Origin of the sequence: Prescottella agglutinans, from assembly GCF_004011865.1 — a bacterium.
GTDB lineage: Bacteria > Actinomycetota > Actinomycetes > Mycobacteriales > Mycobacteriaceae > Prescottella > Prescottella agglutinans.
Genome location: NZ_RKLP01000002.1, coordinates 173,015 through 229,093, shown reverse-complemented (window position 1 = coordinate 229,093; position 56,079 = coordinate 173,015). Strand labels below are relative to the sequence as shown.

Here is a 56,079-nt window from a genome sequence, read left to right as displayed (position 1 = left end):
ACGGCTGTCCACGAGGGATGCTCAGCACTTCGTCGGCGACGAGACTGCGAACCCGGGACAGCGCGCGTAGCGCCTCCTCCGGTGAGGCGGTGCCGAACCATCGGTTCAGCCAGAAGCCACGGACTGTCTTGGTGTCGTAGATGACCGAGCGCGCCTGCAGCGGGATCGTGAGCGCGGCCGGATCGGTCTGCCGATGGGTGGAGAGCGCGCCGTAGACCACCACCGCTCCTCCGGGAGCCAGTGCCTCGGATACCTGGGCGCCCAGGGGTCCGGCGACACAGTCGGTGGCCTTGCGTACGCCGGCCGGTCCGGCGATCTCGGCCACACGCCGCACCAGGTCCTCGTCCTCGGTGCAGATGACCTCGTCACCACCGAACGCGAGGATCTCGTCGACGGCGTCGCGCCGGCGCACGACATTGATCGTGCGGATGCCCAGATGCCGGGACAGCTGAATGACGAGCCGACCGACGGTGGAGCCTGCGGCCGTCTGCAACAGCCATTCACCCGGCTGTACATCGAGTTCGCGAGTCACGAGGAGCAGCGCGGTCAACGGGTTGACGGCGAGTTGGCAGGCGCTGGAGTCGCTCAGTCGCTCGGGGACCGGCAGCAGCCGTCGCGTGTCGGCGACAAGGTATTCCTGCCAGGTGCCGTCGACAGGGGGTCCGGGTACCGCCGGGATCGCGACGGCCACCACCCGCTCGCCGACCTGCGGTCCCTCGGTCTCCGGGCCCAGGGCCTCGACACGGCCCAGGCATTCCATACGGCCGCCGACAGCGGGAATCTCGGGGGCGAAACCGTAGCGGCCACGCAGCACGTGCAGATCACTGGCGTGAATCGGGGTCGCCGTCACCCGGATCAACGCCTGACCGGCTCTCGGCGTCGGAACCGGCCGGGATTCCAGCCGCAGGACATCGGTGGGCTCGCCGACCTTCTCGGCTACGAGTGCCCGCATGGATCGAGGCATGAGCGACCTCTCGCATTGTGAAAACCGTTTGTCCGTCCCCGGGGCCGGTCGTATCGTGTCGGCCGTCAGCCGCCCGTACCACCGAAGGAGCAGGCCCGGTCATGGATCCGATCACCGAACGCGACATCAGGGCGTCGTTCGTCAACTGCTCCAAGGGTGACGCCAAGCGCCTGCCCGCGCCGCGTGACCTCGACGATCGCCCCTGGGCCGACCTGGACTTCCTCGGCTGGACCGACTCGTCGTTCCCCGGCCGGGGTTACCTAGTCGTCCCGCGGGACGACGGGCCGATCGGGATCGCGATGCGGTTCGAACCGAACGGGTCCGGCAAGTCGCAGATGTGCGCGATCTGCCTGACGACGCACACCCGCGGTGGTGTCGCGCTGATGACGGCCAACAAGGTGGGCGAGTCCGGGCGCGCCGGGAACTCGGTGGGCATCTACATGTGCATCGACCTCGCGTGCTCGCTGTATGCGCGGGGCCGGAAGCGGCCCGCGCTCGGCAGCCGGTACCGCGAGGACCTCTCCGAGGAGGAGAAGACCGAGCGGGTGCGGGAGCACCTGAACGCCTTCGTCGAGCGGCTGTACGCCTGAACCCGGTACGGCCGCTCACGTCGGTACGTCGACGGTCAGACCATCTCGGGCACGTGCAGGTGCGCGATCGCGAGCTCGAACTCGCACACCTCCAGTAACTCGGCTCCCGCCTCGCGGAAGAAAGCGGCCCGGTGCGTTTCGGCCAGCTGGCGACTGGCCCGCATCTGTTCGACGCTGTCGAAGGTCACCGAGGACACCGCCCGGCCGGCCGAGTGGTCGACCATCAGGCTCGCGCTGCAGAATCCGTCGGTGTCTTCCATCGCGGGCAAGCCCAGCTTGAAGACGTCGACAGCGTGCGTCATCTTGCCGGGATCGACCTTGAACCAGGTCACGCGGACGCACGCGCCGAGGCTCGACGCGTGGTCGCGGTGCAGGACTTCGATGTCCCACCGCTCGACGTGCGCGGTGCCGTGGAAGATCTCGGTGGCCCGATCCCGAAGGTGGATGACGGGCCCCTCGCTGGCACGGAGAGTCTCCTCGTCCATCCACGAGCTGGTGGCGATGCAGCGCCCGGAGTCGCGGTCGACCAGTAGTGAGAGTCCTGCGCTGCCCTCGAGGTCTGCGAGCTCCGGCATCACGGTGTCACGGATGTGCTTGATTCCGGCGTCGATGAACGAGGGATGCGCCTGAATGGTTGTAGAACGCGCGTACACGATCAACTTCCTTTGCTCGAGGCGGCGCCCCGGTGGCGCCACCGGTCCCGTTCCTCACTCAACCTTCCTCCCGTCGTCGGGGACTGGCAATGGCGCCGCGGCCGCTCGAGGCGTGTCAGCCGGGTAGCGTCAGACCGAAATCCACGCTGCCGTCGGGGTTGACGTCGTAGACCTCGATGCCGTCGTCGACGTTGGCCCGATCCGTCCCGGTCGACACTGCGATCTTGTTGCACGAGTTGCGCATCATGTCGATCACCAGTTCCACCGCCTCGGCGGGGGAGAAGTACGTGCGCACATCTGCCGCGACCTGCGGTTCCAGGTGCCCGGGCTGCCAGGTGAGGGCGTCGGCCAACTCGAGCGCCGCCTTGTGGCGCGGTGACAGGGTGCCGCCGCGGAAGTCGTCGATCGCGTCGTAGAGGCTCTCGTCGCCGCCCGACATCATGGCGGTGCGGTTGCGCAGCGACTTGCACAGCCGGCAGTTGTGCTGCCGCGCCTGGTACAACCGCACCACCTCGGTCGTGACCGGGTCGAGTTCGCGCACCCGGGCGACCTCGACGAGGGTGCGCTGGATCAGCGGCCACGGCTCACCGGCGGTGTCCCAGGCGGACGGAACGGTCCACGCGGGCCGGCGCGCCTCGAACAGGGCGTCGAGGGCTGCGCGCACCCGCGGCACCCAGTCGGCGACGTAGAGCGCCTGCACGAACGTGCCGGTCCGGTCGCCGAGCGCCGCCGCCAGCGCGCTTCGCATGCCGTCGTCGATCCCGGAGACGTCGACGCAGAACTGTTCGGCGAAGGTGAGCGCCGCCGGCGATGCCTCCGGTGTCGACGGTGCCGGCTCGGGGAAGGGTAGCGGCGGCAGCGACAGGGTCTGCGCGCACGCCTGTCGGGCTTGCGCGGTGAGCGGACCGTCGCCGATCGTCGGCACGAGCGCGACGAGACGGTCGAGCGTGGCCGCGACGTCGGGCGCGAATCGGTCCAGCGCCGATGCGCCGCTCTCCTCGGTCCAGCCTGTCACTGCCACCACCGTCCTTTCGGGTACGACATCTCGTACTCCATTGAACTGCAGCGAGCGATTATTCGTTTGCTTTGTCCCGGTATCGCCATACGGTTGTGGTACCAACCATTTTCGGGCGCGACGCGGGCGAACCTCGCGCGGGCGTCCATGACCGGAGTAGGACAGTGACCCCCACCGAGCACGGCCACAACCTGTTGAACTGGGCCAGCCATATCGACGACGGAACTCTCGCGCAGGCGCGGGAGACCGCCTCCATGCCCTTCGTGTATCCCCACGTCGCGTTGATGCCCGACGCGCACGCCGGCAAGGGGTCGGCGGTCGGAACGGTGATCCCCACCCGCGGGGCGGTGATCCCGGCCGCGGTCGGGGTCGACATCGGATGCGGAATGATCGCCGCCCGAACGCAGTTCACGTCCGCCGACATCGAACGGGCCGGTCACGAGGGGCGGACGCTGCACGCGCTGCGGCTGCGGATCGAACACGCGATCCCGCTGTCGCCGGGTAACTACAACCTCACCGCCTCCCTCGGGAAGTGGTTCGCGGAGCCCAAGATCGCGGAACTGGAGGAGCGGGCCGCCCGGGACGGCGTCGACCTGTCCCATTCCCCGAAGTGGCGCGAGCAGTTGGGTTCGCTGGGCGGCGGTAACCACTTCATCGAACTGTGCCTCGACGAGCAGGACCGGGTGTGGCTGTTCCTGCACTCCGGCAGCCGGGGCGTGGGGAACAAGATCGCGCAGAAGCATATCGCGATCGCCCAGAAGCTTTGCCGGACATGGCATATCGACCTGCCGAACCGGGATCTCGCCTACCTGGCAGAGGGGACGCCGGAGTTCTGGGACTACATCCGGGAACTGCGGTGGGCGCAGCGATTCGCACTACTGAACCGGGCGGAGATGATGGACCGCTTCGTCAAGTTGTTCGGCGAGTGGATCGGCGCCCCGGTGGTGGAGGCCGAGCGGATCAACTGCCACCACAACTACACCGAGCAGGAGGAGCACTACGGCGAGAAGGTCTGGCTCACCCGCAAGGGGGCGGTGAACGCGCACGAGGGTGTGGCGGCGGTGATTCCGGGGTCGATGGGCACCCGGTCCTACGTGGTCACCGGCAAGGGCGACGCACGCGGGTTGTGCTCCGCCCCGCACGGCGCCGGCCGCCGGTTCTCCCGCACGCAGGCGCGGAAGCGGTTCACCGTGGACGACCTGGCCAGCAGGATGCGGGGGATCGAGTACCGGCACGGGCCGCAGTGGGTCGACGAGATCCCCGACGCCTACAAGGACATCGACGTGGTGATGGACGACGCCAGGGATCTCGTGGACATCCGGCACGAGTTGCGGCAGATCCTCAATGTCAAGGGGACGTAGCCGCTTCGAACCGGGTTGAAGCAGAACCCGCGGGAGTTACAGGCTGAAATGGAACGAGCTGCCGAAGTCCAGGAGGCTCTCGATGTAGCGGATCGGGAACAGCGAGATGAGGTTGAGGTTCATTGCGGACCCTTCCAGGGCAGGCCGGTTGTCTGACTGTTATGCGGCCGAAATATAGCCGAGGGGAATCGAGGACACACCGGTTTACGAAAAGTGGGTGGACGACTGTCCAGGATGTGGGCGCCGGGGCGATACGGCCGGGGCGTGTGGCTCGATGAGAGCCGGAGTGCGCGGCGAAGCTCGTCCCGGATACGTCCGAGCGCACCCGAGCGATGCCATCGGCTGAAGAACCCATACACCCAGCAGCGGCTCGATCAACAACCACTCGGCATCGGTGGTGTCCGATGGGTAGCACCACATCCGTCGACTGACCGCAAATGAGAGGCGGCCTGCGCTACTTCGTGCACAACGGGCATCAGCGTCAGGAGTGTTCCAGCGCCCACTGCCGGACTTCCGGTTCGGTATGCAGCGCTCTCCGCCCCTATCCGCAAGGCTCGGCGACGAACTATTCCTGCATTTCAGGCGTGGTTTTTCGATTCGTTCGACCGGCCGTCACGCGTGACACTGCCGCGAAAGGTTCACTTCCAAGCAGGGTTCGTAAACAGGCACTAAAGGCTGGTGGTCCGGTTTCGGAGGCTGAAATTTTGGGTATCTCGCCGTCATGAGCAGCATCACCGAGGCCGTCGACGTAAGTGTTCCGGTCGATGTTGCTTATGACCAGTGGGCACAGTTCGAGACCTTTCCGCTGTTCATGTCCGGGGTACGGGAAGTTCGCCGACTCGATGCAGGCCACCTGCACTTCGTGGTCCACCTCGCTGGTCTGACCCGCGAATTCGACGCCGACATCACCGAACTACATCCGTACGAGCGACTGGCCTGGCACTCCGACGGCGGGCCTGAGAACGCCGGAGTCATCACCTTCCGCCGACTCGACAACACGCACACCCGGGTGACCGCTCACATCGACATCGACCCGAAGGGGTTCGTCGAAAACCTTGCCGACAAGCTCGGCTACCTCAACCGCCTCGTCCACACCAACATGGCCCAGTTCAAGCAGTTCATCGAAGAACACGACACCCAGACCGGTGACTGACACAGCGACTCCGGCCATCGTCCCGGATCCAGAACGGCGTCTCCACCATCTTGAAAAGGACGCTCGATCGCCCGGCCGACAGACCCGCCCCACGTCCGTACGCGCGCACGAATCTGCACTGGAGAAGCCTCTGCGAACAGACCGTCCCTCACAGACAGACAGTTGCCCCTTGACGCGCGCCGACGTGGGGTCGCGTACCAACGCATTTGTCCCACCCCGGAGCGAAGGAAAAGTGGCTATGGCCTTGCTGTCTTTCATGGTCGCCGCTACTCTGGCAGCAGGTTGAGTAGACAGCCGATGCTAGAGCAGTTGCTCGTGTCGGCGCATTCGCGGATTGCAGGTCTCGTTCGCCGATTCGAGTTCTTCGAATTTCGGGAGTTACGCGGAATGCACCACGCGAATCGAACCCCAAAGCATCCATCGACAGATCCGGTCACCGGCGTCTGGTCCCACGCGAAAATCGACCCCACCGCTGGGCACGGCGACAACCATGACGACCCCTTGCAGACGAGAAAGCGCGGGTACTCCCTCAAGCTCGCTTGCGGATCCAGTGCGGCCGCAGCGCTTCCTCCCGTTCTACTGGAAGCTGCCGCAATCGTCACTGCAACAACAGCTTTGATCATCTTCCTTGCGGTGATCCTGGCCGCACTGGCCATCTGACCGGGCTGACCCCCTTATCGCCGTGTGGCGTTCACAAAAGGCCACGGCCAATACCTCAGGTCACACAGTGAGCAGGACACGAGCATTCGTGGGAAACGGGCGGCTGCCGAGTTTGGCCACGTCGGGTGATCCTCGCGTGCGGCGTGCTCGATCATCCTGACCGGCTACTCACCGCCCCCGCCCGAACGCCCACTCCTTCCGGCAGCTACACGGATGTCCCCTGCCGAGGCGGCGATCAGCGCGCGTTACCTGTCCAGCAACCTGAGATCCCGTTACCGGCACCGGCAAGGAGTGAACTTTCGATGCGAACAGTGCGAAAATTGTCAGGTGGCGACGCCCAGCGACGACCCAGCGCAGTCCTGATGTCCGAACAGCTCGAACGGGTCGGGAGCTTCCGCTTCTACCTCGATGGTGACCGGTGGGAGTGGTCGGACGCGGTCGCCCACATGCACGGCTACGAGCCCGGTGAGGTCGTCCCCACCACCGCGCTCGTGCTCGAACACAAGCACCCCGACGACCGGGACGCTTCGGCGGATCTTATGCGGCGGGTACTGAGGGACGGCGAGCCGTTCAGCAGCAGGCATCGGATCATCGACACCGCCGGTAAGGTTCACTATCTCGTGGGCGTTGGTCAACGCGTCACGGCCGACGGGCGTGTCGTCGGGATGTCGGGCTTCTACATCGACGTCACTGACTCCATCCGCAGCGACGTCGACCACACCATCACCGAGAACGTCGCCGCATTCATCGAGTCCCGCACTGTCATAGAGCAAGCGAAAGGCGCGCTGATGGTGATCTACGGCATCTCCGCCGATCGCGCATTCGATGTCCTCACCTGGAAGTCTCAACAGTTCAACGTCAAGCTTCGTGTGGTGGCCGAGGAACTGGTCGCAGCTCTACCGACCGCCCTCGACATCCCGTTCGACGTGCGTGGAGCGTTCGATCGTCTCCTCCTCGCCTCGGGCGCTTAGCCGTTTCGGTGGTCAGGCGCTGCGGCGGGCGTGCGCCTGCACAGCAGATTCACGAAGGACCCAGGTGCCACCGACGCGGGTGGGGACAGGTTCTGCGCGTTGATTGCCTCGAGGCGCCGCGGCGTCGACCCGGCCTGATCTTGATCGTCCGAAATCGGGCATAATCGCCGTCGAACCCACCCGACAGCAGGAGTGCCCCGGTGACCATCAACGACCTGCAGAACGAGTTCCACGGCCTCCCGGTTGTGGAGTTCCCCATCGATACCGACGCTGCCCCCGCCGTGCCCGGGCCGGGCCCGGTCGCCTGGCGGATCACCGTTCCCACGTACGAGGCGCCGATGGAGTGGCCGGAGGCGTTCGCCAAGTTCCGGGCCGCGGTCGATCCGTCGAGCGTGCAGGCGATCGTCGTCGGTGGCTGGTCCGACCCGTACGAGGAGAGTTCCGCCGACGTGGTGGCGGCGCTCGTCGCGGCCGCCGACGAGCTGCCGGCGCTGCGGGCCCTGTTCCTCGGGGACATGACCTTCGAGGACTGCGAGATCTCGTGGATCGTGCAGTCGGACGTCACGCCGCTGCTGACCGCGTTTCCCCGGCTGGAGCACCTGGGGGTGCGCGGCGGCACCCAGCTCGAACTGACCCCGGTCCGGCACGAGAACCTGCGCCGCCTGGTGATCGAAACCGGCGGCCTGTCCGTCGACGTGGTCCGGGCCGTGGCCGCATCGGATCTGCCGGCGCTGACCGATCTGGAGCTGTGGCTGGGCGACGAGAACTATGGCGCCGATTCGACCGTCGACGACCTCGCCCCGATCCTCTCCGGGGAGAAGCTTCCCCGGTTGACGCGCCTCGCGCTCGCGAACAGCGAATACGAGGACGAGATCGCGGCAGCTGTCGCGACCGCGCCGATCGTTCCGCAGTTGCAGGTCCTGGACCTGTCCAAGGGCGCGCTGTCGGATGCGGGCGCGAAGGCACTGCTCGCGGGGCAGGCGCTCACCCACCTCGAATCGCTCGACCTGCACCACAACTACCTGACGGAGGGCATGCGGACGCGCCTGCGGGCGGCACTCGAACCGTCCGGCGTGCAACTGAACCTCGACGGCGAGGACACCGAGGAGGAGGAATACGACGGCACGATCTACCGGTCGGTCGCGGTCAGCGAATGACCCGTCCCCGGCTGGCGGTCGTGGGCAATCCGGAGAACCGTCGCGTGACGATGCTGCTGGACGCCGCGACCCGCTCCGGCATGCCCACCCCGCGGGTGGTGTCCTGGCGCGCGGTACTCACCGGCGGCGGGGCCCGGTTCGACACCGACGAGTGGGTGCGCCTCGACTCGCCCGGCGAGAACCCCGAAGTGGACGCGATGCTGCGCGGGGCCGGCGATCCGACCCGGATCGCCGACGGCCCGCGGTGGTACGCGTCGCTGCTCGCCGCGGTCGGCACGCTGCGCGGCGGGCGCCGGCTGACCGATCCGGACGACCTGGCCGTGCTGTTCGACAAGCGACGGTGTCACGCCGTTCTTGCGAGTGATGAAGTGCCGGTGCCGATCTCGCCCACGTCGGGCGGTGACGCGCCGATGCCGCGGAGCTGGCCGGAGGTGCGCGAGTTGGCGGCCGCTGCCGGCCTGCGGCGGTTCTTCGTCAAACCCGCGCACGGATCGTCCGCGGCCGGCGTGGTGGCCGTCGAGACGGCATCCGGCGGCCGGGTCCAGGCACGCAGCAGCGTGGAGGTCGCGGCGGACGGCGTCCACAACTCGCTCCGCGTGCGCCGACGCGCGGGCGAGGCGGAGGTGGGTGCGCTGATCGACACACTGGCCGGCGAACGCCTGCACATCGAGGCGTGGTTGCCGAAGCCGTCGATCGAGGGCCGCGCCGCTGATCTGCGGGTCGTGGTGGTCGCCGGGCGGGCAACCCACGCGGTGCTGCGTACCAGCGCCCACCCGATGACCAACCTGCACCTGGGCGGGCACCGCGGCGATCCGGAGATCGCGCGGGCCGCGTTCGACGCCGCGGGATTCGGCTGGGACGAGGCGCTCGCCGTCGCGGAACGGGCCGCCGCCTGCTTCCCGCGCACCCTGTGCGTCGGGGTGGACCTGCTGCCCGCCGCGAACTGGAACGGTGCCGCGGTCGGTGAGGTGAATGCCTTCGGGGACCTGCTCCCGGGCCTGAGCGGGCTCCCCGGCCGCGCCGACGGCCTCGACACGTATGCGGCGCAACTGGCCGCGGTCTCGGGAGGGTGGTCCCAGCATGTCGCGGCCTGACACGGCGGCCGGCGTGCAGCCGGAATCGACTGCGGCACAGCCGGACATGAACACCGTCGTCGGCTCCGACGACATCCTGCTGATCACGCTCGACACCCTGCGTTACGACGTGGCCTGCGAGCTCGCGGCCGCCGGCCGGATCCCGAACCTGGCGCGGCACCTGCCCGGTGGCCGGTGGGAGGAACGCCATGCCCCCGGCAGCTTCACCTACGCCTCGCACCAGGCGATATTCGCCGGGTTCCTGCCCACCCCGGTCGGGCAGGGGCCGCACCCACGCCTGTTCGCGGCCGAGTTCGGCGGCAGCGAATCGACCGCGGACGGCACGTTCGTGTACGCGGAGTCGAATCTGGTTGCGGGCCTTGCCGCCGTCGGCTACCACACGGTGTGCATCGGCGGCGTCGGCTTCTTCAACCGCCGGGGTGCGCTCGGCTCGGTGCTGCCCGATCTGTTCGACGAGGCGCACTGGTCGCCCGAACTCGGGGTGACGTCGCCGACGTCGTTCGAGGCGCAGGTGGACCTGGCGGCACGGGCGGTGGACCGACTCCCCGCCGAGCGCCGGCTGTTCCTGTTCGTCAACGTCTCGGCCCTGCACCAGCCGAACTGGTTCTTCACCGAGGGCGCCACCGCGGACGCCGGGGACACCCGGGCGACGCACGCGGCCGCGCTGGAGTACGTGGATCGGCACATCGGGCGACTGTTCGCCGCCATGTCGAGCCGGCGACGGTGCTTCGCGATCGTGTGCTCCGACCACGGCACCACGTACGGCGAGGACGGCTACACCGGGCACCGGCTGGGCCACCCCCTGGTGTGGACGGTGCCCTATGCCCACTTCTTCCTCGAGGGACCGAGATGACCGCCGTCGACCTGCCCCTGCCGGTTGCGGCGGACACCGTTGCCGCGGATTACGTTCCGCCGTACCAGAACTACGTGTACGCGTACCCGCACAAGACCGCGTACCGGCCGCTGGACCCGCGCCCGGCGCTGACCGAGTTGTGGGCGGACGAACCGCAGGACGCGCTGTCGCTGTACCTGCACGTGCCGTTCTGCGAGGTGCGCTGCGGCTTCTGCAATCTGTTCACCCGGGTCGGGGCGCCGGACGAGCTCACCACCCGCTACCTCGACGCGCTCGAGCGGCAGGCGGAGGCGGTGCGCGAGGCCCTGGCCCCGTCGGCCCGCTTCGCGACGGCGGCGTTCGGCGGCGGGACCCCCACCTATCTGACCGCGGCCGAACTGGACCGGCTGTGCGACATCGCCGAGGGCATGGGCGCCCACCTGCGGGCGGTCCCCCTGTCGGTGGAGGCGTCGCCGGCGACCGCCACCGCCGACCGGCTCGCGGTGCTGGCCGAGCGTGGCGCCACCCGGCTCAGCCTCGGCGTGCAGAGCTTCGACGACACCGACGCGCGGGCGGCGGTCCGGCCGCAGCGGCGTGCGGACGTCGAGGCGGCCCTGCAGCGGATCCGGGACGCCGCGATCGCGGTCCTCAACATCGACCTGATCTACGGGATCGACGGCCAGACACCGGCTTCCTGGGCCGCCTCCCTCGACGCCGCGCTGGCCTGGCGCCCCGAGGAGCTGTACCTGTACCCGCTGTACGTGCGGCCGCTGACAGGTCTGGCGCGCCGCGGCGCCGGTCCCGATCCGGACTGGGACGCCCACCGCCTGGACCTCTACCGCCGCGGGCGTGACCAGCTGCTCGCGGCGGGCTACGTCCAGCAGTCGATGCGCATGTTCCGCCGAGCCGACGCCCCCGACGTCGGCCCGGACGACTACGCCTGCCAGACCGACGGCATGATCGGACTCGGTTGCGGTGCAAGGTCGTACACCCGGGGGCTGCACTACTCGTTCGACTACGCGGTCGATGCGCGGGAGGTGCGCGCCATCGTCGACGACTACGTGGCGGGTACCGTCGACGACTTCCGTCGCGCGGTGGTGGGTCACGCGATGATCGAGGACGAGGCCCGCCGCCGGCACCTGCTGCAGTCCGTGCTGCAGGCCACCGGAATGCCGTCGTCGGACTACCGTTCCCGATTCGGGGCCGATCCGCACGAGCATTTCGGTGCCGAGTTGGACCGGTGGGCCGAGCGCGGATGGCTTCTGTCCGAGGGCGGCCGGCTACGTCTGACCGCGCTGGGTATGGCGTACTCCGACGCGCTGGGGCCGGAGCTGTTCTCCCCGCGGGTGCGCGCCGCGATGGCCGAGTACGAGGGCCGCTGACGGTGCTGACCATCCTGTACCGGGGTCCGCTGGCGTCGTGCGACTACGACTGCCCGTACTGCCCGTTCGCCAAGCGTCGGGACACCCCCGAGCAGTTGCGCGCCGACCGGGCCGCGCTGGAACGCTTCTGTGCGTGGGTGGCAGGTCAGGACCGGGAGCTGTCGATCCTGTTCACACCGTGGGGTGAGGGCCTCGTCCGGTCCTGGTACCGGCGGGCCCTGGTGGACCTGTCCCGGCTGCCCCACGTGCGTCGGGTGGCGATCCAGACCAACCTCAGCTGCCGCACCGGCTGGCTCGCCGATGCCGACCGCGACGCGGTCGCGCTGTGGTGCACGTACCACCCCGGCCAGACGCCGCACGACCGGTTCCTGACCAAGACCGCCGAGCTGACCGCGCTGGGCGTGCGTTTCAGCGTCGGCGTCGTCGGACTGCCGGAGCACCTGGCCGCCGCCCGTCGGCTGCGCGCCGAGCTTCCCGACTCGGTGTACCTGTGGGTCAACGCCGCCGAGGGACACGAGTACACGGACGCCGCCGCGGCCGACTGGATAGGGATCGACCCGCTCTTCGAGTTCAGCCGGCACCCGCACCGGACACGGGGGCGGGCGTGCCGTACCGGAGCCTCGGTGGTGTCCGTCGACGGTGCCGGGACCGTCCGGCGCTGCCACTTCGTCCCCGAGGTCCTGGGCAACCTGTACGACGGCTCCTTCCAGGAAGCGTTGCGGCCGCGGCCGTGCCCACTGGACGTGTGTGACTGCCACATCGGCTACGTGCATGCCGAGCAGCTGCCGCTGTACGACGTGTTCGCGGGCGGCGTGCTCGAACGGATCCCGGCGGAGCCGGTGTGGTTGCCCCTCCCGGTGCGGCGATCCACCGAAGCCGGCGGCGTCCCCAGCCCCGGCTAGGTGTATGAAGCCAGGACGTTGGTTACACAGGCGAGAAGTTTCGAGGTCGGCGGACGGTCGCCGACGGCAGAGTGTGGCCTGTGGTAGTTGTAGTGCACGTTCCACACACCGAGTGCGTGTGTGCGTTGGTGTTCGGAGTGCCATTCGCGGGCGTAGAGGAATTCCTCGGGAAGGATCCGGTTGTATCGCTCTACTTTCCCGTTGTGACGTGGCGTGTACGGGGCGATCCGCTGGTGCCGTGCCCCGTGGAGGACCTTCGTGAAGTCCTTCGCCCGATAGCAACTGCCGTTGTCGGTGACGATCCGCTGGATGTACAGGATGCCGTGGGCTGCGAAGAATGCGCGGGCGCGGTGCATGAAACCGATTGCGGTGACTGATTTCTCATCAGCAAGTGATTCGGTGTAGGCGAGGCGGGAGAAGCCATCGACCGCGGAGTGGAGGTAGACATATCCGCCGGTCTTGCCGGCGGTCTTGCCGCGCTCGACGGCCTTGGCCCGCTTGGAGCCCTTGCCGTGTACACGCCAACCGCCTCCATCGGGGATCCGGCCGACTTTCTTCACGTCGACGTGCACCATGTGCCCGGGCCAGTGGGCAATGATCTTGCGCGCGACCCTGTTGGCCTCACCATTGGGGTCGATGAACCGGCGTCGGTTCAGGCCGAGGTGGTGCAGGTGACGGGTGACGGTGCGACGGCTGATTGCGTTGCCTTCACTGGCCAGTTCAAACGTGATTCGACGGGCTGACCATTTGCGGTCTCGGCGCAGAGTCTCGATCCGCGCCACGACGTCGGGTCCAGTGGCTGTGGGCTGGTGGTGAGGAACGGACGAGCGGTCATGGAGTCCCAGTTCGCCGAACCCGCGATAGCGGCCCACCCACTTGCTCGCGCAGGCACGCGAGATGCCCATTTCCGCGGCGACGTGTGCGATCGGTCTGGTTTTGCACCGTTCGATCAGCCGCCTCCGTCCCTCGAATGACAGTGGTGCGTTGGCGTGCAATCTCGTCACCAGTGATCCTTGTCCGATGGTTGTGGGGTCCGGGCTGGTCTTGTTGCGCGGTAGATGAGCAAGGCTCCGGTGGTGACTCCCAGGGAAGCGGTCAGAAGCGCCAGGTGGGCGTGAGTGAAAGCTGTTGCGAGACCTGTCTGATTGCTGGCGACAAATACTGCGCAGATCGCTCCACCGATGGATCCGCCGATGCGTTGGAGGATGTTGATCTGGGTGATCGCGTCGGGGAGATGCGTCGCGCTGACGGACTTGTAGGCGGTGATGCCGGCCGGCATCGCAACCATGTTGACGGCAGCGCCGAAGACGATGAGTACCGGTTGTATCAACCAGATCGGCGCATCCAAGGGCAGCGCAGTCAGGGCCGCGGTGGCGGCAGCAGCCAGCACGCCACCGGTGAGCGCCACGCGACTGGGACCGCGGCGGTCGATCCAACGGCCGGTGATTGGGGCGGTGACCGCAGTTGCGCCTGCGAAGCAGAGGAGGCTGACCCCGGTATCGAGCGGTGTCTGCCCGCGACCGACCTGAAAGTACAGGGCGAACAGGACACCGCTTCCGAAGATCAGCGCTCCCGAAAAGAACGCGGTCACGGCACCGGCACGGAATCCTGGCACCCGAAACATCTCGAGGTCGAGTAGCGGATGGGTGGCTCTCAGGGTGACAGCGACAAACGCGGCCAGGGTGAGGGTCGCGAATCCTGCGGCGGCGACGATGTCGGGGGTCAAGTGGCCGGCGTCTCCCCACCGGCTGGCCGCGAAGACCAGGGCGGGGAGCCCGATACTGATCAGCGCGAGCCCGGTCCGGTGGAGCGGGGAGGTTGTCGGTGATTCAGCGTCTCGGGGGAGTAGGCGGTTACCCAGCAGGAGCCCTGCGACCCCGATGGGGATATTGATCAGGAAGAGCCACGGCCAGGCGGCGCCATGCAGGATGAATCCGCCCAATAGGGACCCGATTGCGGGTGCCGCGCTGACGGCGATGCCGAGGGTGCCCATCACTCTCCCCAGACGGTCGGGTCCGACTGCTTGGCCCAGGACCGTTTGGCCGGTCGGAATGAGGACACCTCCGGCGAAGCCTTGGAGCACGCGCGCCACGATGAGGAACTCAAGTGTGGGCGCGGCGGCGCACCCGATGGACGCCACGGTGAACGCCGCGAGGGAGGCCAGCCACAGGCGCCTACTGCCGTAGCGATGGGCGAGCCATCCCGCCAGCGGAAGAGAGACCGCCAGCGCCAGCAAGTAGCCGCTGGCCACCCATTGCGTGGCCGCCAGCGACGATCCCAACGAACGGCTGATCGAATCCAGGCCGACATTGACGATCGAGGCATCCAGGCCACTCGCGAACGCGCCGAGCACGATCACCCAGCACAGCCGCCACGTCCGTGCATCGATGCGATCGGATCGCTCGCCGGCACCGCGCACCGCCGCCGAGGTCACGGCCTGCGGCCCGATCGAAGCGCGCCCAGTGCCTCGGACCAGTCCGCGACCTCGTCGAGCATCCGCGCGAGAATCTCGTCGTGGTGGGGCGCGGGAGTGAGCCGGCCCGGCTGCTGGATGTCCGGGAGGTCGAAGTCCGTGAAGAGACTGAGCGCGACCTGGCTGCGGACACACGCAATCTTGACCTCGGCGAGCGTCAGGCGCAGGTGTTCGGCTGCGCGAACACCGCCGTGGAGGCCGTAGCTCACGAAGCCCGCTGCCTTGTCGTTCCATTCCGAGAACAGGAAGTCGACCGCGTTCTTCAATGCGGCTGGAAACGAGTGGTTGTACTCGGGGGTGACGAACACGAAACCGTCGTAGGTGGCGATTTGCTCGGCCCAGCGGCGCGTGTGTGGCATGGCGTAGGTCCCGATCGCGGCGGGCACCGGTTCATCGAGCAGCGGCAGGTCGTACTCGGCGAGATCCACTATCTCGACCTTGGCGCGCCCGAGAAGGTGTTGTTCAGCGTTCTCCTGTACCCAGTCGGCGACGAGTCTCGCTCTCCGGTGGGGGCGGGTGGATCCGACGATGACAGCGATGCGGGGCACGGATGTGGTTGCGGTGTTGGTGTCCATGCGTTCAAAGTACAACGATCATTGCACTTAGTACAATGGTCGTTGTACTCGAATTGGGAGGTCTCATGTGAGCGGCTACAAGGAGCGGGCACTGCTCGACGGAGCGCTGCGTGTATTTGCGCGTGACGGCTACAGCCGGGCAAGCATCCAGTCGTTGGCAACCGAGGCCGGCGTCTCCACTCGGACGATCTACAACCGATACGGCAGCAAGGAAGCACTGTTCCGCGCGGTCATCCTCGACAGCGCCAACCGCGTCGCCGAGCGTGAGATCGCACTGGCGGATCGGCTACTCGGCCGTATCGCGGACCTCCGCCGGGACCTGATCGCGTTCGGTGTCGCTTGGGCCACACCGGATCCGGCATCGCAGTCCCACTTCGCCATGATCCGGCAGGTGGCCGCCGATGCCGACCACATAGACCCGGACGTCCTGGCTGCGTGGCGCCGCGCCGGCCCGGAGCGCGTCCGTTCCGCCATCGCCGAACATCTACTCGTCATGAGCAGCCAACGCCTGGTGAAGGTGCAGGATGGCCAGATTGCGGCCGTTCACCTGATCCAGCTCACCGCCGGCACGGTCAACTCAATCGCCTCCGCAACCGATATCGAGCACGTTGTCACTGAGGGCGTCGATGTCTTCCTCGCCGCATACGGACGTTGACCCGTAAGCAGAGCTCTTCCGTACGCAGTTCCCCGTCAACAACGTCATGACCCGCAACAGCTAGGCGGTTCGGGCGAGCAGGGCGTCGAGCGCGGAAAAGCTCGCGTTCATGCCCTCCTCCATGCCCGACTGGACCATGCCGTCGCGGTCCTCGGGGGTCATGAACAGCGAGTCCATCACGACCCTGGTGCCGTTGTCGCCGAGGTCGACGAACTCGATGGTCTCCACGCATGTGTGGGTCGGCATACCGTCCCATTCGAAGGACCAGGTGATGCGGTCCTGCGGTGTGACGTCGCGGAAGCGCCCCTCGAAGCCGGCGGTGCCGCCCTCGTGGTGCTCGACGAACCGCCAGTGACCGCCGCGTTCGAGTTCCCACGTCTCGACGTCGAGCGGATTGCCTCGACCCCACCACTGCGCGATCAGTTCCGGTTCGGTGTACGCGGCCCACACCCGGTCGCGGGGAGCGTTCACGACGCGTTCGATGTGCAGGCCGCGCTCACCGGCCAGGATGACGGTGGCGGCTGTGGTCCGGTCGGTCATGGGATCCCCTCCGTGGGACGGTCTCGGGTCACGCGCGGTGAGCGGCTCAATAGGGAAGCGTTGTGTCGGTGAGCTTCTCGGCCACCGCCCACAGCGACGACGCGAGGTCGACGCCCCGCGAGCTGCGTGGCTGTTCGTATCGCCGGGTCGGCCCGATCAGTCCCATGCGTCCGCCCGGCCCGTAGTAGCCGCCCTGGACCGCGTCGGGGCTGGTGGCGGCGAACAGCAGTGGCTCGACGCCGTGCTCGACGTCCTGGGACGGCAGCACCGTGCGATCGCTTCCGGAGAACATGCCGTGGCGCGGCTTGTCCCGGCCCAGGCTCGCCCCGGCGGTCTGCAGGTTGGTGCGCGTGTAGCCGGGGTGCGCGTACGTGCTCAGCAGGTTCCAGCCGCGTTCGTCGGCGACGTGGGCGAGGTGCTGGGCCATCAGCATGTCGGCGAGCTTGGACTGGGCGTAGCTCAGTGCCGGGCTGTACCGGTGGGTCGAGTGCAGGTCGCGGAAGTTGATCCGCCCGTAGTGGGCGGTGCCGCTGGTCATCGTGGCGATCCGTGCCGCGGGAGCGTCCAGCAGCAGCGGCAACAGCAGATTGGTGAGGGCGAACGGTCCGAGGAAGTTGCTGCCGAACTGCAACTCGAAGCCGTCGACCGTCTCGAACCGCTCCGGCGGGGACATCACACCGGCGTTGTTGACCAGCAGGTCCAGTGGGCGCCCGTCGTCGAGGAAGCCGGCCGCGAACTCCCGCACCGACCCCAGGTCGGCGAGGTCGATTCGTCGGATCTCGAGCTGCGCCTGGGGGATCTCGTGCATGATCTCCGCGCACGCGGCCTCGGCCTTGCTCACCGTGCGGCACGCCATCACGATGTGCGCCCCCGCGGTGGCCATCCGGCGGGTTGCCTCCTTGCCGGTGCCGCTGTTGGCGCCGGTGACGACGACGTATCGGCCCGTCATGTCGGGAACCTGATACATGTGAACTCCCTCGGCTATCGACGATGCACGGGTCCGTTCCCGTCCCAATCTACCGCCGGACCGGCCGTGTTCCGGGCGGTTGCCGCCGCATCGTCGTACGCTCGCGATCGGCGGCTGGTCAGTCTCCCGCACCGCCACGGTCTATCCCGACAGAGCACGTCTCGACGACGAACGACCGGAAGGACGAACCGAACATGCAGAAGATCACCCCGTGCCTGTGGTTCGACACCGATGGGGAGGAGGCCGCGAACTTCTACGTCTCGGTGTTCAAGAACTCGAAGATCCTGAACATCTCCCGCTACGGGCCCGGCATGCACCGCCCCGAGGGGCTCGCGCTCACCATCGAGTTCGAACTGGACGGGCAGGCGTTCACGATCCTCAACGGCGGACCGGAATACTCGTTCGACGAGGCGATCTCCTTCCAGGTCAGCTGCGCCGACCAGGCCGAGGTCGACGCGTACTGGTCCCAGCTGACGGCCGACGGCGGCGAAGAGGGCCGGTGCGGCTGGCTCAAGGACCGCTGGGGGATGTCGTGGCAGATCGTTCCTGCGCAGTTGGGGTCCTACCTCGGCGGCACCGACCCGGCGGGCGCTCAGCGCGCGACGCAGGCGATGCTCGAGATGCGCAAGCTGGACATCGGAGCGATCCGAGCGGCGTACGAGGGTTCCTGACGGTTTGGCCGGTGCGTGATCCATGGGGTTCGCTGTCCCCATGGGATTCAGCCGTGCCGAACTGGAGTCGTTCCGCGACGCCGAGGTGCCCGACCTGATCGGTCCGGGCTGCCGCCTGCTCTTCGTCGGGATCAACCCGGGGCTGTGGACGGCCGCGACCGGCGCCCACTTCGCGCGGCCCGGCAACCGCTTCTACCCGGCGCTGCTGCGCGCCGGGATCATCGACCGCCCGATCGACCCCACGGCAGGGATGTCCGACGACGATCGGGAGCTGCTGGTGTCGCACGGCGTCGGCATCACGAATCTCGCCCAGCGCGCGACCGCGCGGGCCGACGAACTGACCGCCGACGAACTCCGTGCGGGTGGCCTGCGCCTGCGGCGCCTCGTCGCCGAACTGCGCCCCCGCGTGGTCGCCATCGCCGGGATCACCGCGTACCGTGCCGCGTTCGGCGTACGCACCGCGAAGAAGGGGCGGCAGCCGGAGGACTTCGAGGGCGCCGAGTTGTGGGTGGTGCCCAATCCGAGCGGACTCAACGCCCACGACACCGTCGACTCGCTGGCCGAGGCGTACCGCGCGGCCGCGGTCGAGGCGAGGGTGGTCGCGGGGTGACCGGCCGAATGTCACATACGTTCACTTGGACCGAACGTGTGACATTCGGCCAACGGGGGCGGGGCGCGCGCGGCACACTCGGAACATGACGGTCAGCAGGGCGCGCCGAAGGTCCCGGGCCGGTGGCTGACTCGGGAGCGGACCTCCCGCTGTTCGCGACCGACCCGGTCGCGGGGGTGGTGCTCGCCGCCGCGTTCGTCGCATTCCTGTTCTCCGAGTTCCGGATCGGACTGACGCACCAGGCCACCGGATCGTCGCGAGACGGGTGGACGGGCGCCGCAGTGGGCCTCGGACTCGCGAGCGTGTACCTCGGTGGGCCGACGGCGAGTGTCCTGGTCCACGCGACGGTCGTCACCACCGGTGCCTGGTGGTTCTTCTGGACCGGGCTGGCGGTGGCCTTCGTGGGGCAGACGATCCGGCTGCGCGCCGTCTACGAACTGGGCGCGTCGTTCACCTTCCGGGTGCAGACGGTGCCCGGGCAGCGCGTCGTCGACACCGGTCTGTACCGGCACGTCCGGCACCCGTCGTACACGGGAGCGTTGGTGTGCGCGCTCGGTTTCACCGTCGCGTACACCAATTGGCTTGCGCCACTGACCGTTCTCGTGCTCGCCGGGGCGTACGTGGTCCGCATCCCGCACGAGGAGCGGGTGCTCGTCGAGGGCGTGGGCGAGGAGTACCGGCGGTACATGGACCGGACGAAGCGACTGATCCCGTACGTGCTGTGACGCCGGTGTCCGCGGCGGTCACATGGTGAGCACCATCCGGTACCGAGCCCGGCCCTCGTCCATGGCGGCGTACGCGTCCGCGGCGTCGGCGAGCGGGCGCTGCTCGATCTGGGCGCGCACCCCGGACAGCACCGCGAACTGCATCGTCTCCTCGACGTCGCGCGCGGTGCCGGACGGATGGCCGGTCACGCTGACACCGGGCGTGATCAGTTGCAGTGGGCTGATCGGCAGCGGTTCGGGCGTGACACCCACGACGACGAGTTCGCCCTGCGGAAGGATCCCGCCGACGGTGTCGGCCATCGCCTTCGAGTTCGCCGCGGTCGCAAGTACCGCGGACACGCCGCCGAGTGCCTGCAGGGCCGCGCCGACGTCGCCCGCGGTGGAGTCGACGTAGTGGTGGGCGCCGAAGCGGTGCGCGTCGTCGGCCTTGCCGGCGCCCCGGGCGATCGCGACCGTCTCGAATCCCATCGCACGGGAGAACTGGACGCCGAGGTGTCCGAGGCCGCCGACGCCGAGCACCGCAACGCGGTCGCCGGGTCGTGCCCGGGTCTTCCGGAGGGCGTCGAATGTCGTGACGCCGGCGCAGCTCATCGGCGCGGCCTCGGTGAAGGAGAGGCCGTCGGGGATCCGCGCGAGCGCGTTGGCAGGCGCCGTCACCGATTCGGCATAGCCGCCGGGATACTGCCAGCTGGGCACCTGCATCTTCTCGCAGTGAATGAAGATGCCCTGGCGGCAGGGGACGCACTCGTTGCAGTGCCCGCCGAACCAGCCGACGGCCACCCGGTCTCCCACGGCGAAGTCGGCGACGCCGTCCCCGAGTTCGGCTATGGTTCCGGCGATCTCGTGCCCGGGAGTGAGCGGCCAGGACATTCCGGGGAATCCGCCGTTGACGAACCCGTGGTCGGTGCCGCAGACGCCGCACGCGGCGACCGTGATGCGGACGTGGTCGCGCCCGGGCGGCGTCGTCTCGACGTCGGCGAGCGTCAGCGGTTCGCCGGGGGACTGGACGTGTACTGCTCGATGGGTCGACATCGGCACCCTCGCTCCGTGTTCGGCGGTCGGCGGTCCGCATTCCAGTCAAGACCCCGCAGGCGGATCCTGGCAAGGGCTCGCGCCGCACGCGGCAAAGACGACGAAAGGCCCGGTGGAACGAATGCTCCACCGGGCCTTCAGGATTCGGTGCGTCAGCTCACAGGCCGGGGCGCTTGCCGATCGTGAGGGTGACCTCGCCGGTGTGGGCGAAGAAGTCGTTGCCCTTGTCGTCGACGACGATGAACGCGGGGAAGTCCTCGACGTCGATCTTCCAGACCGCCTCCATGCCGAGCTCTTCGTACTCGACGATCTCGACGTTCTTGATGCAGTCCAGCGCCAGGCGGGCGGCCGGGCCGCCGATGGAACCGAGGTAGAAGCCGCCGTGCGTGTTGCACGCGTCGGTGACCTGCTTGGACCGGTTGCCCTTGGCCAGCATGATCATCGATCCGCCCGCGGCCTGGAACTGCTCGACGTACGAGTCCATGCGGCCGGCGGTGGTGGGGCCGAACGAGCCCGACGCCATGCCGTCCGGCGTCTTGGCCGGTCCGGCGTAGTACACCGGGTGGTCCTTGAGGTACTGCGGCATCTCCTCGCCGGCGTCCAGGCGCTCCTTGATCTTCGCGTGCGCGATGTCGCGCGCGACGACCAGCGGACCGGTCAGCGACAGGCGGGTCTTGACCGGGTGCTTGGACAGCTCGGCCAGGATCTCCGGCATCGGACGGGTGAGGTCGATCTTGACCGCGGCGCCCTTGCCGGTGCCCGAGACGCCGTCGGTGTCCGAGTCGAGCTGGGTGTCGGTGACCTCGGGCAGGAACTGGCCGGGGTTGAACTCGAGCTGCTCGAGGAAGACGCCCTCGGGGGTGATCTTCGCCTTGGCCTGGCGGTCGGCCGAGCAGGAGACGGCGATCGCGACGGGCAGCGACGCGCCGTGGCGGGGGAGACGGATGACGCGGACGTCGTGGCAGAAGTACTTGCCGCCGAACTGCGCGCCGATGCCGATCTTCTGGGTGAGCTCGAAGACCTGCTTCTCGAGCTCGTGGTCGCGGAAGCCGCGGCCGGTGATCGCGCCCTCGGTGGGCAGCTCGTCCAGGTAGTGCGCCGACGCGTACTTCGCCGTCTTGAGCGCGAACTCGGCGGAGGTGCCGCCGACGACGATCGCCAGGTGGTACGGCGGGCACGCGGCGGTGCCGAGCGAGCGGATCTTGGCCTCGAGGAACTGCATCATCGAGTCCGGGTTCAGGATGGCCTTGGTCTCCTGGTACAGGTACGACTTGTTGGCCGATCCGCCGCCCTTGGCCATGAACAGGAACTTGTAGGAGTTCTCGTGGCCCTTCGCGGTGTCCGCGTACAGCTCGATCTGCGCGGGCAGGTTGTTGCCCGTGTTCTTCTCCTCCCACATGGTGATGGGAGCGTTCTGCGAGTAGCGCAGGTTCAGCTTGGTGTAGGCGTCGTACACGCCGCGGGCGATCGACTCCTCGTCGTCGCCGGGGGTGAGCACGTGCTGGCCGCGCTTGCCCATGACGATCGCGGTGCCGGTGTCCTGACACATCGGCAGCACGCCGGCCGCCGAGATGTTCGCGTTCTTCAGCAGGTCCAGGGCGACGAACTTGTCGTTGTTGGACGCCTCGGGATCGTCGAGGATGCTGGCGACCTGCTTCAGATGATCGGTGCGCAGGTAGTGCGAGATGTCGTGGAGGGCGGTCTCGGTGAGCAGCCGCATGGCCTCGGGTTCGACCTTCAGGAAGGTGCGGCCGTCGGGGCCTTCGACGGTGGACACCCCCTCGGTGGTGAGCAGCCGGTACTCGGTGGGGTCTTCACCGATCGGCAGCAGGTCCTCGTAGAGGAATTCCGGCATCGTTTCTCCTGAACACGGGCTGTTGAGTTCGTATTGAGGCTAACGGCGGGCATTTGCTCGTCCGAATCGGGGCGGTGAAGAAGTCCGTAGCATCGAAGGTGACCGTGTCGCGGTGTGGGGTAGTTCACCGCGCGCCCCGTGCACGGAGGCGTACTCTCGAGCTTGGTAACAGACAGATAACAATCTGTGTTCTCTCGGTGTCGGGTTGATCGCAGAGACGGGGGATGCGCACCGCATGAATCTCGCAACCGCGAATGCCGGCGCCGTGTCGACGACGGGTATTCACCGCATCCGCGCCGCGCATGCGTGGTTGGACGTTGCCGTGGTCGTGGCCGTGCTGGTCGCCACCAACCTGATCGCCCACTTCACCACCGTGTGGGCGAGCATCGCGACGGTGCCGATCTCGGCGGCGATCCTGGTCGGGCTGACCCGGCGTCGTGGCCTGGGCTGGTCCGAGTTGGGCCTGTCGCCGCGGCACTGGCGGAAGGGCACCGTGTACGCGCTGGCATCGGTCGGGATCGTCCTCGCGGTCGTCGCGATCGGCATCGCGCTCCCGGTCACGCGACAGTTCTTCATGGCCGATCGGTACGCCACCATCTCCGGTGCCCTCGTCGCCTCCATGATCGTCATCCCGCTGCAGACGGTGATCCCCGAGGAACTCGCCTTCCGCGGCGTCCTGCACGGCACCCTGTCCCGCGTCTCGGGCGTGCGCGGCGTGTTCGCCGCGGGATCCCTCCTGTTCGGGCTGTGGCACATCGCGTCGTCGCTCGGACTGACGTCGGGCAACAAGGGGCTGAGCACGATCCTCGGCGGCGGCGCGCTCGGGCAGGCCCTCGGCATCGCCGGCGCCGTCGCCGCGACCGCGGTCGCGGGCTTCGTCTTCACGTGGCTGCGCCGCCGCAGCGGCAGCCTGCTCGCCCCGATCGCCCTGCACTGGTCGCTCAACGGCGTCGGCGCCCTGGCCGCGGCCCTGGTCTGGCACGTGTCGCTGGGCTGATGTCCCGGTCGGCCGAGACGGCAGCGCGTCAGGTGTACTCGGCGGTCAGCTTCTCGATGGTGCCGTCGAACGGGAACGGGGCCCGGTCGTAGTAGTCGAGGGAGACCGGCGAACCGAGGCAGGTGCCGATGTCGAGGCAGTCGTTGGCGGTGAACAGCAGCGGCGCGCTGACGGGCACCGTGGTCTCGGCCACCTTCTCACCGTCGACGCACATGTGCACGTTCAGTGGACCACCGGGACGGGCCTCGGCGTACTCCGTGAACACCTCGACGGTGTGCCGGCCCGGGGTGATCGGAGCGGCCGAACGCATCTTCGTGCGCGTCAGGATGAAGAGGTTGTACTCGTAGCAGAGGTGGCCGTCGTCGAGGTAGCAGGTCAGCCCGCCCGCGTTGGCGCCGAGCGCGTAGAGGACCCCGCTCGCGCCCTCGGGAACCGTCAGCTCGATGGCGACCCGATTGTTCTTGTTGCCCAGCGCGGGAGCACAGAATTCGGGTATGCGAGTGACGTCGCCGGTGAACTCCCAGCTGGTGTAGGGGGTGGAGATGCGCTGTTCGGGATGGATGGCCGCCACCCAGAGCCCACCACCGACCGGCAGGACGTTGTTCCTGGCCGCCTCGATCGCGAACAACTCGCGTAGTTGGGCCAGCTTCTCGGGATGCTGCGCGGCGAGGTCCCGGTTCTGGGTCCAGTCCTCATCGAGGTTGTAGAGCTCCCAGGTGTCGTCGTCGGGGCTCCAGTCGCGGATGCCGCCGGGTGTTCCGGGCACCCAGGGGGCGCGTGGTCCGAATGCCGAGGCCATCCAGCCGTCGTGGTAGATCGCGCGGCTGCCCATGATTTCGAAGTACTGCGTGAGCTTGCCGGCCTTCGCGTCCCGGTCGATCAGCGTGGTCGCGAAGCTGGCGCCGTCGATCGGGTCCTGCGGGATCCCGTTCACGGTCCGGGGCGCGGTGATGCCGAGCAGTTCGTAGAACGTCGGCACCAGGTCGTTGCAGTGCAGGAACTGCGTCCGCGGTGTCGAATCCGGGGTGATCTTCGCGGGCCACCGGGCGACCATCGGGTTGCGGGTGCCACCGAGGTGGGAGGCGAGCAGCTTCATGCCCTTGTACGGCGTGCTGCCCGCCCACGCCCACCCCGCGTGGTACATGTTGTCGGTCTTCGGCGAGCCGAGCACGTCGAGCCCACCGAGTTCCTCGAGCGCGGCGATGTGCTGCGCGGTGGTGGTGGGGATGCCGTTCTGGGCGAGGAGTTCGCTGATGGTGCCGTTCTGGCCCTCACCCGACGAGCCGTTGTCGCCCCAGATGTAGAGGACGAGCGTGTTGTCGCGGTAGCCGAGCTGATCGAGTTCGTCGAACAGGCGCCCGACCTGTACGTCGCAGTGCTCGGCATAGCCGGCGGCGACCTCCATCAGGCGCCGCTGGAACGGCTTCTCGTCGTCCGGGATGTCGTCCCACGCCGGCATCGTCGGGTCGCGGTCGGTCAGTTCCGCCTCCTGCGGGATCCACCTCTTCTCCTTGGCCCGCGCGAAGACCCGCTCGCGGTACGCGTCCCAGCCGTCGTCGAACTTGCCGGAATAGCGGTCCGCCCACTCCTTCATGACGTGATGCGGTCCGTGCAGGCAGCCGCTGGCCCAGTACATGAAGAACGGTCGATCGGCGTCGAGCGCCTTGTGCCGTCGCAGCCAGCCGATCGCGTCGTCGGCGAGGTCCTCGCTGAGGTGGTAGCCCTCCTCCGGGGTCTTCGGCGGCAGCACGACGGTGGTGTTGCGCACCAGGTTCGGCTCGTACTGGGAGGCCTCGCCGGCGAGGAACCCGTAGAAGTAGTCGAATCCGACCCCGGTGGGCCAGTTGTCGAACGGTCCGGCGGCGGTGGTCTCCTCGGCAGGGGTGTTGTGCCACTTGCCGAACGCGGCGGTGGTGTAGCCGTAGTGGCGGAGCACCTCGGCGCCGGTGGCGCTCGACTTGGGGATGTGGCCGGAGTATCCGTCCCAGTCGTTGGCGAGTTCGGCGATCTGACCGTTGCCGACCCGGTGATGGTTGCGGCCGGTGAGCAGCGCGGCCCGGGTCGGTGAGCACATCGCGGTGGTGTGGAAACGGTTGTAGCTGATCCCCTCGCCGAGCATCCGGTCGAGGGTCGGGGTGTTCACCTCGCCACCGAAACCACTCGGCAGACCGGGGCCGGCGTCGTCGATGAGCACGACGACGATGTTCGGCGCGTCGGAAGGTAGGCGGTGGGGTTTCGGACGAGGGCTGTACACCGACTCCTGCATCGTGCGGCCGGCGATGCTCCCCGACGGTGTCGGCGGGAACGGGAGCGACTCGCCTCCCGGTATGGCCTCGACCTCGAAAACCTCGTTCATCCCCGTGGCTCCCTTCGTCGGGGCGATCCCTTGTCTCGCAAGGGATCACCGCCTCACCCATCGTGAACATACCCAACAACGCCCGAGAAGTTGAGGAGATTGCATCGACTCGGGAGGCGCGAAGTTGCCCTAGTCCCGATCGACGACGGCCGTCAGCGTCACGCCCCGGAAGTCGGCCAGTGCCGTCGCCTGTTCGTCCACTCCGGATCGAGTCGACGTCGACATCCGCGTCCACGCCGTCACCTCGACGGTGAGCTTCTTCCCCGACGTCCGCGGTCGCCACAGGCCGACGATCTCGCCGCCGACCGCGACCGCTCCGGGTCGGCCGAGCGTCGGCCACAGCGCCTTGCGCCGCGCCTCGTCGGCGACCAGCAGTTCGCGGTCCTTCAGTTGCAGGTAGGGGTCGAACGGGCCGAGCAGTCGCACCGAGTCGTCGGTCGGCGGATCGCGGAGGGCGTCGACATCGGCGGCGAGGATCCACCGCTCTACGCCCTCGACCGACACCGGCGTCGCGTCGTCGGGCCAGTGCTGTTTGACGTCCTTGACCGGGGCGTCGATGTATCCGGCGGTGCCCTTCGGCTCGGCCGGGCCGAAGAATCGCAGGTATCCGCGGATCACGTCGAACCGGGCGTCGGCGTCCGCGCCGGTGCGGGTGTACGGCTTCGCGCGCCAACCGGGAATGCGCGCGAGGACGGGCGGCGAGGTGTCGGGCCGCAGTTCCAGGCCGGCCTGCAGCGCCGCGAGCCGGAACGGCATCTCGTACATGTGCGTCGCGTTGCACGGCCGGCAGAACCGCAGATACGGGTCGCTCATCCGCGCGGTGAGCGCCGCCGACATCTCGCCCTTGACGGTGGGCTCGCGAACGATGTCGCGCATCTCGTCCGCGACCGCCCGCAGCGCGTCCAGCGTCGGGATTCCCGCGGCCTTCAAGGGCCGGTTCGCGTCGAAGATCCGTTTGGCCGCGTCCGCATCGGACAGCGGGGCGGTGGCGGTCGCGATCGCGGGCAGGTCCGCCCGCCGGTAACAGTGCGGCGCGGCGCGCAGCGTCCACGCGAGCGCGAGGTCGTCCGTCGTGCCGGGCGGCGTGCCCCGCAGGCGCAGCGCCCAGGCCGCGCCGTCGGGGCCGGTGTTCTGGATGCCGAGGTCGAGGATGTCGCAGTCGATGGGGCCGGACGCGACGCCCGCGGCGCGGTCGAGTTGCTGGGCGTGCCAGCGGTACGAGAGCACCTGCGCGCGAGTCACTTCGACGGCCATGGCGTGAGTGTAAGGGCGGTCACGGACAATCGCGCGCGGACACTAGACTGCCAGTATGGAAACCGAACCCGGCGAGAAGCTGTCGCTGCGTGAACTGCAGAAACGGAAGAGTCGGGCGCACCTGATGGACGCGGCGGCCGGCCTGATCGGGGAGCGCGGTTTCCGCGAGACGACGATCGACGACATCGCCAAGGCCGCGGGCGCGAGCCGGGCCACCCTCTACTCGTACTTTCCGAGCAAGGACGCGATCGTCCGCGAGATCGTCGTGGAGATGTGGGACCGCGCCGAGTCGCTGTACCGCGATTTCGGTCGGCTCACCGACTGGGAGCGTCCGACGATCCGGCGGTGGGTCGAGGGGGTCGTCGAGGCGTGGGAGGCCAGCGGCGACAAGCTGCGGGTCCAGTCGGCGGGGCTGGTCCGATTCGACGACTTCTATCTCGAGTACCACCGCCGGTTCGTCACGGCGCTCACCGCGAACGAGGAGCTGTGGAAGGGGGTCGACGGTGCCGAGACCGAACGGCGCGCGCTGCTGCTGATCAGTGGGCTCGAACTGTTCCTGAACACCTGGCTGGTTCGCGGGTGGTCGGCCGACCGCGAGGGCGCGATCGACACGATCACCGACGTCTGGTGTGCCGCGCTGCCGTCGGACTAGGGGTCAGCCGACCGCGAACTTGGCGCGCATGAGGCCGCCGATCTCGGCGAGCGCCAGGCGCGCCCGGGCGTGGAGATCCGCGTGCATCAGGAAGCCGTGTGCCACACCGGGGTAGCGCAGCACCGCGGTCTGGACGCCCGCGTCGCGCAGGCGGTGCGCGTACTCCTCGGCGCCGTCGCGGCTCGGGTCGTGCGACGCCGTGACCACGATCGCCGACGGCAGCCCCGACAGGTCCGCAGCCAGGCTCGGCACCCCGTAGGGATGGTCGCGGCTCGGGTCCTCGCCGAGATACAGGTTCTTCGTCCACGCGAAGTCCCCGGCCGTGATGATCGGGCCGTCCGCGAACTCGAGCACCGACGGTTTGGTGTCGTCGCGGTCGATACCGGCGTAGATGTGCAACTGGAACAGCAGCGGCACCCCGCCCTCGTCGCGGGTCTGCAACGTCACCCCGGCCGCGAGGGTCGCGCCGGCGCTGTCCCCGGCGACGGCGATCCGGCCGGGATCGACGCCCAGGTCGCCGGCGTGCGCGCCCACCCACTGCGTCGCGAAGTACGCCTCGTCGGTCGCCACCGGGTACGGATGTTCGGGCGCGAGGCGGTAGTCGACGCTGACCACCACCGCGCCGGACGCCTCCGCGAGCAGGCGGGCGAGTCGGTCGAAGGTGTCGACGCTGCCGATCACCAGGCCGCCGCCGTGGAAGTAGACGATCGCGGGCAGATCAGACGCGGCGACGGGCCGGTAGGTCCGCAGCCGCAGCGGACCGTGCGGACCGTCGAGGACGCGGTCCTCGACGTGGTGCATCTCCGGGCCGGGCCGCTGCGGTAGCGCCTCGAAGGCCGCGCGGGCGGCGTGCACCCCCGCCACGTGCATGGGCACCCAGTCCTCGCGGGTGCCGAGGTAGGCCGCGACGTCGGGATCGAGTTCGAGCATGTTCGGTGTCCTCTCGGGGTTCAGGCCTTGACCTTGCCGTCGACGTCGGGGGCGACACGGATCGCTTCCCAGTCGGCACGAGTCTGCGAGCTCATCCGTCCGACGAACGAATCGAGCTGCGACCACAGTGATTTCGAGACGATCATGTCGCCGGGTGTCAGCACCTGGTCGATCAGTGCAGGCCACGCCTCGGGGGTGTGATCGTCGGTCAGCGCGCCCGGCGTCTCGGCCTGCACGACGCGGGAGACCAGGCCGCCGCCCACGGTGAACACCTCGCCGGTGAGTGCCGTGTCGGCGTGCAGCAGGTAGGCCGCGAAGGCCGCGACCGCGTCGGGCGGGAAGTGGGCCTGCATGAATTCCCCGAAGCCGGGCTGTTCGATGCCGGCGGTGGAGCGTGTCCACGCGGCGGGGAGGATTGCGTTGGAGCGCACACCGATTCGCCTGCCGAGAAGCGCCTGCGTCCGGGTGAGGGAGAGGATGGCGCCCTTGGCCGCGGCGTAGCCGGGCATCGCGGGTGCCCCGAAGCTGCCGTTCGACGAGATGTTGAGGATCCGGCCGTCGCCGGTGCCGGACAGGTGTGGCCACGCGGCCTCGGTGACGCGGTGCGCGCCGCGCAGGTGCACGTCCACGAGGGTGTCGAAGTCGCCGCCCGCACCGGCGTTGTTGATCACGACGTCCAACCGGCCGAAGGCGTCGACCGCGGTCTGCACGATGCGGTCGGCCTCGGTCACGACGTCGCCGGTGACACCGACCGCGGTGCCCCCTCCGGCCTCGATCAGGCGGACCACCTCGTCCGTCCCCGGTGCGCTCGCCGACCCGGTCCAGTCCCGGCCGAGGTCGTTGACGACCACCGAGCATCCGCGGGAGGCCAGCAGGCGGGCGTAGGCGAGGCCCAGTCCGAAGGTGGACACGCCCGTGATCAGGGCGACTTGGCCGTCGAAGCGTAGTGGATCCATGGCAGGCAACGCCTTTCGTCTGGAGACGCGGGGTGAACGGTTGCGGTCGCAGTGTGGTGGCGACTGATCGGACGGTAGCCCACCCGAGGCCGCTTGGGTAGACGTTCGAGCAAAAAACCAGACTGTGAGTCTGCTAAATGGGATATGGGTATGGACAGGTCGGGTTCGGTGGCCTACTGTCCCGAATCACAACGCCGCGCACCGGGTGCGTGAGCGTTTCTCGCCGTTCGACTCTTCACGACTCCGGGCCTCGGACCGACAGGCCTGCAAGGAGATTCCCATGACATCCAGTACCGCCGTGCCGCTGATCGAGGACGACGACCGGTCCCGGGTAGACCCCGAACTGCTGCGTGCCCATCTGGGACAGGCCGACCCGGCCGTCCTGTTGGCGGTTCTCGCGCAGATCACCGGTGACGCCGCCGTGCTCGATCGCCATGCCGACGCGATCTCGTACGTTCCGGACGCGCCGGAGATGGCCGGCGTCACCGACCCCGAGACTGCCGCCGCGATCGTCGACGACCTGGTCGGCGCGCTGACATCGGCCGCCGCGATCGGCGCCGGTGCCGCCGCGCCCGGCGACCCCCACCTGTTCGCCCGCCTGGTTCCGCTGGCACTCGGCGTGACGCCCGGGGAGGAATTCCTGCCGATGCTGGCCGAGCAGGGTGGGTTCCATCGGGCGCAGCCCGTCCTGCCGCGCACCACACCGCTGCCCGACACCCTCGACGTGGTGATCGTCGGCGGTGGCCTGGCGGGTGTGGCGGCCGCGATCGCCGCGACGCGCGAGGGGATCTCGTACGAGGTCCTCGAGCGGAACGAGGACCTCGGCGGCACCTGGCTGATCCAGAACTATCCGGGCGTCGGCGTCGACACCCCGTCGTCGTACTACTCGCTGTCCTCGGAACTGAACCCCGACTGGACCAGCTACTACCCCAAGGGCGGCGAGTACCGGGACTATCTGCGGGCCGTCGCCGACAAGCACGGGATCCGGGACCACACCCGGTTCGGCACCGAGGTGGAATCGCTCGTCTGGGACGAGTCGTCGCACCGGTGGGCCGTCCACGCGCGGTCGTCCGACGGCACCCGCTCGGTGACCCACGCCGCGGCGGTCATCACCGCGCTCGGCTACCTCAACCGCCCGCAGTTCCCCCGGGTCGAGGGACGGGAGTCCTTCGCCGGCACCAGTGTCCACTCGGGGGAGTGGGACCCCTCGCTCGATCTCACCGGCAAGCGGGTCGCGGTGATCGGGGCCGGTTGCACCTCCGCGCAGATCGTCGACTCCATCGTCGACGACGTCGCCCACCTGACGCTGTTCCAGCGTCAACCGCACTGGGTGGCGCCGCGCAAGCGGGACAGCGACGACGTCCCCGAGCACCACCGGTGGCTCTCGCGGCACGTGCCGTTCTATGCGAACTGGCTGCGGGTCAAGGCCTTCTGGGGATCGGCGGACAGCGCGTACCCGGTGGTCGTCGTCGATCCGGAATGGGCGTCGACGCACCTGTCGATCTCGCGCGCCAACGACACGCTGCTCCAGGACTGCCTGGCGTACATCGACCGCACGTTCGGCGCCGGGTCCGACCTGGCCGCGAAGGTCACCCCCGACTTCGCACCGTTCGGCAAGCGCATCATCCGCGATCCCGGCGGCTACTACCCGGCGCTCACCCGGGAACACGTCGACGTCCTCGTCGCCGAGCCGGCCCGGATCGTGCCGGAGGGGATCGTGACCCCGGAGGGGGAGCTCGTCGAGGTCGACGTCATCGTGTACGCCACCGGATTCCATCTGGACTTCCTGTCCACCATGGACATTCGAGGTCGCGACGGCCGCACCCTGGTCGACGAGTGGTCCGGCAACCCGCGGGCCTACCGCGGCGGCACGGTCCCGGGCTTCCCGAACCTGTTCGTCACCTCGGCGCCCAACACGAACCCGAGCCACGGCGCGGGCAACAACTTCGGCATCGAGGTGGCCGTCCACTACATCGTCGAGTGCCTGCACCTGCTCGCCGAGCGGGGCGCCCGCTCGCTCGAACCCACCCGGGAGGCGTACGACGCGTACGTCGAGGACATCGACCGGGCGATGGAGAACACCGTCTGGCGCCACACACCGAACGCGCACACGTACTACCGCAACGACAGCGGCCGCGTGATCGTGGCCAGCCCGTGGCGCCTGGTCGACGTGTGGCAGCAGCATCGCACGCCGATCGAGGAGCACTTCGTCCTGCGGTAGTTCCGGCAGGTCACGCGGATTCCCCGCGGCGGAGGCGATCCGCGGTGGTCGGTTAGGCTCTTCGCATGGCCCGCACGATGCCGAATCGTCAGGGGGATGCCACTCGGATCCGCCTGATCAAGACAGCCGAAAAGCTCTTTGCCGCGCAGGGGGTCGATGCGGTGTCCGTGCGTGCGGTCAATGCCGCTGCAGGCCATGGTCCGGCGGCAGTCCACTATCACTTCGGGTCGAAGGAAGACCTCCTGTCCGCGGTCCTGCTGGACGTCGGCGCCCGAGTCTCGCAGGACATTTCCGCGCGCGTCGACGAACTGGCATCGTCCGACCGGCGTCCCGAACTGGCGGACGTCGTCCGGGCCCTGACTGATCCGTATCTGGAACTGCTGCTGAGTCAACGTGTCCGAGGCGTTCGCTGGATCAAGATCGTCGTGCAGGTCTCGCGGGAGGCGCGGCCGGCCGTCGCCGCGTCGGGTCAGGACGAGCTGTCCTTGCGGCTCCGGGAGCAGGTTCGGCGGGCACTGCCCGATACTCCACGCGAGCGGATCGACCACCGGTGGCCCATCGCGGTGATGAGCTTCCTGCAGTCTCTCAGCAGGGTCGACGACTGGGCTGTCGGCACAACCCGTCAGACCCGCGACGAACTCGTCGAGTTCTACGAGGATCTCGTGGCATTCGTCGTCGGCGGCGCGGAGCGGATGCTCTCCTGACCCCTCGGGTGCTGCCGAGTCGCCCGCGCCGAGACGGATGCGCGATTGTGTCGATCGCGTGATTGATTAGTTGGTTCCTGCTGGGCCGCGTGCAGTAGGGGTGTGCCCGGATATGGGCGGGGCGGGCTCAGCGGGCCGGGCGTCAAATCATGTAGGCGTACAGGTGTATTCGATGTCGGAGCTCCGGCTCCGCTCCGGTTTCCGCAGCGTTCCGCTGAGCGGGAGGATTCCACTCGGCATCACACGAATTCAATCGTTTGTTTCAAATCTTTGATAGACCACTAGGCGTTGAGCAGTTCGACGAACCATCGAGGTAGGAGACGACATGTGGACACCGGACTCGATCAAATTCGGAGCCTTCCTGGCTCCGTTCCATCCTCTCGACGCCGATCCGGCGCTGCAGTTGCGACGTGACATCGACTTGATGGAGCATCTCGACCATCTGGGGTTCGAGGAAGCCTGGATGGGGGAACACCACTCGACGGGAGCGGAGATCGTGCCGTCCCCGGAGGTGTTCATCGCGGCGGCGGCCGAGCGGACGGAGCGCATCCGGTTCGGCACAGGGGTGGTCTCGTTGCCGTACCACCACCCGCTGATCACCGTCGACCGGATGATGCAGCTCGATCTGCAGACCCGCGGCCGCGTCATCTTCGGGACCGGTCCGGGCAAGATTCCGCTGGATGCGCACATGATGGGCATCGACCCCAGCGACCAGCGTCGTCGGCAGGGTGAGGCGCTCGAGGCGATCCTCCCGCTCATGCGCGGCGAGACCGTGAACATGGAGACGGACTGGTTCACGCTGCGCGACGCCCGCGCACAGCTGCCCACCTACGACCCCGCCGGCATCGAAGTCGTCACCGCGTCGACGATCTCGCCCAACGGCTCGGTGCTGGCAGGCACGAACGGACTGTCGCTGCTGTCGCTGGCCGCCAGCTCACCGACCGGCTTCGACGCGCTCGACCGGAACTGGTCGATCTACGAGCAGGTGTCCGCCGAGCACGGCCACACCGCGGACCGGTCGACGTGGCGCGTGGTGAATCCGATGTTCCTCGCCGAGACCCAGGCCGACGCGGAACGCGCCGTCAGCCGGCGCATCCAGTCGATGGCGTACTACGCCAATCGCCAGAACGGCCGCTACCCCGAATGGGGCGAGACCCCGCAGGGCGTGATCGACCACTGGCGCCACGAATCGCTGGGCGAGTTCGGGCAGGCGATCATCGGCACCCCGGACCAGGCCATCGCGCAGATCGAGCGACTCATCGAGAAGACCGGCGGCTTCGGGACGATGCTCATCCTGCACGTCGACATGGCCAACTGGGAGGACACCAAGCGCAGCTACGAACTGTTCGCCTCGGAGGTCGTGCCGCACTTCCGTCGGCGCAACGTCCGACGGCAGGCGAGCCTGCAGTTCGCCGAGGACAACCGCGAGTACCTCATCGGCAACCTCGTGAATGCACTCGAGAAGGCGCGGACCGACTACTACGGTCAGCCCGCGCAGACGGGAGCCTGACCGTGCGCGCCGTCCAGTTCCACGATGGTGAGTTCACGCTCGCCGAGGTTGCCGACCTCCCGGACCTCGGCCCCGGGCAGGTGCGGATCGACGTCATGGCCTGCGGGATCTGTGGCAGCGACCTGACCGTCTCGAAGGATCCGTGCAGGTTCGTCGACGTCATCGATGCCGCGCGCTACCCGCTGGCCACCTTCGACCACGGGCGTCCCGTCGTCCTCGGCCACGAGTACGCGGGCGTCGTCGCCGAGATCGGACCCGGGGTGGTCGATTTCGTGGTCGGTGACCGCGTGGCGGGCCTCGGGATCGTGACCGACACCTCGACCGGAATCCCGAAGATCATCGGGTACTCGAACACGTACCACGGCGGGTTCGGCGACCAGATCGTCGTCGACGCCGTCTGGGTTCGCCGCATCCCGGACGGGTTGTCGTTCGAGCACGCCGCGCTCGCCGAACCGCTGCACGTCGGGGAACTGCACATGCAGCGCTCCGGTCTGACGGTTGCCGACTCGGCGCTGGTGATCGGTTGCGGGACCATCGGTCTCGGTGCCATCGTCGCGGCCAAGGCGCGCGGCGCCCACACGGTGATCGCGTCCGAGCCCTCACCGAAGCGTCGGGAACTCGCGCTCAAGATGGGCGCGGACGTCGTCGTGGACCCGAACGAGGACGATCCCGTCGAGGTCTGGAACCGCATGGTCGCCGACGGCCACAACGACCCGGAGCGCGGCGGCGGGGGAATCCTCATCGCCTACGAATGCAGCGGGCGCAAGGGCATGCTCGACATGCTCCTGCGCACCCTGCCCTACGACTCCCGCATCCAGGTGCTCGCGGCACCGTTCGCGGACGAGACGATCATTCCCGTCATCGGCCAACTCCGCCGCATCGCGATCAATTTCGGCCACGGCCCCACCGAACGCGGCTACGAGATCGTGCTCGAGCGCCTCGCACGCGGTGAGATCGACGCCGACGCCATCATCACCGGCCGGGTCGACCTCGACGGCGTGGCGGACGCGTTCGACACGCTGCGAGCGCCCGACGATCACGTCAAGATCATGGTCCTTCCCCGGGGCGTCGCCTCGGCGTGACACGCGCCGGTAAGGCAAGCGCGGAGACCGATCCAGTTCTGTCCCTTCTCATCTGAGCGAGGTATTCATGTCTTTGCGAACCAATGACGGCCCGGATGAACAGCGCGTCGGCGAGGTGTCGGCCGACGCGAACGACCGGCCTACCCGGTACTGGGTGCGCACACTCCTCATCCTGCTTCTCCTCACCGAACAGTCCGCGCTGGGCTTCTCGTTGTTCGCGCCGACGCTGCCCAAGGTCGCCGCCGAGTTCCAGACCACGCAGGTGGTGTGGGTGATGACGGCCTTCACGCTGTCCGGTGCGGTGGCGTCGCCCATCATCGGCAAGCTCGCCGATCTGTACGGCAAGAAGAAGATGCTCGTCGTCACCGCGGCGATCGGGGCGCTGGGTGCGCTGATCTCCGCCACCGCGGCGACGTTCCCCATTCTCGTGGCCGGGCGTTTCCTGTCCGGCGCCGGCTTCGCCTGCCTCGCACTGGGATACACGCTCATCCGCGACACGTTTCCGGCGCGGTTGCAGCCGATCTCGATCAGCATCGCGAACACCGGTGTCGGCGCGGTCGGCGTCGGAGCGCTGCTCGTCGCCGGTGTGCTGATCGATCATCTCGGGGTCCGGTCGGTGTTCTGGTTCGCGTTCGGCTTCTGCGCGATCGGCGCGATACTGACCTTCTTCTTCGTGCCGGAGACCCCGATCCGCTCGCACGCGCGCATCGACTGGCTCGGCGCGGTCCTGCTGGCGGCCAGCATGTTCGTCATCATGGTCGGACTCTCCCGCGGCAAGGAGTGGGGCCTGACCGACGGGCGCACCCTCACCTGCGTCGCCGTCGCACTCGTCGGATTCGCGGTCTGGGTGTGGTGGGAGCGCCGCACCGACGAACCGCTGATCCGTCTCGACCTCATCGCGAAGCCGGCGCTGCGGTACACGCTCATCGGCGGCGGTATCGCCTACGGCGCCACGACACTGCTCGCGACCCTCACCCCGATGCTGCTCCAGGCGCCGGAGAGCACGTCGTACGGCTTCGGCCTGTCCGCGACCGAGATGGCCGGCTGGCTGTTGCCGGGCCAGTTGATGATCGTCGCAAGCGGATTCATCGTCGGTGCCACCGCGAAGTCGATCGGCTTCCGCAACCACCTTGTGTTCGGCGCGGTGTTCATCGCGATCGCCGCCGCCGTGCTGTCCGCGGTCCCGACCGTCCCGGTCGTGATCGTGCTCGCGTGGGTGGTGTTCGGCCTCGGCTGCATGATCTACGCGGCCGTCCCGAATCTGGCGCTGCTCGCACTCCCGGAGACCGAGCGTGCAGTGGGCTCCAACTTCGTCGGGGTCGCCCAGACCTTGGCCGGCACCCTGATCTCCACCATCGGCTTCACGGTGCTCGCCCACTACGTGGTGGCCACCGACGGCCACGGCGTCGCCTACGAATCCGCCGGATTCCGCAGTGCCTTCCTGATCGCGGCGGGCGCCGCCGCGATCGGTGCACTGGTCTCCCTCGCCGTCCCGCGGATCAAGCAGGCCGCCTCGTCCCACGCCCACTGACCCGAAAGGAACAACACAATGCTTCCCGAACCGAGATTCGTCGACACCAACGGCGTCCGCCTCGCGGTCTTCGAGGCGGTGCCCGAGCGCGTCACCCGTGACGTGTGTGTCGTGCTGTGCCACGGTTTTCCCGAGCTGGCCGCGTCGTGGCGGCACCAGCTGCAGCCGATCGCCGATGCCGGGTTCCACGTCATGGCCCCCGACATGCGGGGCTACGGGCAGTCGACCGGACCCGACGACCGCCGCGCCTACAGCATCGCCGAGACGACCGCCGACATCGCGGGCCTCGTCGCGGACGCCGGCTACGAGAAGGCCGTCGTGGTCGGACACGACTTCGGCGGCATGGTGTCGTGGATGATGCCCTACCTGCAGCCCGATTCCGTGGCGGGCGTGATCACGCTCAACACCCCGTTCGGGTACTCCCGCGAGAACCCGATCGAGAAGTACGAGCATGCGTACGGCCCACGGAACTACGTGGCGCACTTCCAGACTCCCGAGTGCGAGGCACTGCTCGACAAGGACGCCGAACGGAGCTTCCGCTTCTTCATGCGACGCGACACCGGGTCCGGCACCAACCTGTCGCGCACCGGCCGGCACGACCCCGAGTCGATGAGCTACATCCACTGGCTCGCCGACGACGAGTCGACGTGGCCCGGCGAGGTCGTCCTCGACGCGGACGAGATGCGGTACTACGCGGACGCATACGCCCGCACGGGATTCGGTGGGGGACTGAGCTGGTACCACAGCATCATCCGGAACTGGGAGGTGCACACCGAGCTGTTCCCCGACGGCGTCGTGCCCAAGGTCGGGGTTCCGGCGCTGCTGGTCGCGGCGCGCCACGACCCGATCTGTCATCCGATGCTGACCGACAATCTGCTGCAGTACTTCGAGACGTTCGAGCGTCGGATGATCGACACCGGGCACTGGACGCAACTCGAGGACCCGCAGGCCACCAACGAGATCCTCGTCGACTGGCTGACCCGGCACTTCTGACGGGACCGACGCCCGGTTTCGTTGCGCCACAGAAGGAGGCAGCCTTCGCCCGGTTCTCCGGCACGAAGGCTGCCTCCTGTCCATCCAGCGTGATCGGACCGATCGTGACGGTGAAGCCCGACGTCAGGATCCACCACGACGACGGATTCTTGCGTTTCTTACTGTGGGAGTTCGTACTTGTCGATCACGGACTCGAGTAACTCTGCGGCCCGGGAACCGGTGATAACGTCCTCCGGCGCAACCTTGGTGACCGTCTTGGAAGTCACATCTTCGTACACGTGTTCGCCGATCAATCGGACGTCGTTGTCGTAGTGCCAGACGAACGCAAGTGTGCGACGGACCAGGTAGTACGCGTCGGCGTCGTACTCCGAAGTGCTGCTGTCAGCGTTCTCGTCCAGGCTGCCGAAGACGTTGTCGCCGAGCATCTTTCCCGGTACGAACTGACTGAACTCTGCCTCGCCGGCGAATCCCCAGTCGGCGACCGCCATTTTCTGCTTGCCCGTCCACATCACCAGCATGTCCATACCGGCCAGTGTCTGGTAAAAGCCGCGAACCTCGCTCATTCCGTCGAGGATCACGCCTTGGCCGCCCTCGAAGACCCGGTAGTGAGGCTCGTCGACGGTCATAGCGGGAGCGAGCAGTTCGTCGTAGCGACCCGACACCTCGAGTAGACCGTGGCGGCGGTAGTTGACAAGAATCTTCCGGTGGATGGGATTGGTGGTGCTCTCGATGAGGGTGTCGATGTCGTCCATCATGTGGACGAACTCCTCCTCGTACGAGGTTCGGGGGGCTGCGGTCGGTCGGGCGGAATGCGCTGTGCTCATTGTTGTTCTCTCCCTACAGGTACTTGCTGAGATCGGGGTAGCTGCCCACTTCGTAGCCGCCGTCGACAACCAGACTGGTGCCGGTGATGTAACTGGCGCCCGATCCCGCCAGGAAGATTGCGGGCGCAGCGAGCTCGGCGGGCTGTGCAGGACGCGCGAGAACGGCGTTCGCGTAGAACTCGTCCATGATGCCTTCATTCTCGAGGATGAAGCCCGCCATCGGAGTCTCGACGAGTCCGGGAAGTACAGTGTTGACGCGGATTCCGTGCCGGGCCAGCTCCAGCGCGGCATTCTTGCCGAACATCTCCACACCGGCTTTGCCTGCGGCGTAAGCACTTCCGCCGTACAGGGGCAGGTGCGCGTTGACCGAGGAGATGTTGACGATCGCGCCGCCGCTTCCTTTTCGGATCATGGACCGCGCGACGTATTTGGTGCAGAGGTAGACGCCTGTGAGCACCACGTCCATGGTGAAGTGCCAGTCGGCTTCGTCGAGATCGGTGATGGGGGCGGGCCGAAGTCCGCCCGCGACGTTGAACAGGCTGTCGATTCCCCCGAGGGAAAGTTCGGCCTCGTCCACCGCGGCTTTGACGTCGTCCGGTTTCGTGACGCTGCCCGAGAAGGTTGTGTAGGAGCTTCCGAGCTTCTCGGCCGCTGCGGCCAGGCCGTCCTTGTCCAGATCGAAGGCGAGGACGGAGGCTCCGGAGGCGATGAGTTGCTCGGCAATCGCATAGCCGATTCCGGATGCGGCCCCGGTGACGAGCGCTCGTTGAGGAGACTTCGCAGTTGCTGACATGGGTTCCCGTCTTGGATATCTTGGGGGCAGCTGAAGGCCCGATCATGTTCCGGCTCTTGGATTTCTTCCGGTCTCGAACACCTTGACACCGTGCGGCTGACCAGTAAATTGACATCCACGACACAGGGTTAAGTAGTTGCTTCATCGGAGGAGTCGGTTGTGTCCTCGTTCTTGAATCTGACTTTGGTCAATTCGTTGGAGGTGCTGATCGAAGAGGGAAGCTTCGCGCGTGCGGCCGCGCGATTGTGCGTCACACCGCCGGCGATGACCCAGCAGATCCAACGGCTCGAGGGCGCCGTCGGCTACAAGTTGGTCGAGCGTGGCACCAATCCGATCCGGCTCACCGACCGCGGCCGGGAGTTCATGGTCCATGCGGGCGCCGCGCTGGCGTCTTCGCGCATTGCTCTGGGTGAAAGTACCGACCAGGAGATCCTGCGAATCGGGTTCATCAATGGCTTTCCCGGCCGGAGAGACGAGGGTTTTCTGGCGGACTTCGCGGCGAAGAACCCCCATGCGCGGCTGCAGTTCATCCAGCTCGAGTGGGGTGATCAGCTTTCGCGGCTGGCTCGGGGCGACGTCGATGCATCTCTTGCCCGTCCACCGTATCGAGAGATGGCGGACAAGATGGATCGCATTGTCGTGCATCGAGAGAAACGGGTGGCAGCAGTTCCGATCGACTCGCCACTCGCGGCATGTGAAGTGTTGACTCTCGGGGACCTCGACGGCTACGCCGTCGTCGGCGCCAAAGGCATCGGCCGTGAGTGGACGAAGGAGTGGGTGGTAGACCCTCGGCCCAGCGGACGCGCCGTTCAGTATGGTTGCTGGGCAGCAACAATGGAAGAGGCGATCAACGGCGTCGCGCTCGGCGGCAATGTCATGATCACTGCGCAGTCGGTGGCCAATCGCTACCAACACGACGGCGTCGCCTACCGCGACATTGCTGACGTGGATCTGTGTCAGGTTGATCTGATTACCCGAGCCACGGACCGTAGACCACTCACCAAAGAGTTGCGCCGCGCGGCGCTAGCTCGAGTTGACGACTTGGCAACGGCCGACCCAGCCGCGTAGTCCGCCGGTTCTTATGACAGAGAGTCGATTTCGGATCGTCACCACGCATCGGGCCGGGACCTCGAGGCGCCGTCAGGTGGCTTGTTCGCATGGCTTGGCTGGAAGGTCTGGATCGGCTGGATCTGTCGGCGGTCAATTCACCGGGCGTCGTCGCACAGCCGTGGCGCCCCACAGCCTCAGAACATGATCAGTTCGGGCGACGCCCTCGTCGTCGATGTACAGATGAAACTCCTGGTGGATCGGCACGCGGGTCGCGTACGTGCGACCGCCGTCGAGGACGGTGACGTACGCGCCGTCGTCCCCATGGAGGGACGGTCTCACATCACGGTCGGCCAGGAGACGACGGCGCCCCGGCTCAGCGCGATCCGACCTTGGAAAGACGACGGGCCGCCCCGGCCTTCGTCTCCGCTTCCGCGGGCCGTCGGAGTCGCCGATCGAGCAGGTGTACCAGTCCGACGACGAGGCCGACGACGAGTCCCCACAGCACCGACACCACGAGGCCCAGCACCAGCGCGGCCGCGTACGTTCCGAGGCCCTGATGGGTCTCGAAGCTGATATACACGATGCGCACGAGGTTGCCGACCACGACGCCGAGCATCGTGGCGAGCAGGCCGGCGAGGAACGGGCGTTGCCGACTCCTCGCCAGGCGGGTCCACACCACCGCGATCATCACGAGGGCAGCGACGACGTCGACGAACCAGAACGACCATGTGGTGTCGCCGAGCGGGAACAGTCGCAGCGGCGGGATTCCGAACGGCAGGCCGATGGCGCTGGGAATCAGCAGTTCCGGGTTGAACGTGAGGATCCGGCCGGTGAGCGACCACATGCCGAAGAGCACCGACGCGAGCAGGACGGTGACCGTCGCGGGCCACGGACCCGCCTGGATCCGGCGGACCAGCGCCGTTGCCGAAAACGCCCCGTGCTCGTCAGACATGACGCAACATTAACGCACCGAACAGGACAATCGTCCAGGTTTGGCGTGGATGCGAGAGTTGGTGGAGCGGTGAGGCGTTCGAAGGTGCTGGCGGCTGTCGTCGGAGCGCTGGTTCTCGTCGGCGGTGTCGGCGCCGCGTTGCGGGCGGACCCGGCGCCGTCCACCGCCTATCTCACCGACGATGCCGGACGGGCACTGATCCTCAACGGGTTCAACACCGCGTCGAGCGCCAAGAGCACACCGGACGGCATGCCGACGTTCACCGAGGCCGACCTCGACCGCGAGCACACCGACATGGGCACCAACTTCGTGCGGTTCCTCATCTCGTGGCGGTCGGTGGAGCCCGAACCCGGTGTCTACAGCCAGGAGTATCTGAACCGGGTCGCCGAACGGGTCGGGTGGTTCGCCGACCGCGGCTACAGCGTCATGCTCGACATGCACCAGGACGTGTACTCGAGCGCCGTCACCCCGGGTGGGCGGAACGGTAACGGGGCGCCCGGGTGGGCGACGTACCTCGACGGGCTTCCCGTGGGCGACAACGACATGTGGGAGATGTACTACCTCGAGCCGGGCGTGATGCGGGCGTTCGACAACTTCTGGAACACCACCGGCGCCCATCCCGAGTTGACCGACCACTACGCGAACGCGTGGCGCGCGGTCGCCGAACGGTTCGCGGGCAACCCCGCGGTGGTCGCGTACGACCTGATGAACGAACCGTACGGCGGCACGCTGCAGGGCCCCGCGTTCGAGGCCGGGCCGCTGACCGCGCTGTACCAGAAGACGTCCGACGCCATCCGCACCGTCGACCAGGACACCTGGGTATGCGTGGCCCCGCAGGCGATGGGCACCAACTGGGGCACGCCCAGCGGGCTGCGGCCGATCGACGACGCCCGCGACGGCGAGCAGCGCATCGCGTACTGCCCGCACATCTACCCACTCCCGATGGATCTCGGTGGCGGGTACACCGGCAGTTCGCGGACGCAGGTGGACGCGACGATCGACGCGTGGCGCGGCAACGTCCTGCGCACCGCCGCCGACCTCGGGAACGTACCGATCATCCTGGGGGAGTTCGGCCTCGACACCACGCTGCCGGGAGCCATGGACTACGTCGACCGGATCTACGACACCGCTCGTGAGATGGGAGCGGGCGTCTCCTACTGGTCGCGCGACCCCGGCCCGTGGGGGCCGTACGAGTCGGACGGCGCCGAACGCAATCTGGTTGCGGCGTTGGACGAGCCGTACCCGCGGGCGATCGCCGGTGCGCCGCGGGCGTGGTCGGCGGACGCGGACCGGCTCGAGTTCTCCTACGTACCGAACCTGTCGATCACCGCACCCACCGAGGTATACCTGCCCGCACGGACGTTCCCACACGGCGCCGACGTCGACGGCGCGCACGTCACGAACTGGAATCCCGACACCCGCATCCTGACGCTGCGGGCGCCGGACACCCGGCAGGAGGCCACGGTCACCGTGACGCCCCGCCGTTGACCGTCAGGCATCGGGGCGCGGAGCGAACTCCCGGCGCAGCATGTCGCCGCAGTCGTCGAGTTCGGGGGAGGGGATCGTCGCACCGAGCGAATCCCAGGTCCCGAACTTGAGTGGCGTTCCCGGGACGTCGAACCCGCCCACGTCCTTGATCATTCCGCGCACTGCGATCTGGTCGAGTGCGCGGGTGTCGTCGACGTTGAGGACGATGCCGACCGGCACGCCGGCCTCGGTGAGCCGGCCGCGCCACGCCTCGCCGGTGTCGGTGCGCAGCACGTCCTCCATCGCGGTCTTGAGATCGGTGTGGTGGGCGCACCGGTCGACGTTGGTGGCGAATCGCTCGTCCGCGGGGAGGTGGGTGAGGCCCAGTGCGCCGCACATGAGTTCGAACAGGTGGTCGTTGCCGACGGCGATCGCGATCGGGTGGTCGCTGCACTCGAACGTGTCGAACGGATACATGAAGGGGTGCCGGTTGCCGAGTCGGGTCGGCCGCACCCGCGGACCGAGCGCGTCCATCAGTCCGTGTTCCATCAACGCGAACGTGCTGTCGAGCATCGCGATGTCCACGGTGGTGCCGCGGCCGGTGCGATCGCGGGCGACCAGGGCGGTGAGGATCCCGCAGTACCCCATGATGCCGGCGGTGATGTCCGAGATCGACGTGCCCACCCGGGTCGCGGGACCGTCGGGCCACCCGGTGGCGTCCATGATCCCCGACAGCGCCTGGATCACCGTGTCGTAGGCCGATTCCTGGTGCATCGGCCCGTACTGGCCGAACCCCGAGATCGAGCAGACGATCAGCCGCGGATGTTCGGCGACGAGGTCGTCCGGTGCGAGGCCCAGATGCGCCATCACCCCCGGTCGGAAGTTCTCCACCACCACGTCCGCGTGCTTGATCATCGAGCGGACCAGTGCCATGTCGTCCGGGTCCTTCAGATCCAGCGCGATGCTCTCCTTGCCGATGTTCGCCAGCCGGTAGTACTCGGAACTGCCGTCGTCGGCGAACGGCCCCATCCGACGGGTGTCGTCGCCGACGCCGGGACGTTCGATCTTGATGACGCGGGCGCCCGAGTCGGCGAGCATTCGCGTGCAGGTCGGTCCGGCGAGCACGTGCGTGAAGTCGACGACCGTGATGCCCTCGAGCGCCTGCGGTTTGGTGGGATCGAGATGCCCGCCGGGATCGTGCTCGGTCATGGTTCCTCCTCGTGCGCCGGGCGGTTGAGCTTCTGCAGGTGGCCGCTCTCGGTGCCGACGGCCGGATCGATCACGCAGTCGATCAGCGCGGGCTCACCCGACGCCAGCGCGGACCGCACCGCCGCGGTCACCTCGTCGGGCGTCTCCGCGTGGTAGCCGACGCCGCCGAACGCCTCGATCAGGGTGTCGTACCGACTCGAGTGCAGCAGCACCGTCGGCGCCGGATCCGCCGAATGCGCGTTGACCTCGTCGCCCCGGTACACGCCGCCGTTGTTGAACACGAGGACGACGACGGGCAGGCGGTACCGGCAGATCGTCTCGATTTCCATGCCGCTGAACCCGAACGCGCTGTCACCCTCGATCGCGACCACCGGCGACCCGGTCTCGACGGCCGCCGCGATCGCGTAGCCGAGTCCGACGCCCATCACGCCCCACGTTCCGGTGTCCAGTCGGTGCCGGGGCCGGTGGATCGGAATGATGTTGCGCGCGTTGTCGAGTGTGTTCGCGCCCTCGCTGACGACGATCACGTCGGGATGCGCGGCGAGGACGTCCCGCACCGCGCGCAGCGCGACGGCGAAGTTCATCGGATGCGCGTCGGCGCGCAGCCTCGCCTCCATCCTCGCGGCGTTCGCCCGCTTCTTCGCGGCGATCTCGTCCAGCCACGCGGACGACGGTGCGATCACGCCGGGCGACAGCGACGCGAGCAGTGCCGTGATCGAGGACGCGATGTCGCCGGCTACCGGGGCGTCGATCGGGCGGTTGCTGTCGAACTCGGTCGGACAGACGTCGAGTTGGACGAACCGCGCGTCGGGGGACCACCGTGGCGGGCGGCCGTGCTCGAGCAACCAGTTGAGCCGCGCACCGACGAGCACCACCACGTCGGCGCCGCCGAGCGCCAGCGAACGGGCGGCCGCCGCCGACTGCGGGTGGTCGTCGGGCAGAAGCCCTTTCGCCATCGACATCGGCAGGAACGGAGCGCCGGTGGCCTCGACGAAGGCGCGGATCTCGGCGTCGGCGCGGGCATAGGCGGCCCCCTTCCCGAGCAGGATCAGCGGGCGCTCGGCCCGCTCGAGCAGCGCCATGGCGCGGTCGACGGCCTCGGGTGCCGGGATCTGGCGCGGCGCGGGATCGACGACCGGCGGATGCGGCACGCGCGGCGCGGACCCGGTCAGCACGCGGGCCGGGAGATCTAGGTAGACCCCGCCGGGGCGGCCGGAGACCGCCGCCCGGATCGCCCGGCTCACACCGACACCGATCAGTTCGGGGGAGTCGACCCGGTACCCGGCCTTGGCGAACGGGCGGGCCGCCGCGAGCTGATCCAGTTCCTCGTAGTCGCCCTGACCGAGGTCGACGACGGAGCGCTCGCTGGACCCGCTGACCTGGATCATCGGGAAGCAGTCGGTGGTGGCGTTGGCGAGCGCGACGAGCCCGTTGAGGAAGCCCGGCGCCGACACCGTCAGGCAGATGCCGGGCCGGCCGGTGAGGTAGCCGGCGGCCGCGGCGGCGTGCCCGGCGGCCTGCTCGTTGCGGAAGCCCAGGTAGCGGATGCCGCGTGCCTGGGCGGTGCGCGCGAGATCGGTCACCGGGATCCCGACCACCCCGTAGATCGTGCGGACGCCGTTGGCCGCGAGTGCATCCACGACGAGATCGTTCCCGTCGGCGGATTCGGGCTCGGTCATGTGCGCACCCCGGACGGCTGGACTCCGCCCCGCGGGCGGCGGTCTTCTCCGAGTATCCACCCGGCGAGGGCGCAGGTCAGCCCGCCCGGACCGACCCGCCCGGATCGTCCGACATGTCCGCGCCGGCTGCCGGCCGGTGGCCGACACGGCTCGACAGAATTGGTCATATGACCTATTTTCGTGTCATGTATGACGAACTCGAGTACGACCCCGCCGGACCGGTCCTGATCGTCGGCGGGTACGGCACAGTGGGTGCCGCGCTGGCCGACCTCGCCGGACCCGAGTGGCCGCTGCTGCTGACCGGGCGCCACCCGGACCGGGGTGCAGCCCTGGCCGAGCGGCACGGTGCGACGGTGCGTCGCTGGGATCTGTCCGACCCGGATCCGTTCGTGGCAGGTGTGCGTGCCGTGGTCGGCGCGGTCAACGACCCGGCCGATCGAGTGCTCCGTGCGGCGGTTCGCGGTGGGGTGCCCTACGTGGACATCACCCGCTGGACCAGTCGCCTCGCACGCGCCGTCACGGCTGCGGCACTGGCCGAACCGACTGCGCCGGTGCTCTTTTCGTCGGCATGGATGGGTGGCGTCACCAGTCTGGTGGCGGCGGCGCTCGTCGCCGAGCAGGGAGGCGCCGCGACATCGGTCGACATCGCGATCCGCTACGACATGGAGGATTCGGCCGGCGTCGACTCGGTCGACTTCATCGACCGTCTCGGCTACGACTACGAGGTCCGGCGCGCCGGTGTGCCGGTGACGGTGGCGCCGCTCTCCGACGCTCGGTGGGTGGACATCGCCGGTTCGCGGACGAAGGTCGCCCGGTTGGACACCCCGGAACAGTTCACCCTGCCGATGACGCTGGGGGTGGACACCGCGACAACGCGGATAGGGTTCAGCTCGAACTCGGCCACCGCCGCGCTCCTCGCAGCGAAGAAGGTGGGACTGTTCCGGTGGGGGCGCGGGGACCGCTGGACCTCGGTGCGCCGATCCCTGCTGTATTCGCCGGGCGACGGCGGCAGCGCGCAGATCCGCATCGACGTCTCAGGTGATGCCGGAGCGACGTCCGCGACGGTCGTCGATCCCCGAGGGCAGGCGCATCTCACTGCGCTCGGCGGGCTTCTGGGGCTGCGCCGGGTGTTGGCGGTCGACGCGGTCGCCGGAGTCAGCTTCCCCGAACTGCATCCGCGCCTCGACTCCGCGCTGCGGGAACTCGCCGAACGCGGGGTGGCAGTATTGCGGTCATGACGTCGTCCAAGGGAGCGCAGCGACAGGCCGACTTGCTCGACGCCGCCGAACGTGTGCTCGCCACGCGAGGCAATGCGAATGCCGCGCTCCGCGACTTCGCAGCGGAGGCCGGAGTGCGGATCGGCCACCTGCAGCACTACTTTCCCACCCGCGCCGACCTGATCAGGGCGGTGCTCGACCGTACTCTGCAACGCTCGCTCGGGCGTCTGTCGGCGGTGTCGGGACAGGACATCGCGGTCACGCGCGAGGCCACCGAGCGGATGCTCGACGTCCTCCTGTCCGAGCAGGACGATCCGGCCTGCGTGCGACTGTTCCGGGAGATCTGGGCCATTGCCGGGGGCGACGAGGAGACCGCCGCGGTGGTGCGCGCCTTCTATCGCGCGTACGTCGGGCACGTCGCGCAGCGGATCGCATGTGTTCGGCCGGACGTGACCGAGACCCGGCGAATCGCGTTGGCGGAGGCCGTGGTCAGTCTCCTCGAGGGCTCGTCCGTCGTTCGATCCGACATCGGGCTGCGACGTTCGAAGGCGGGTGACCTGGAGTTGGTGCGGACCGCGGTGACGCTGATTCACGGCGATGGGGAACGCCCGGCCTGACCGGCCCGGCGTTCCCCATCGTCCGGTGTCAGCCCCGCGCGGCGCTGACGCCGGCGCGGCGACCGAAGAAGCTGCCGTCGCCGAGCGAGGTGCCGCTGGCGTATCCCCACGCACACACGCCGGCGGTGCAGCGGCCGGCGGCGAACAGGCCGGGAATCGGGTCACCCGAGACGTGCAGCACCTCGGAGGCGATGTTGGTGCGCAGGCCGCCGAGCGTGAAGCCGGCGGTGAAGTTCCGCAGATCGAGTGCCGCGATCGGGGAGCCGATCGGCTTGACCCACTCCGGCTTCTTCCCGAGTACCGGGTCCTGCCCGTTCGCGGCGTGCTTGTTGTAGACCTCGACCGTGGCCTGCAGCGTGCCCTCGGGCAGCCCCATCTCGGACTCGAGTTCCTCGACGGTCTCGGCCACCCACTTCGGCTGGAACCGGAAGAACGGCGTGGACGTCGGCGTCGTCTTCGCCTCCTCGTAGGCCTCCTCGTCGATGATCAGGTACGCCTGATTGTCGTTGTGCAGCAACGTGAGCTGACCGATGCGGCCGGGGTAGGTGTCCTCGTTGACGTAACGCTGGCCGCGCCCGTTGACCAGGATGCCGCGGACCATCATCTGCGGATCGCCGAAGAACGCGACCTCGGTGGCGTCCATGTGCGCGAGGTCCGCGCCGAGCGCCTGCGCCATGCGGATCGAGCGGCCGTCGTGTTCCTCGATCGCGGCGCCGGGGCGGCCGATGAGCCGCGGCGCGAACGCCTCGACCATCTCCTTGTTGTACGCGAAGCTACCGGTCGCCAGCACCACGCCCTTGCGCGCCCGGACGGTGACGTCCTTGCCGTACTGCTTGGCCTGCACGCCCACCACGCGCCCGGTGGCATCGGTGATCAGCGTCTGCACACGTATGTCGTACTGCGCCTGCACGCCCAGGGCGGTGGCGGTATCGACGAGCGGCTTCATGAGCATGTAGCCGCCGCCCTTCTCGCCCACCTTCTTGTCGGCCATCTGCGGGATGTGCCCGCGGGGGGCCGGGGTGGCGATCGTGTTGAACGGGGCCGAGTTCTCGCCGCCCGAGTACATGAGGCCGTCGTCGAACGGCGTCTCCCAGCCGGGCTGGCCGTAGAACCTCTCCTTGAACGGGACCCCGCAGTCGACGAGCCAGTTGTAGTGGTCGACGCTGCCCTCGCAGTACTCGGTGATCTTGGCCTCGTCGGCGCCCGGTCCGAGGGCGGCCATCATGAACGCCTTCATGTTTGCGGGGGTGTCGTCGAATCCGAGCGCCTTCTGCAGCGGGGTGCCGCCGCCCATGTAGATGAAGCCGCCGGCCAGCGAGGCCGCGCCACCCCAGCCGCCGGTCCGCTCGAGCACCAGGACCTCCGCACCGGCGCGGGCCGCCTCGATCGCGGCGCTCGCCCCGGCGACACCGTAGCCGGCGATCACGACGTCGGCCTCGTAGTTCCAGGTGTCGATGCTCTCGGCGGACAGGGGACGGACCGGGGATGCCCCGGACACCGACTGCGACATGGAGGTGGATCCTTTCGACTGGGTAGAACGTGTTCTATTAATCAGTATCCGCCCATCGGGCCGGCGCCGCGCCCGAATCGGGCGGACTATTCGGATCGCTGCTTCTCCGCCGCGCGTGCGGCCTTGCGGCGATCGGCCTTGACCGAGATCAGCGCGTTGTTCAGCCCGGTGCCGAGCGGCCAGCCGACGTAATGGCAGAGGAAGATCGCGGCCTCCTCGATCTGCTGTTCGGTCAACTCCTCGTTGTGCAGGGCGGCGTTGATCTGGATCTTCGCGACGTCGGTCTGGCCTTGGGCGGCGATCGCCCCGAGCAGCAGCAGGCGGCGGTCGCGCAGGCTCAGGCCGGGGCGGGTCCAGATGTCCGCGAACAGGTGGTCGGCGGTGACGGCGAAGAAGTCGCCCGGCACGTCCGCCGGCATCTCCCAGCCGTACACCTGGTTCATCATCGCGACTCCGCGCTTGCGTCGCTCCGACGTCGCGGCGTCGCCGTTGTGGTCGCTCATGCGGTCTCCTTCGTGTGGGCGGACTGGTCGGCGACGGATCCGGTGCCGACCCCGAGTCCGGGGCCGAGACCGGTGAGGGCCCGGGTGGCGAGCGGTAAATCGACCTCGAACCGGTCGCCCAGGCCCAGCGCCAGCGCGAGATCCTTCTCCCCGAGGTTGCGGACGTGGGAGAGGATCGAGAACCACGGATCGTCCTCCGCGACCGGCGCGGTCGTGTCGCGCAGCATGATCGCCCCCGCACCGCCGGTGATCGCGTCGGTGTGCCGGACGACCTTGCCGAGCTTTCGGATATCGATGCCGGCGGCCTCGGCGAGCCGCTGCGCCTCGGCCGCCGCGGTGAACGAGACGAAGTGGAGCAGGTTGCGCGCCAGCTTCATCCGGGTGCCGGAACCGACCGGCCCGGCGTGGACGACCAGGTCCGCGAAGTGGCCGAACGGCTTACGGACCGCCTCGAACGCCTCGTCGCTGCCGCCGACCATCACGGCCAAACGCCCCTGCTGCGCGCCGGGCGCGCCGCCGCTGACGGGGGCGTCGACGAGGTCGACGCCCCGCGCCCGGCACGTCTCGGCCAGTTCGGTGGCCGTGAGATCGCTGATCGTCGAGTGCACCGCGATCACCGTCCCGGGCCGGGCGGTCGACAGGATGCCGTCCGGCCCGGCGACGACGTCGCGGACCTGGGCGTCGTCGAGCACCGTCACCGAAATCACCGTCGCTCGCGCGGCCACCTCGGCCGGCGTCGCGACCGCGGTCGCGCCCGCCTTCGTGAACGGTTCGGTGGCCTCGGCCCGGGCGTCGCACACGACCAGGTGGCCGGGACGCTCGAGCAGTCGGGTGGCCATCGGCGCGCCCATGTTGCCCAGCCCGATGTAGCCGACCGTGGATGCCGCTGCGGTGTCGTCACTCACGACCGGATCACCTGCCCGCCGTCCACGTTGAAGATCTGCCCGGTGATCCAGCTCGCCTCGTCGGACAGCAGGAACAGGCACATGCCCACCAGATCCTCGGGAGTGCCCATGCGCTGCAGTGGGATTCGTTTCACCATGTCCGAGACGATGTTGCCGGGGGTGACGGTGCGGGTGGCCTCGGTGTCGATCGGTCCCGGCGCGATGGCGTTGATCCGAATCTTGGACCAACCGAGCTCGAACGCGAGTTGCTGTGTGAGACCGTTGATCCCGACCTTCGCCAGACCGTAGAAGTTCGAGTACACCCACGCGGCCGTCGAGGACTGGTTGACGATCGACCCGCCGTTCGCGCGCATGTGCGGCACCACCGCCCGGCACACGTTGAGCGCGCCGTCCATGTTCACGCTCATGAACTTCTTGTAGTAGTCCCACGGCACCGTGAGCAGCGAGTCCAGCTTCATGCCGCCGTAGATCGCGGCGTTGTTCACCAGATGCTCGACGCTACCGAACCGGTCGATCGTGAACGCCGCCAACTCGAGCGCCGACTCCGGTTCGGCCACGTCGACCTCCTTGAAGGCCGCGGAACCGCCGTCGGAGACGATCTGCTTGGCGACCGTCTCGCCGAGTTCGCGGTTGAGGTCGGCCACCACGACGTGGGCGCCCTCCGCTGCCAGCGCCCGCGCGTACGCCTCCCCGATGCCCTGCGCCGCGCCGGTGACGATGGCGGTGCGTCCGTCGAAACGTCCCATCTACCTTCTCCTTCTCGATCGGTCCGTCAGGCCTGCGCCGGTTCCGCGACGAGCTTGGTCTCCAGGTACTCCTCGAAGCCGGCGACGCCCATCTCGCGCCCGATGCCGGACTGCTTGTAGCCGCCGAACGGGGCGTCCGCGGCGTACCAGACGCCGCCGTTGACGGCGAGCGTGCCGGTGCGGACCCCGTCGACCACCTTCCGGACCCGGTCGGGATCGGTGCCCCACACCGACCCGGAGAGTCCGTACGGCGAGTCGTTCGCGATGCGGATCGCGTCCTCGTCGCCGTCGTGGGGGAGGATCACCAGCACCGGGCCGAAGATCTCCTCCTGCGCGACGCGCGACGAGTTGTCGAGGCCGGTGATCAGGGTGGGCTCGACGAAGAAGCCACGCTCGTGCTCGGCCGGTCGACCGCCGCCGACGACGATGGTGCCGCCCTCCTCGACGGCGAGCTTCAGGTAGCTCTCGACCCGGGCCCGCTGGCGTGCGGAGATCAGTGGGCCGCACACGGTTCCACGCTCGGCCGGGTTGCCCGGCCGGATCCCGGCCATGGTGCGCGCGGTGGCCTCGACGGCCTCCTCGTACCGCGCACGGGGTACCAGCAGGCGCGTCGTGATCGCGCAGCCCTGCCCGGCATGCGTACAGACCGTGAAGGCGGCAACCGCGCACCCGGCCACGAGGTCGGCGTCGTCGAGGACGATGAACGCCGACTTGCCGCCGAGTTCCAGGAACACTTTCTTGAGCGACTCGGATGCCGCGGCCATCACCGCCTTGCCGGTCGCGGTGGAGCCGGTGAAGGAGATCAGGTCGACGCGCGGGTCCCGGGACAGTTGGGCGCCCAGCTGATGGTCGGTGGAGGTCACGATGTTGACCACGCCGGCCGGGATGTCGGTCTCCTCGGCGATGACCCTGCCCACCAGGGCCGCGCACCACGGGGTGTCGGGGGCGGGCTTGAGGACGACCGTGTTGCCCGCGGCCAGCGCCGGGCCGATCTTCGCGAAGTTGATCTGGTGCGGGAAGTTCCACGGTGTGATCGCACCGACCACGCCGACCGCCTCCTTGAGGGCGCGTCGCCGGGTCCTGATCCCCATCGGGGAGGCGACACCGAGATCGGTTTCCCACGAGTAGGTTTCGGCCAGAGCGGCGAAGTAGCCGAGGTCGGCGATCGGCCCCTCGAGTTGCGGGCCCGCGGTGAGCATCGCGGGCGCGCCCGCCTCGGCGATCGTGATCTCGCGCAGTTCGTCGATGTGTGACTGCAGGGCGTCGCGCAGTTGCCGCAGGCACCGCGCGCGGAAGGCATGATCGCGTGACCACGAGGTGTTGTCGAACGCGCGGCGCGCGGCGGCGATCGCCGCGTCCATGTCGGCGGCGGTCCCCTCGGCCGCGTAGCCGATGACCTCCTCGGTCGCGGGATCGGTCACCTCGAACACGCCGCCCGAGCCGGGGGAGAGCTTGCCGTCGATCAGGAGCGCGGAGCTGTCGGTCGGTCGAAGCGTCATTGCGCGGAGCCTTTCTGGCTGGACAGGTGTCTGGACTATAGTACGAGCGTATGTCGATGGCAATGTTGTTCCGGCGGAACGAATTTCGGATTCGAATCGGTCGCGTCGGCGGGTTGACCAGGCTGAACGCTCGACGATCGGAGCTGGGGTAGGTGTTCAATGGGTGCCGCTGGACAGATATCTGTAGTAATGTCCGGACACGTGTCTAGTATGAGTTTCGAGTCCACACGTCGGCGCCTGACACCGAAGCAGGCGGACACCGTCGACAGGCTGTGCGAGGCGGCGGTACAGGTCCTGCGCGCGGAGGACTTCGCCGGGCTGACGGTTCGGGCGGTCGCCTCGCGCGCCGGGGTCGGCCCGGCCACCGCCTACACCTACTTCTCGTCCAAGGAGCACCTCGTCGCCGAGGTCTTCTGGCGCCGGCTCTCGCGGTCGACTCGGCCCGAGCCCGACGGGCTCGACCGGACCGGTCGCGTCGTCGCGGTGTTGCGCGGCATCGCCCTCCTGCTCGCCGACGAGCCGGGACTGTCGAGTGCCGTTACCAACGCGCTCCTCGGGAGCGACCCCGACGTCGAGCACCTGCGGGTGCGGATCGGCATCGAGATCCGGGGTCGACTCGAGGAGGCGCTGGGTGAGCCCGCGGATCCCGAAGCTCTCGAGACCCTCGACCTCCTCTACGCCGGAGCGCTGCTCCGGGCCGGCATCGGGTACGGCTCCTACGAAGACCTGGCCGGCAGCCTGGAGCGTTCCGCCACAAAGATTCTGGAGTGATCACATGACCGAAGCGCTGATCGACCCCGTGGTCTTCAATCCGTACGACTACGGATTCCACGAGGACCCGTACCCGACCTACGCGCGTCTGCGCGAAGAGGCTCCGCTATACCACAATCCGGAGATCGGGTTCTGGGCGTTGTCGCGCCACTCCGACGTCCTGCGGGCGTTCCGCGACCACACGCGATTGTCGAGCGCGAACGGGGTCTCGCTGGATCCGGCGGCGTACGGACCGCACGCGCACCTGGTGATGTCGTTCCTCGCGATGGACGATCCGCGGCACGCGCGGTTGCGGCAGTTGGTCTCGCGCGGATTCACCCCGCGCCGCGTCGCCGAACTCGACGGCCGGATCCTCGAACTCACCCAGCAGTACCTGGAACCGGCGCTGGAGGCCGGCGAGTTCGACTGGATCGCCGAGGTCGCCGGCAAGCTGCCGATGGACGTGATCTCCGAACTCATCGGGGTGCCCGCGGCGGACCGGGCCGAACTGCGTCGGCTGGCGGACCTGGTGGTGCACCGCGAGGACGGCGTGCTCGACGTGCCGCAGGCGTCCGTCGAGGCGTCGATCAGCCTGATGACCTACTACAAGGACATGATCGAGCAGCGGCGCCGTGCGCGCACCGAGGACCTCACCTCCGCGCTGCTCGACGCCGAGATCGACGGCGACAGACTCTCCGACCAGGAGATCCTCGGGTTCCTGTTCCTGATGGTGGTCGCGGGCAACGAGACCACCACCAAGCTTCTCGGCAACGCCGCGTACTGGGGGGCACGCAATCCCGATCAGGTCGCTCGGGTTCTGAACGATCCGGATCGGGTGTCGGACTGGGTCGAGGAGACGCTGCGGTTCGACACCTCCAGCCAGATCGTGGCCCGGACCACCGCGGTCGACCTCGAGTACTACGGGCGGACGGTCCCCGCCGGCGAGAAGGTGCTGCTGCTGATCGGCTCCGCCAACCGGGACGAGGCGGTGTTCGACGGCGGCGACCAGTACCGGATCGGCCGGGACTCCACCAACAAGCTCGTCAGCTTCGGCGGCGGCGTGCACTTCTGCCTGGGTGCGCACCTCGCCCGCCTCGAGGCGAAGATCGCGCTCACCGAGTTCGCCCAGCGGGTAACGCAGTACGAGGTCGACGAGTCCGGAATCGAACGTGTCCATTCCACGAACGTGCGGGGCTTCGCGGCCCTGCCGATGAAGGTGCAGGTGCGCTGATGCCCCGTTTCGAACCCAACCCCACCCGCCGACCGACGCTGATCAGCGGCGCCTCGTCCGGGATCGGCGAGGCCACCGCGTACGCGCTCGCGGAGCTCGGCCACCCGGTCGCGCTCGGTGCCCGTCGGGTGGCGGAGACCGAGGCGATCGCGGAGAAGATCCGCAGCAACGGTGGAGAGGCGTTCGCCCACGTCCTCGACGTCACCGACGACGACTCGGTGGACGCCTTCGTCACCGCCGCCGAGAAGGCGCTCGGCCCGGCGGAGATCGTGGTCTCCGGTGCCGGCGACCTCGAGTTCGGTGCCGCGGACGAGATGGACACGGTCCGCTTCGCCAAGCAGATCGACGTGCACCTCGTCGGTGCGCACCGCCTCGCGCACCGGGTGCTGCCGGGGATGCGGGAACGCCGCCGGGGCGACTTCGTCCTGATCGGGTCGGACTGCGCCGACCGCCAACGTCCGCTGATGGGTGCGTACGACGCCGCCAAGGCAGGCCTCGAGGCGATGGGTCGGCAGATGCGAATGGAGCTCGAGGGAACCGGGATTCGCGCATCCATCGTTCGACCGGGGCCCACCTTCACGGGAATGGGCATGAACTCCACACCGGAGATCCTCGCGCCGGTCGCGGAGATGTGGGCCAAGTGGGGCTTTGCCCGGCACGGCTACCTGCTGCGCGCCTCCGACATGGCCAACGCCGTCGTCGCGGTGGTCGGTGCGCCGCGGGGTGTCCATCTCGTCCTCATCGAGGTCCAGCCCGAGGCGCCGCTCGCACCCCTTCCGAATTCCGAGGAGACGAGATGACCGACACGACCCTGCCCGATCCGCCGCGCGTATCCGGCGGCGACCACGAACACGGCCACCTCGAGGAACTGCGCACCGATCCGATCGCGCTGATGCGGCGGGTCCGCGACGAGTGCGGCGACGTCGGTGTGTTCCGGTTGGTCGACCGTGACGTCGTCATGCTGTCCGGCGCCGAGGCCAACGAGTTCTTCTTCCGCTCCTCCGACCACGATCTCGATCAGCAGGCCGCCTACCCGTTCATGAAGCCGATCTTCGGTGAGGGTGTGGTGTTCGACGCCAGCCCCGAACGTCGCTCCGAGATGCT

At 68.4% G+C, this 56,079-nt stretch carries 54 protein-coding genes (2 of these 54 only partly in view); 30 read left to right on the top strand and 24 right to left on the bottom strand.

All coding sequences use genetic code 11. The features are described from left to right. Positions 1-952, bottom strand: partial view of a zinc-dependent alcohol dehydrogenase family protein gene (locus tag EGT67_RS05030; protein WP_127914963.1) — the 5' portion only. 83 nt of this gene lie to the left of the window's left edge; 952 of the gene's 1,035 nt are visible here — the first part of the coding sequence; its start codon is at positions 950-952; its stop codon lies off the left edge, out of view. Positions 953-1,065: 113 nt separating this feature from the next. On the opposite strand from EGT67_RS05030, the gene EGT67_RS05025 reads away from it, so the two are divergent. Continuing rightward, on the top strand, positions 1,066-1,554 hold the full coding sequence (locus tag EGT67_RS05025) for an FBP domain-containing protein (RefSeq protein ID WP_127914962.1): 489 nt from the start codon (positions 1,066-1,068) through the stop codon (positions 1,552-1,554). A 35-nt stretch (positions 1,555-1,589) separates the two neighbouring features. Here the strand turns inward: EGT67_RS05025 and EGT67_RS05020 are convergent, their stop codons facing one another. Both EGT67_RS05020 and EGT67_RS05015 read right to left on the bottom strand, forming a co-directional pair. Beyond that, positions 1,590-2,207, bottom strand: a complete 618-nt coding sequence (locus tag EGT67_RS05020) for a hypothetical protein (RefSeq protein ID WP_127914961.1) — start codon at positions 2,205-2,207, stop codon at positions 1,590-1,592. Between the two features lie 115 nt (positions 2,208-2,322). Beyond that, a complete protein-coding gene (locus EGT67_RS05015) occupies positions 2,323-3,222 on the bottom strand; it encodes a carboxymuconolactone decarboxylase family protein (protein ID WP_241565899.1) in 900 nt (299 codons plus the stop codon). Positions 3,223-3,386: 164 nt separating this feature from the next. Between EGT67_RS05015 and EGT67_RS05010 the strand changes: the two genes are divergently transcribed. The 9 genes from EGT67_RS05010 to EGT67_RS04970 all read left to right on the top strand — a co-directional run bounded on the left by EGT67_RS05010 (position 3,387) and on the right by EGT67_RS04970 (position 12,734). After that, on the top strand, positions 3,387-4,583 hold the full coding sequence (locus EGT67_RS05010; protein ID WP_127914959.1) for an RtcB family protein: 1,197 nt from the start codon (positions 3,387-3,389) through the stop codon (positions 4,581-4,583). A gap of 721 nt (positions 4,584-5,304) precedes the next feature. Beyond that, a complete protein-coding gene (locus EGT67_RS05005) occupies positions 5,305-5,736 on the top strand; it encodes an SRPBCC family protein (RefSeq protein ID WP_127914958.1) in 432 nt (143 codons plus the stop codon). 297 nt (positions 5,737-6,033) lie between these two features. After that, positions 6,034-6,396: a hypothetical protein gene (locus EGT67_RS05000; protein WP_127914957.1), complete on the top strand. Its 363-nt coding sequence runs from the start codon at positions 6,034-6,036 to the stop codon at positions 6,394-6,396. Between the two features lie 362 nt (positions 6,397-6,758). Then, entirely contained in the window at positions 6,759-7,367 is a 609-nt protein-coding gene (locus EGT67_RS04995; RefSeq protein ID WP_127915303.1) for a PAS and ANTAR domain-containing protein, read from the top strand. A gap of 200 nt (positions 7,368-7,567) precedes the next feature. Further along, positions 7,568-8,524, top strand: coding sequence for an STM4015 family protein (locus EGT67_RS04990; RefSeq protein ID WP_127914956.1), 957 nt, complete (start codon positions 7,568-7,570; stop codon positions 8,522-8,524). Next, on the top strand, positions 8,521-9,618 hold the full coding sequence (locus EGT67_RS04985; protein WP_127914955.1) for an STM4014 family protein: 1,098 nt from the start codon (positions 8,521-8,523) through the stop codon (positions 9,616-9,618). The genes EGT67_RS04990 and EGT67_RS04985 overlap by 4 nt, the downstream gene beginning before the upstream one ends. Beyond that, positions 9,605-10,471, top strand: a complete 867-nt coding sequence (locus EGT67_RS04980; protein ID WP_241565898.1) for an STM4013/SEN3800 family hydrolase — start codon at positions 9,605-9,607, stop codon at positions 10,469-10,471. Before EGT67_RS04985 ends, EGT67_RS04980 begins: the two co-directional genes overlap by 14 nt. After that, positions 10,468-11,832 (top strand): STM4012 family radical SAM protein, encoded by a 1,365-nt coding sequence (locus EGT67_RS04975; protein WP_127914954.1) that lies wholly within the window; start codon positions 10,468-10,470, stop codon positions 11,830-11,832. Before EGT67_RS04980 ends, EGT67_RS04975 begins: the two co-directional genes overlap by 4 nt. Before the next feature lie 2 nt (positions 11,833-11,834). Continuing rightward, entirely contained in the window at positions 11,835-12,734 is a 900-nt protein-coding gene (locus tag EGT67_RS04970) for an STM4011 family radical SAM protein (protein ID WP_127914953.1), read from the top strand. Here EGT67_RS04970 and EGT67_RS04965 read toward each other — a convergent pair. The 3 genes from EGT67_RS04965 to EGT67_RS04955 are packed head-to-tail and all read right to left on the bottom strand — an operon-like array spanning position 12,731 to position 15,782. Next, positions 12,731-13,738, bottom strand: coding sequence for an IS481 family transposase (locus tag EGT67_RS04965; RefSeq protein ID WP_421958093.1), 1,008 nt, complete (start codon positions 13,736-13,738; stop codon positions 12,731-12,733). The genes EGT67_RS04970 and EGT67_RS04965 overlap by 4 nt on opposite strands. After that, on the bottom strand, positions 13,735-15,168 hold the full coding sequence (locus EGT67_RS04960; protein ID WP_241565897.1) for a DHA2 family efflux MFS transporter permease subunit: 1,434 nt from the start codon (positions 15,166-15,168) through the stop codon (positions 13,735-13,737). Before EGT67_RS04960 ends, EGT67_RS04965 begins: the two co-directional genes overlap by 4 nt. Continuing rightward, positions 15,165-15,782 (bottom strand): NADPH-dependent FMN reductase, encoded by a 618-nt coding sequence (locus tag EGT67_RS04955; protein ID WP_127914952.1) that lies wholly within the window; start codon positions 15,780-15,782, stop codon positions 15,165-15,167. Before EGT67_RS04955 ends, EGT67_RS04960 begins: the two co-directional genes overlap by 4 nt. Positions 15,783-15,849: 67 nt before the next feature. Here EGT67_RS04955 and EGT67_RS04950 point away from each other — a divergent pair, with 67 nt between their 5' ends. Beyond that, positions 15,850-16,437 carry a TetR/AcrR family transcriptional regulator gene (locus EGT67_RS04950; RefSeq protein ID WP_127914951.1) on the top strand — a complete coding sequence of 196 codons (588 nt, stop codon included), beginning with the start codon at positions 15,850-15,852 and terminating at the stop codon, positions 16,435-16,437. Positions 16,438-16,497: 60 nt separating this feature from the next. Here the strand turns inward: EGT67_RS04950 and EGT67_RS04945 are convergent, their stop codons facing one another. Together EGT67_RS04945 and EGT67_RS04940 are read right to left on the bottom strand one after the other, a co-directional pair. Continuing rightward, positions 16,498-16,977, bottom strand: coding sequence for an SRPBCC family protein (locus EGT67_RS04945; RefSeq protein ID WP_127914950.1), 480 nt, complete (start codon positions 16,975-16,977; stop codon positions 16,498-16,500). Between the two features lie 46 nt (positions 16,978-17,023). Continuing rightward, positions 17,024-17,944, bottom strand: coding sequence for an SDR family oxidoreductase (locus tag EGT67_RS04940; RefSeq protein ID WP_127914949.1), 921 nt, complete (start codon positions 17,942-17,944; stop codon positions 17,024-17,026). Positions 17,945-18,138: 194 nt separating this feature from the next. Here EGT67_RS04940 and EGT67_RS04935 point away from each other — a divergent pair, with 194 nt between their 5' ends. From EGT67_RS04935 to EGT67_RS04925, 3 genes are all read left to right on the top strand, one after another. Next, entirely contained in the window at positions 18,139-18,615 is a 477-nt protein-coding gene (locus EGT67_RS04935; protein ID WP_127914948.1) for a VOC family protein, read from the top strand. Between the two features lie 40 nt (positions 18,616-18,655). Further along, a complete protein-coding gene (locus tag EGT67_RS04930) occupies positions 18,656-19,225 on the top strand; it encodes a mismatch-specific DNA-glycosylase (RefSeq protein ID WP_127914947.1) in 570 nt (189 codons plus the stop codon). A gap of 122 nt (positions 19,226-19,347) precedes the next feature. Next, positions 19,348-19,950, top strand: a complete 603-nt coding sequence (locus EGT67_RS04925; RefSeq protein WP_127914946.1) for a methyltransferase family protein — start codon at positions 19,348-19,350, stop codon at positions 19,948-19,950. 18 nt (positions 19,951-19,968) lie between these two features. Here the strand turns inward: EGT67_RS04925 and EGT67_RS04920 are convergent, their stop codons facing one another. Together EGT67_RS04920 and EGT67_RS04915 are read right to left on the bottom strand one after the other, a co-directional pair. Next, positions 19,969-20,982, bottom strand: a complete 1,014-nt coding sequence (locus EGT67_RS04920; RefSeq protein WP_127914945.1) for an alcohol dehydrogenase catalytic domain-containing protein — start codon at positions 20,980-20,982, stop codon at positions 19,969-19,971. Between the two features lie 157 nt (positions 20,983-21,139). Then, a complete protein-coding gene (locus EGT67_RS04915; protein WP_127914944.1) occupies positions 21,140-22,837 on the bottom strand; it encodes a fumarate hydratase in 1,698 nt (565 codons plus the stop codon). A 235-nt stretch (positions 22,838-23,072) separates the two neighbouring features. Between EGT67_RS04915 and EGT67_RS04910 the strand changes: the two genes are divergently transcribed. Continuing rightward, positions 23,073-23,834 (top strand): CPBP family intramembrane glutamic endopeptidase, encoded by a 762-nt coding sequence (locus EGT67_RS04910; RefSeq protein ID WP_127914943.1) that lies wholly within the window; start codon positions 23,073-23,075, stop codon positions 23,832-23,834. Between the two features lie 28 nt (positions 23,835-23,862). Here EGT67_RS04910 and EGT67_RS04905 read toward each other — a convergent pair whose 3' ends face one another. Both EGT67_RS04905 and EGT67_RS04900 read right to left on the bottom strand, forming a co-directional pair. Next, a complete protein-coding gene (locus EGT67_RS04905) occupies positions 23,863-26,190 on the bottom strand; it encodes an arylsulfatase (protein WP_127914942.1) in 2,328 nt (775 codons plus the stop codon). A gap of 129 nt (positions 26,191-26,319) precedes the next feature. Further along, positions 26,320-27,444, bottom strand: a complete 1,125-nt coding sequence (locus EGT67_RS04900) for a winged helix DNA-binding domain-containing protein (protein ID WP_127914941.1) — start codon at positions 27,442-27,444, stop codon at positions 26,320-26,322. Between the two features lie 55 nt (positions 27,445-27,499). Here EGT67_RS04900 and EGT67_RS04895 point away from each other — a divergent pair, with 55 nt between their 5' ends. Beyond that, entirely contained in the window at positions 27,500-28,096 is a 597-nt protein-coding gene (locus EGT67_RS04895) for a TetR/AcrR family transcriptional regulator (protein WP_127914940.1), read from the top strand. Between the two features lie 3 nt (positions 28,097-28,099). Here EGT67_RS04895 and EGT67_RS04890 read toward each other — a convergent pair whose 3' ends face one another. Both EGT67_RS04890 and EGT67_RS04885 read right to left on the bottom strand, forming a co-directional pair. Then, positions 28,100-29,026 (bottom strand): alpha/beta hydrolase, encoded by a 927-nt coding sequence (locus EGT67_RS04890; RefSeq protein WP_127914939.1) that lies wholly within the window; start codon positions 29,024-29,026, stop codon positions 28,100-28,102. Between the two features lie 20 nt (positions 29,027-29,046). Then, entirely contained in the window at positions 29,047-29,982 is a 936-nt protein-coding gene (locus EGT67_RS04885) for an SDR family NAD(P)-dependent oxidoreductase (RefSeq protein WP_127914938.1), read from the bottom strand. 280 nt (positions 29,983-30,262) lie between these two features. On the opposite strand from EGT67_RS04885, the gene EGT67_RS04880 reads away from it, so the two are divergent. The 6 genes from EGT67_RS04880 to EGT67_RS04855 all read left to right on the top strand — a co-directional run bounded on the left by EGT67_RS04880 (position 30,263) and on the right by EGT67_RS04855 (position 38,023). Further along, on the top strand, positions 30,263-32,203 hold the full coding sequence (locus tag EGT67_RS04880) for a flavin-containing monooxygenase (RefSeq protein ID WP_127914937.1): 1,941 nt from the start codon (positions 30,263-30,265) through the stop codon (positions 32,201-32,203). A gap of 65 nt (positions 32,204-32,268) precedes the next feature. Next, positions 32,269-32,907 carry a TetR/AcrR family transcriptional regulator gene (locus tag EGT67_RS04875; RefSeq protein ID WP_127914936.1) on the top strand — a complete coding sequence of 213 codons (639 nt, stop codon included), beginning with the start codon at positions 32,269-32,271 and terminating at the stop codon, positions 32,905-32,907. Positions 32,908-33,232: 325 nt separating this feature from the next. Next, positions 33,233-34,417: an LLM class flavin-dependent oxidoreductase gene (locus EGT67_RS04870; protein ID WP_127914935.1), complete on the top strand. Its 1,185-nt coding sequence runs from the start codon at positions 33,233-33,235 to the stop codon at positions 34,415-34,417. Positions 34,418-34,419: 2 nt separating this feature from the next. Further along, on the top strand, positions 34,420-35,499 hold the full coding sequence (locus EGT67_RS04865; RefSeq protein ID WP_127914934.1) for a zinc-binding dehydrogenase: 1,080 nt from the start codon (positions 34,420-34,422) through the stop codon (positions 35,497-35,499). Between the two features lie 67 nt (positions 35,500-35,566). Beyond that, on the top strand, positions 35,567-37,030 hold the full coding sequence (locus EGT67_RS04860; RefSeq protein ID WP_127914933.1) for an MFS transporter: 1,464 nt from the start codon (positions 35,567-35,569) through the stop codon (positions 37,028-37,030). Between the two features lie 18 nt (positions 37,031-37,048). Beyond that, entirely contained in the window at positions 37,049-38,023 is a 975-nt protein-coding gene (locus EGT67_RS04855; RefSeq protein ID WP_127914932.1) for an alpha/beta fold hydrolase, read from the top strand. Between the two features lie 158 nt (positions 38,024-38,181). On the opposite strand, the gene EGT67_RS04850 is transcribed toward EGT67_RS04855, so the two are convergent. Continuing rightward, positions 38,182-38,847: a hypothetical protein gene (locus tag EGT67_RS04850; RefSeq protein WP_127914931.1), complete on the bottom strand. Its 666-nt coding sequence runs from the start codon at positions 38,845-38,847 to the stop codon at positions 38,182-38,184. A gap of 13 nt (positions 38,848-38,860) precedes the next feature. Further along, the gene (locus tag EGT67_RS04845) at positions 38,861-39,640 is read right to left on the bottom strand and encodes an SDR family NAD(P)-dependent oxidoreductase (protein ID WP_127914930.1); all 780 of its coding nucleotides are present in this window, start codon (positions 39,638-39,640) and stop codon (positions 38,861-38,863) included. A 159-nt stretch (positions 39,641-39,799) separates the two neighbouring features. Here EGT67_RS04845 and EGT67_RS04840 point away from each other — a divergent pair, with 159 nt between their 5' ends. Further along, positions 39,800-40,708 (top strand): LysR family transcriptional regulator, encoded by a 909-nt coding sequence (locus EGT67_RS04840; RefSeq protein WP_127914929.1) that lies wholly within the window; start codon positions 39,800-39,802, stop codon positions 40,706-40,708. 355 nt (positions 40,709-41,063) lie between these two features. On the opposite strand, the gene EGT67_RS04830 is transcribed toward EGT67_RS04840, so the two are convergent. Further along, positions 41,064-41,642 carry a hypothetical protein gene (locus EGT67_RS04830; protein ID WP_127914927.1) on the bottom strand — a complete coding sequence of 193 codons (579 nt, stop codon included), beginning with the start codon at positions 41,640-41,642 and terminating at the stop codon, positions 41,064-41,066. 69 nt (positions 41,643-41,711) lie between these two features. On the opposite strand from EGT67_RS04830, the gene EGT67_RS04825 reads away from it, so the two are divergent. Continuing rightward, on the top strand, positions 41,712-43,130 hold the full coding sequence (locus EGT67_RS04825) for a cellulase family glycosylhydrolase (RefSeq protein ID WP_127914926.1): 1,419 nt from the start codon (positions 41,712-41,714) through the stop codon (positions 43,128-43,130). A 3-nt stretch (positions 43,131-43,133) separates the two neighbouring features. Here the strand turns inward: EGT67_RS04825 and EGT67_RS04820 are convergent, their stop codons facing one another. Then, positions 43,134-44,318, bottom strand: a complete 1,185-nt coding sequence (locus EGT67_RS04820; RefSeq protein WP_127914925.1) for a CaiB/BaiF CoA transferase family protein — start codon at positions 44,316-44,318, stop codon at positions 43,134-43,136. Next, positions 44,315-45,997: an oxalyl-CoA decarboxylase gene (oxc, locus tag EGT67_RS04815; RefSeq protein ID WP_127914924.1), complete on the bottom strand. Its 1,683-nt coding sequence runs from the start codon at positions 45,995-45,997 to the stop codon at positions 44,315-44,317. Before oxc ends, EGT67_RS04820 begins: the two co-directional genes overlap by 4 nt. Positions 45,998-46,182: 185 nt before the next feature. Between oxc and EGT67_RS04810 the strand changes: the two genes are divergently transcribed. Further along, a complete protein-coding gene (locus EGT67_RS04810) occupies positions 46,183-47,235 on the top strand; it encodes a saccharopine dehydrogenase family protein (RefSeq protein WP_127914923.1) in 1,053 nt (350 codons plus the stop codon). Next, complete coding sequence (locus EGT67_RS04805; RefSeq protein ID WP_127914922.1) at positions 47,232-47,831, top strand: TetR/AcrR family transcriptional regulator; 600 nt, start codon at positions 47,232-47,234, stop codon at positions 47,829-47,831. The genes EGT67_RS04810 and EGT67_RS04805 overlap by 4 nt, the downstream gene beginning before the upstream one ends. 28 nt (positions 47,832-47,859) lie before the next feature. On the opposite strand, the gene EGT67_RS04800 is transcribed toward EGT67_RS04805, so the two are convergent. The 5 genes from EGT67_RS04800 to EGT67_RS04780 form a co-directional block, all read right to left on the bottom strand. Then, positions 47,860-49,341, bottom strand: coding sequence for an FAD-dependent oxidoreductase (locus EGT67_RS04800; RefSeq protein ID WP_421958092.1), 1,482 nt, complete (start codon positions 49,339-49,341; stop codon positions 47,860-47,862). 86 nt (positions 49,342-49,427) lie between these two features. Beyond that, positions 49,428-49,844, bottom strand: coding sequence for a carboxymuconolactone decarboxylase family protein (locus EGT67_RS04795; RefSeq protein ID WP_127914921.1), 417 nt, complete (start codon positions 49,842-49,844; stop codon positions 49,428-49,430). Next, a complete protein-coding gene (locus EGT67_RS04790; RefSeq protein ID WP_241565921.1) occupies positions 49,841-50,695 on the bottom strand; it encodes an NAD(P)-dependent oxidoreductase in 855 nt (284 codons plus the stop codon). The genes EGT67_RS04795 and EGT67_RS04790 overlap by 4 nt, the downstream gene beginning before the upstream one ends. A gap of 50 nt (positions 50,696-50,745) precedes the next feature. Continuing rightward, positions 50,746-51,495, bottom strand: coding sequence for an SDR family oxidoreductase (locus tag EGT67_RS04785; RefSeq protein ID WP_127914919.1), 750 nt, complete (start codon positions 51,493-51,495; stop codon positions 50,746-50,748). Between the two features lie 26 nt (positions 51,496-51,521). After that, positions 51,522-52,994, bottom strand: coding sequence for an aldehyde dehydrogenase (locus EGT67_RS04780; protein ID WP_127914918.1), 1,473 nt, complete (start codon positions 52,992-52,994; stop codon positions 51,522-51,524). Between the two features lie 210 nt (positions 52,995-53,204). Between EGT67_RS04780 and EGT67_RS04775 the strand changes: the two genes are divergently transcribed. The 4 genes in view from EGT67_RS04775 to EGT67_RS04760 are tightly spaced (at most 4 nt apart) and all read left to right on the top strand, a layout consistent with a single transcriptional unit that may run on beyond the window. Further along, a complete protein-coding gene (locus tag EGT67_RS04775; protein WP_127914917.1) occupies positions 53,205-53,765 on the top strand; it encodes a TetR/AcrR family transcriptional regulator in 561 nt (186 codons plus the stop codon). Positions 53,766-53,769: 4 nt separating this feature from the next. Then, entirely contained in the window at positions 53,770-54,975 is a 1,206-nt protein-coding gene (locus EGT67_RS04770; RefSeq protein ID WP_127914916.1) for a cytochrome P450, read from the top strand. After that, positions 54,975-55,775, top strand: coding sequence for an SDR family oxidoreductase (locus EGT67_RS04765; protein WP_127914915.1), 801 nt, complete (start codon positions 54,975-54,977; stop codon positions 55,773-55,775). The genes EGT67_RS04770 and EGT67_RS04765 overlap by 1 nt, the downstream gene beginning before the upstream one ends. Then, a protein-coding gene (locus tag EGT67_RS04760) for a cytochrome P450 (protein ID WP_127914914.1) crosses the window boundary here: on the top strand, positions 55,772-56,079 show its 5' end (the start). Its footprint extends 1,132 nt past the window's final position; 308 of the gene's 1,440 nt are visible here — the first part of the coding sequence; its start codon is at positions 55,772-55,774; the stop codon falls past the right edge of the window. The genes EGT67_RS04765 and EGT67_RS04760 overlap by 4 nt, the downstream gene beginning before the upstream one ends.

What these genes read in the sequence shown, in the direction of transcription:
- EGT67_RS04765 (WP_127914915.1), top strand. Translation starts at nt 54,975, where the DNA reads ATGCCCCGTTTCGAACCCAACCCCACCCGCCGACCGACGCTGATCAGC.
- EGT67_RS04980 (WP_241565898.1), top strand. Translation starts at nt 9,605, where the DNA reads ATGTCGCGGCCTGACACGGCGGCCGGCGTGCAGCCGGAATCGACTGCG.
- EGT67_RS04915 (WP_127914944.1), bottom strand. Translation starts at nt 22,837, where the DNA reads ATGCCGGAATTCCTCTACGAGGACCTGCTGCCGATCGGTGAAGACCCC.
- EGT67_RS04845 (WP_127914930.1), bottom strand. Translation starts at nt 39,640, where the DNA reads ATGTCAGCAACTGCGAAGTCTCCTCAACGAGCGCTCGTCACCGGGGCC.
- EGT67_RS04810 (WP_127914923.1), top strand. Translation starts at nt 46,183, where the DNA reads ATGTATGACGAACTCGAGTACGACCCCGCCGGACCGGTCCTGATCGTC.
- EGT67_RS04770 (WP_127914916.1), top strand. Translation starts at nt 53,770, where the DNA reads ATGACCGAAGCGCTGATCGACCCCGTGGTCTTCAATCCGTACGACTAC.
- EGT67_RS04785 (WP_127914919.1), bottom strand. Translation starts at nt 51,495, where the DNA reads ATGGGACGTTTCGACGGACGCACCGCCATCGTCACCGGCGCGGCGCAG.
- EGT67_RS04880 (WP_127914937.1), top strand. Translation starts at nt 30,263, where the DNA reads ATGACATCCAGTACCGCCGTGCCGCTGATCGAGGACGACGACCGGTCC.
- EGT67_RS04850 (WP_127914931.1), bottom strand. Translation starts at nt 38,847, where the DNA reads ATGAGCACAGCGCATTCCGCCCGACCGACCGCAGCCCCCCGAACCTCG.
- EGT67_RS04895 (WP_127914940.1), top strand. Translation starts at nt 27,500, where the DNA reads ATGGAAACCGAACCCGGCGAGAAGCTGTCGCTGCGTGAACTGCAGAAA.
- EGT67_RS04800 (WP_421958092.1), bottom strand. Translation starts at nt 49,341, where the DNA reads ATGTCGCAGTCGGTGTCCGGGGCATCCCCGGTCCGTCCCCTGTCCGCC.
- EGT67_RS04830 (WP_127914927.1), bottom strand. Translation starts at nt 41,642, where the DNA reads ATGTCTGACGAGCACGGGGCGTTTTCGGCAACGGCGCTGGTCCGCCGG.
- EGT67_RS04975 (WP_127914954.1), top strand. Translation starts at nt 10,468, where the DNA reads ATGACCGCCGTCGACCTGCCCCTGCCGGTTGCGGCGGACACCGTTGCC.
- EGT67_RS04775 (WP_127914917.1), top strand. Translation starts at nt 53,205, where the DNA reads ATGAGTTTCGAGTCCACACGTCGGCGCCTGACACCGAAGCAGGCGGAC.
- EGT67_RS04945 (WP_127914950.1), bottom strand. Translation starts at nt 16,977, where the DNA reads ATGACCGACCGGACCACAGCCGCCACCGTCATCCTGGCCGGTGAGCGC.
- EGT67_RS04920 (WP_127914945.1), bottom strand. Translation starts at nt 20,982, where the DNA reads ATGTCGACCCATCGAGCAGTACACGTCCAGTCCCCCGGCGAACCGCTG.
- EGT67_RS04890 (WP_127914939.1), bottom strand. Translation starts at nt 29,026, where the DNA reads ATGCTCGAACTCGATCCCGACGTCGCGGCCTACCTCGGCACCCGCGAG.
- EGT67_RS04870 (WP_127914935.1), top strand. Translation starts at nt 33,233, where the DNA reads ATGTGGACACCGGACTCGATCAAATTCGGAGCCTTCCTGGCTCCGTTC.
- EGT67_RS05000 (WP_127914957.1), top strand. Translation starts at nt 6,034, where the DNA reads ATGCTAGAGCAGTTGCTCGTGTCGGCGCATTCGCGGATTGCAGGTCTC.
- EGT67_RS04955 (WP_127914952.1), bottom strand. Translation starts at nt 15,782, where the DNA reads ATGGACACCAACACCGCAACCACATCCGTGCCCCGCATCGCTGTCATC.
- EGT67_RS05005 (WP_127914958.1), top strand. Translation starts at nt 5,305, where the DNA reads ATGAGCAGCATCACCGAGGCCGTCGACGTAAGTGTTCCGGTCGATGTT.
- EGT67_RS04910 (WP_127914943.1), top strand. Translation starts at nt 23,073, where the DNA reads ATGAATCTCGCAACCGCGAATGCCGGCGCCGTGTCGACGACGGGTATT.
- EGT67_RS04985 (WP_127914955.1), top strand. Translation starts at nt 8,521, where the DNA reads ATGACCCGTCCCCGGCTGGCGGTCGTGGGCAATCCGGAGAACCGTCGC.
- EGT67_RS04780 (WP_127914918.1), bottom strand. Translation starts at nt 52,994, where the DNA reads ATGACGCTTCGACCGACCGACAGCTCCGCGCTCCTGATCGACGGCAAG.
- EGT67_RS04905 (WP_127914942.1), bottom strand. Translation starts at nt 26,190, where the DNA reads ATGAACGAGGTTTTCGAGGTCGAGGCCATACCGGGAGGCGAGTCGCTC.
- EGT67_RS05025 (WP_127914962.1), top strand. Translation starts at nt 1,066, where the DNA reads ATGGATCCGATCACCGAACGCGACATCAGGGCGTCGTTCGTCAACTGC.
- EGT67_RS04930 (WP_127914947.1), top strand. Translation starts at nt 18,656, where the DNA reads ATGGGATTCAGCCGTGCCGAACTGGAGTCGTTCCGCGACGCCGAGGTG.
- EGT67_RS04885 (WP_127914938.1), bottom strand. Translation starts at nt 29,982, where the DNA reads ATGGATCCACTACGCTTCGACGGCCAAGTCGCCCTGATCACGGGCGTG.
- EGT67_RS04855 (WP_127914932.1), top strand. Translation starts at nt 37,049, where the DNA reads ATGCTTCCCGAACCGAGATTCGTCGACACCAACGGCGTCCGCCTCGCG.
- EGT67_RS04790 (WP_241565921.1), bottom strand. Translation starts at nt 50,695, where the DNA reads ATGGGCGCGCCGATGGCCACCCGACTGCTCGAGCGTCCCGGCCACCTG.
- EGT67_RS04875 (WP_127914936.1), top strand. Translation starts at nt 32,269, where the DNA reads ATGGCCCGCACGATGCCGAATCGTCAGGGGGATGCCACTCGGATCCGC.
- EGT67_RS04900 (WP_127914941.1), bottom strand. Translation starts at nt 27,444, where the DNA reads ATGGCCGTCGAAGTGACTCGCGCGCAGGTGCTCTCGTACCGCTGGCAC.
- EGT67_RS04995 (WP_127915303.1), top strand. Translation starts at nt 6,759, where the DNA reads ATGTCCGAACAGCTCGAACGGGTCGGGAGCTTCCGCTTCTACCTCGAT.
- EGT67_RS04805 (WP_127914922.1), top strand. Translation starts at nt 47,232, where the DNA reads ATGACGTCGTCCAAGGGAGCGCAGCGACAGGCCGACTTGCTCGACGCC.
- EGT67_RS04795 (WP_127914921.1), bottom strand. Translation starts at nt 49,844, where the DNA reads ATGAGCGACCACAACGGCGACGCCGCGACGTCGGAGCGACGCAAGCGC.
- oxc (WP_127914924.1), bottom strand. Translation starts at nt 45,997, where the DNA reads ATGACCGAGCCCGAATCCGCCGACGGGAACGATCTCGTCGTGGATGCA.
- EGT67_RS04860 (WP_127914933.1), top strand. Translation starts at nt 35,567, where the DNA reads ATGTCTTTGCGAACCAATGACGGCCCGGATGAACAGCGCGTCGGCGAG.
- EGT67_RS04940 (WP_127914949.1), bottom strand. Translation starts at nt 17,944, where the DNA reads ATGTATCAGGTTCCCGACATGACGGGCCGATACGTCGTCGTCACCGGC.
- EGT67_RS04820 (WP_127914925.1), bottom strand. Translation starts at nt 44,318, where the DNA reads ATGACCGAGCACGATCCCGGCGGGCATCTCGATCCCACCAAACCGCAG.
- EGT67_RS04935 (WP_127914948.1), top strand. Translation starts at nt 18,139, where the DNA reads ATGCAGAAGATCACCCCGTGCCTGTGGTTCGACACCGATGGGGAGGAG.